The 57671-nt window shown below is 51.4% G+C and carries 51 protein-coding genes and 20 tRNA genes (2 of these 71 running past the window's edge); 18 read left to right on the top strand and 53 right to left on the bottom strand.

The features are described 5' to 3' along the window. The 3 genes from ACSF8W_RS20730 to ACSF8W_RS20720 form a co-directional block, all read left to right on the top strand. Positions 1 to 1647: the 3' portion of a bifunctional 2',3'-cyclic-nucleotide 2'-phosphodiesterase/3'-nucleotidase gene (locus tag ACSF8W_RS20730; RefSeq protein WP_500849004.1), read on the top strand. The gene continues 315 nt to the left of window position 1, outside the view; only the last 1647 of its 1962 coding nucleotides appear in the window; its start codon lies off the left edge, out of view; the stop codon is at positions 1645 to 1647. A gap of 130 nt (positions 1648 to 1777) precedes the next feature. After that, positions 1778 to 2344 (top strand): Crp/Fnr family transcriptional regulator, encoded by a 567-nt coding sequence (locus ACSF8W_RS20725; RefSeq protein ID WP_500849003.1) that lies wholly within the window; start codon positions 1778 to 1780, stop codon positions 2342 to 2344. Positions 2345 to 2463: 119 nt separating this feature from the next. Further along, positions 2464 to 2919: a GNAT family N-acetyltransferase gene (locus tag ACSF8W_RS20720; protein WP_500849002.1), complete on the top strand. Its 456-nt coding sequence runs from the start codon at positions 2464 to 2466 to the stop codon at positions 2917 to 2919. 82 nt (positions 2920 to 3001) lie between these two features. Here ACSF8W_RS20720 and ACSF8W_RS20715 read toward each other — a convergent pair whose 3' ends face one another. Further along, positions 3002 to 3718, bottom strand: a complete 717-nt coding sequence (locus ACSF8W_RS20715; RefSeq protein ID WP_500849001.1) for a LysM-like peptidoglycan-binding domain-containing protein — start codon at positions 3716 to 3718, stop codon at positions 3002 to 3004. A gap of 120 nt (positions 3719 to 3838) precedes the next feature. Here ACSF8W_RS20715 and bamJ point away from each other — a divergent pair, with 120 nt between their 5' ends. Both bamJ and ACSF8W_RS20705 read left to right on the top strand, forming a co-directional pair. Continuing rightward, a complete protein-coding gene (bamJ, locus tag ACSF8W_RS20710) occupies positions 3839 to 4459 on the top strand; it encodes a BamJ family beta-barrel-assembly machinery protein (protein WP_500849000.1) in 621 nt (206 codons plus the stop codon). A gap of 228 nt (positions 4460 to 4687) precedes the next feature. Continuing rightward, positions 4688 to 5209, top strand: a complete 522-nt coding sequence (locus ACSF8W_RS20705) for a DUF2780 domain-containing protein (protein WP_500848999.1) — start codon at positions 4688 to 4690, stop codon at positions 5207 to 5209. Between the two features lie 155 nt (positions 5210 to 5364). On the opposite strand, the gene ACSF8W_RS20700 is transcribed toward ACSF8W_RS20705, so the two are convergent. The 7 genes from ACSF8W_RS20700 to dusA all read right to left on the bottom strand — a co-directional run bounded on the left by ACSF8W_RS20700 (position 5365) and on the right by dusA (position 12517). Next, entirely contained in the window at positions 5365 to 6126 is a 762-nt protein-coding gene (locus ACSF8W_RS20700) for a phosphoadenylyl-sulfate reductase (protein WP_500848998.1), read from the bottom strand. Further along, the gene (cysI, locus tag ACSF8W_RS20695; protein WP_500848997.1) at positions 6119 to 7810 is read right to left on the bottom strand and encodes an assimilatory sulfite reductase (NADPH) hemoprotein subunit; all 1692 of its coding nucleotides are present in this window, start codon (positions 7808 to 7810) and stop codon (positions 6119 to 6121) included. The genes ACSF8W_RS20700 and cysI overlap by 8 nt, the downstream gene beginning before the upstream one ends. Then, positions 7810 to 9627, bottom strand: coding sequence for an assimilatory sulfite reductase (NADPH) flavoprotein subunit (locus ACSF8W_RS20690; RefSeq protein ID WP_500848996.1), 1818 nt, complete (start codon positions 9625 to 9627; stop codon positions 7810 to 7812). The genes cysI and ACSF8W_RS20690 overlap by 1 nt, the downstream gene beginning before the upstream one ends. Before the next feature lie 148 nt (positions 9628 to 9775). Further along, positions 9776 to 10009, bottom strand: coding sequence for a thymidylate kinase (locus tag ACSF8W_RS20685; RefSeq protein ID WP_428479715.1), 234 nt, complete (start codon positions 10007 to 10009; stop codon positions 9776 to 9778). 127 nt (positions 10010 to 10136) lie between these two features. Continuing rightward, positions 10137 to 10778: a TIGR04219 family outer membrane beta-barrel protein gene (locus ACSF8W_RS20680; RefSeq protein ID WP_500848995.1), complete on the bottom strand. Its 642-nt coding sequence runs from the start codon at positions 10776 to 10778 to the stop codon at positions 10137 to 10139. A gap of 147 nt (positions 10779 to 10925) precedes the next feature. Beyond that, positions 10926 to 11147, bottom strand: coding sequence for an envelope stress response protein PspG (gene pspG, locus ACSF8W_RS20675; RefSeq protein ID WP_428479713.1), 222 nt, complete (start codon positions 11145 to 11147; stop codon positions 10926 to 10928). A 329-nt stretch (positions 11148 to 11476) separates the two neighbouring features. Continuing rightward, entirely contained in the window at positions 11477 to 12517 is a 1041-nt protein-coding gene (gene dusA / locus ACSF8W_RS20670) for a tRNA dihydrouridine(20/20a) synthase DusA (RefSeq protein WP_500848994.1), read from the bottom strand. A gap of 936 nt (positions 12518 to 13453) precedes the next feature. Between dusA and zur the strand changes: the two genes are divergently transcribed. The 3 genes from zur (at position 13454) to ACSF8W_RS20655 (ending at position 14880) form a co-directional block, all read left to right on the top strand. Beyond that, positions 13454 to 13897: a zinc uptake transcriptional repressor Zur gene (zur, locus tag ACSF8W_RS20665; RefSeq protein WP_500848993.1), complete on the top strand. Its 444-nt coding sequence runs from the start codon at positions 13454 to 13456 to the stop codon at positions 13895 to 13897. Between the two features lie 37 nt (positions 13898 to 13934). After that, entirely contained in the window at positions 13935 to 14399 is a 465-nt protein-coding gene (locus ACSF8W_RS20660; protein ID WP_428479453.1) for a chemotaxis protein CheX, read from the top strand. A 271-nt stretch (positions 14400 to 14670) separates the two neighbouring features. Beyond that, entirely contained in the window at positions 14671 to 14880 is a 210-nt protein-coding gene (locus tag ACSF8W_RS20655) for a cold-shock protein (protein ID WP_428479454.1), read from the top strand. Positions 14881 to 14961: 81 nt separating this feature from the next. Here ACSF8W_RS20655 and pgi read toward each other — a convergent pair whose 3' ends face one another. Beyond that, on the bottom strand, positions 14962 to 16614 hold the full coding sequence (gene pgi, locus ACSF8W_RS20650; RefSeq protein WP_500848992.1) for a glucose-6-phosphate isomerase: 1653 nt from the start codon (positions 16612 to 16614) through the stop codon (positions 14962 to 14964). A 294-nt stretch (positions 16615 to 16908) separates the two neighbouring features. Between pgi and ACSF8W_RS20645 the strand changes: the two genes are divergently transcribed. After that, positions 16909 to 17328 (top strand): secondary thiamine-phosphate synthase enzyme YjbQ, encoded by a 420-nt coding sequence (locus ACSF8W_RS20645; RefSeq protein ID WP_500849017.1) that lies wholly within the window; start codon positions 16909 to 16911, stop codon positions 17326 to 17328. Positions 17329 to 17393: 65 nt separating this feature from the next. Here the strand turns inward: ACSF8W_RS20645 and ACSF8W_RS20640 are convergent, their stop codons facing one another. The 3 genes from ACSF8W_RS20640 to ACSF8W_RS20630 all read right to left on the bottom strand — a co-directional run bounded on the left by ACSF8W_RS20640 (position 17394) and on the right by ACSF8W_RS20630 (position 21186). After that, positions 17394 to 18593, bottom strand: coding sequence for a BamA/TamA family outer membrane protein (locus ACSF8W_RS20640; protein ID WP_500849016.1), 1200 nt, complete (start codon positions 18591 to 18593; stop codon positions 17394 to 17396). A gap of 76 nt (positions 18594 to 18669) precedes the next feature. Further along, on the bottom strand, positions 18670 to 19749 hold the full coding sequence (gene alr / locus ACSF8W_RS20635; RefSeq protein WP_500848991.1) for an alanine racemase: 1080 nt from the start codon (positions 19747 to 19749) through the stop codon (positions 18670 to 18672). A gap of 39 nt (positions 19750 to 19788) precedes the next feature. After that, positions 19789 to 21186: a replicative DNA helicase gene (locus ACSF8W_RS20630; protein WP_500848990.1), complete on the bottom strand. Its 1398-nt coding sequence runs from the start codon at positions 21184 to 21186 to the stop codon at positions 19789 to 19791. A 221-nt stretch (positions 21187 to 21407) separates the two neighbouring features. Here ACSF8W_RS20630 and ACSF8W_RS20625 point away from each other — a divergent pair, with 221 nt between their 5' ends. Further along, on the top strand, positions 21408 to 22160 hold the full coding sequence (locus tag ACSF8W_RS20625; protein ID WP_500848989.1) for a DUF481 domain-containing protein: 753 nt from the start codon (positions 21408 to 21410) through the stop codon (positions 22158 to 22160). A gap of 96 nt (positions 22161 to 22256) precedes the next feature. On the opposite strand, the gene rplI is transcribed toward ACSF8W_RS20625, so the two are convergent. From rplI to nsrR, 7 genes are all read right to left on the bottom strand, one after another. Continuing rightward, complete coding sequence (gene rplI, locus ACSF8W_RS20620; protein ID WP_500848988.1) at positions 22257 to 22709, bottom strand: 50S ribosomal protein L9; 453 nt, start codon at positions 22707 to 22709, stop codon at positions 22257 to 22259. A gap of 37 nt (positions 22710 to 22746) precedes the next feature. Beyond that, positions 22747 to 22974, bottom strand: a complete 228-nt coding sequence (gene rpsR / locus ACSF8W_RS20615; RefSeq protein ID WP_428479462.1) for a 30S ribosomal protein S18 — start codon at positions 22972 to 22974, stop codon at positions 22747 to 22749. Between the two features lie 16 nt (positions 22975 to 22990). Beyond that, complete coding sequence (gene priB / locus ACSF8W_RS20610; RefSeq protein WP_047875432.1) at positions 22991 to 23293, bottom strand: primosomal replication protein N; 303 nt, start codon at positions 23291 to 23293, stop codon at positions 22991 to 22993. Positions 23294 to 23300: 7 nt separating this feature from the next. Beyond that, entirely contained in the window at positions 23301 to 23690 is a 390-nt protein-coding gene (gene rpsF, locus ACSF8W_RS20605; RefSeq protein WP_500848987.1) for a 30S ribosomal protein S6, read from the bottom strand. Positions 23691 to 24011: 321 nt separating this feature from the next. After that, entirely contained in the window at positions 24012 to 24746 is a 735-nt protein-coding gene (gene rlmB, locus ACSF8W_RS20600) for a 23S rRNA (guanosine(2251)-2'-O)-methyltransferase RlmB (protein ID WP_500848986.1), read from the bottom strand. Positions 24747 to 24749: 3 nt separating this feature from the next. Beyond that, a complete protein-coding gene (rnr, locus tag ACSF8W_RS20595) occupies positions 24750 to 27332 on the bottom strand; it encodes a ribonuclease R (RefSeq protein WP_500848985.1) in 2583 nt (860 codons plus the stop codon). Between the two features lie 121 nt (positions 27333 to 27453). Then, complete coding sequence (gene nsrR / locus ACSF8W_RS20590; RefSeq protein ID WP_500848984.1) at positions 27454 to 27885, bottom strand: nitric oxide-sensing transcriptional repressor NsrR; 432 nt, start codon at positions 27883 to 27885, stop codon at positions 27454 to 27456. A 105-nt stretch (positions 27886 to 27990) separates the two neighbouring features. Here nsrR and hmpA point away from each other — a divergent pair, with 105 nt between their 5' ends. Beyond that, positions 27991 to 29175, top strand: a complete 1185-nt coding sequence (gene hmpA, locus ACSF8W_RS20585) for an NO-inducible flavohemoprotein (RefSeq protein ID WP_500848983.1) — start codon at positions 27991 to 27993, stop codon at positions 29173 to 29175. Between the two features lie 99 nt (positions 29176 to 29274). Here the strand turns inward: hmpA and motX are convergent, their stop codons facing one another. From motX to ACSF8W_RS20525, 12 genes are all read right to left on the bottom strand, one after another. Continuing rightward, complete coding sequence (motX, locus tag ACSF8W_RS20580) at positions 29275 to 29904, bottom strand: flagellar protein MotX (RefSeq protein ID WP_500848982.1); 630 nt, start codon at positions 29902 to 29904, stop codon at positions 29275 to 29277. Positions 29905 to 30077: 173 nt separating this feature from the next. Next, positions 30078 to 31394, bottom strand: a complete 1317-nt coding sequence (locus tag ACSF8W_RS20575) for an adenylosuccinate synthase (protein WP_500848981.1) — start codon at positions 31392 to 31394, stop codon at positions 30078 to 30080. Positions 31395 to 31517: 123 nt separating this feature from the next. Beyond that, positions 31518 to 31712 carry a DUF2065 domain-containing protein gene (locus ACSF8W_RS20570; protein ID WP_500848980.1) on the bottom strand — a complete coding sequence of 65 codons (195 nt, stop codon included), beginning with the start codon at positions 31710 to 31712 and terminating at the stop codon, positions 31518 to 31520. Between the two features lie 186 nt (positions 31713 to 31898). Further along, entirely contained in the window at positions 31899 to 32927 is a 1029-nt protein-coding gene (gene hflC / locus ACSF8W_RS20565; protein ID WP_500848979.1) for a protease modulator HflC, read from the bottom strand. Positions 32928 to 32929: 2 nt separating this feature from the next. Further along, complete coding sequence (hflK, locus tag ACSF8W_RS20560) at positions 32930 to 34084, bottom strand: FtsH protease activity modulator HflK (RefSeq protein ID WP_500848978.1); 1155 nt, start codon at positions 34082 to 34084, stop codon at positions 32930 to 32932. Between the two features lie 56 nt (positions 34085 to 34140). Further along, positions 34141 to 35430: a ribosome rescue GTPase HflX gene (hflX, locus tag ACSF8W_RS20555; protein ID WP_500848977.1), complete on the bottom strand. Its 1290-nt coding sequence runs from the start codon at positions 35428 to 35430 to the stop codon at positions 34141 to 34143. A gap of 26 nt (positions 35431 to 35456) precedes the next feature. Next, on the bottom strand, positions 35457 to 35726 hold the full coding sequence (gene hfq, locus ACSF8W_RS20550) for an RNA chaperone Hfq (protein ID WP_047875420.1): 270 nt from the start codon (positions 35724 to 35726) through the stop codon (positions 35457 to 35459). Between the two features lie 86 nt (positions 35727 to 35812). Next, entirely contained in the window at positions 35813 to 36748 is a 936-nt protein-coding gene (gene miaA / locus ACSF8W_RS20545; RefSeq protein ID WP_500848976.1) for a tRNA (adenosine(37)-N6)-dimethylallyltransferase MiaA, read from the bottom strand. Continuing rightward, complete coding sequence (gene mutL, locus ACSF8W_RS20540) at positions 36741 to 38927, bottom strand: DNA mismatch repair endonuclease MutL (RefSeq protein WP_500848975.1); 2187 nt, start codon at positions 38925 to 38927, stop codon at positions 36741 to 36743. Before mutL ends, miaA begins: the two co-directional genes overlap by 8 nt. A gap of 3 nt (positions 38928 to 38930) precedes the next feature. Continuing rightward, positions 38931 to 40673, bottom strand: coding sequence for an N-acetylmuramoyl-L-alanine amidase (locus tag ACSF8W_RS20535; RefSeq protein ID WP_500848974.1), 1743 nt, complete (start codon positions 40671 to 40673; stop codon positions 38931 to 38933). Between the two features lie 4 nt (positions 40674 to 40677). Continuing rightward, on the bottom strand, positions 40678 to 41142 hold the full coding sequence (tsaE, locus tag ACSF8W_RS20530; RefSeq protein WP_500848973.1) for a tRNA (adenosine(37)-N6)-threonylcarbamoyltransferase complex ATPase subunit type 1 TsaE: 465 nt from the start codon (positions 41140 to 41142) through the stop codon (positions 40678 to 40680). A gap of 8 nt (positions 41143 to 41150) precedes the next feature. After that, entirely contained in the window at positions 41151 to 42689 is a 1539-nt protein-coding gene (locus ACSF8W_RS20525) for an NAD(P)H-hydrate dehydratase (RefSeq protein WP_500848972.1), read from the bottom strand. Positions 42690 to 42912: 223 nt separating this feature from the next. Here ACSF8W_RS20525 and queG point away from each other — a divergent pair, with 223 nt between their 5' ends. Further along, the gene (queG, locus tag ACSF8W_RS20520) at positions 42913 to 44046 is read left to right on the top strand and encodes a tRNA epoxyqueuosine(34) reductase QueG (RefSeq protein WP_500848971.1); all 1134 of its coding nucleotides are present in this window, start codon (positions 42913 to 42915) and stop codon (positions 44044 to 44046) included. Positions 44047 to 44844: 798 nt separating this feature from the next. Here queG and ACSF8W_RS20515 read toward each other — a convergent pair. The 21 genes from ACSF8W_RS20515 to orn all read right to left on the bottom strand — a co-directional run bounded on the left by ACSF8W_RS20515 (position 44845) and on the right by orn (position 47902). Then, positions 44845 to 44920: transfer RNA gene (locus ACSF8W_RS20515), tRNA-Gly, on the bottom strand. A gap of 18 nt (positions 44921 to 44938) precedes the next feature. Then, a tRNA-Met gene (locus ACSF8W_RS20510) sits at positions 44939 to 45015 on the bottom strand. Between the two features lie 69 nt (positions 45016 to 45084). Further along, positions 45085 to 45160, bottom strand: a tRNA-Gly gene (locus ACSF8W_RS20505). 19 nt (positions 45161 to 45179) lie between these two features. Next, positions 45180 to 45256: transfer RNA gene (locus ACSF8W_RS20500), tRNA-Met, on the bottom strand. Between the two features lie 69 nt (positions 45257 to 45325). Then, positions 45326 to 45401: transfer RNA gene (locus tag ACSF8W_RS20495), tRNA-Gly, on the bottom strand. A gap of 18 nt (positions 45402 to 45419) precedes the next feature. After that, positions 45420 to 45496, bottom strand: a tRNA-Met gene (locus ACSF8W_RS20490). Between the two features lie 69 nt (positions 45497 to 45565). After that, positions 45566 to 45641, bottom strand: a tRNA-Gly gene (locus ACSF8W_RS20485). A 19-nt stretch (positions 45642 to 45660) separates the two neighbouring features. Then, positions 45661 to 45737, bottom strand: a tRNA-Met gene (locus tag ACSF8W_RS20480). A gap of 69 nt (positions 45738 to 45806) precedes the next feature. Further along, positions 45807 to 45882: transfer RNA gene (locus ACSF8W_RS20475), tRNA-Gly, on the bottom strand. Between the two features lie 19 nt (positions 45883 to 45901). Continuing rightward, positions 45902 to 45978: transfer RNA gene (locus ACSF8W_RS20470), tRNA-Met, on the bottom strand. Positions 45979 to 46047: 69 nt separating this feature from the next. Beyond that, positions 46048 to 46123 (bottom strand) — tRNA-Gly (locus ACSF8W_RS20465). A gap of 19 nt (positions 46124 to 46142) precedes the next feature. Continuing rightward, positions 46143 to 46219 (bottom strand) — tRNA-Met (locus ACSF8W_RS20460). Between the two features lie 69 nt (positions 46220 to 46288). Beyond that, a tRNA-Gly gene (locus tag ACSF8W_RS20455) sits at positions 46289 to 46364 on the bottom strand. 51 nt (positions 46365 to 46415) lie between these two features. Further along, a tRNA-Gly gene (locus ACSF8W_RS20450) sits at positions 46416 to 46491 on the bottom strand. A 52-nt stretch (positions 46492 to 46543) separates the two neighbouring features. Beyond that, positions 46544 to 46619 (bottom strand) — tRNA-Gly (locus tag ACSF8W_RS20445). Between the two features lie 52 nt (positions 46620 to 46671). Further along, positions 46672 to 46747: transfer RNA gene (locus ACSF8W_RS20440), tRNA-Gly, on the bottom strand. A 52-nt stretch (positions 46748 to 46799) separates the two neighbouring features. Beyond that, positions 46800 to 46875: transfer RNA gene (locus tag ACSF8W_RS20435), tRNA-Gly, on the bottom strand. Positions 46876 to 46927: 52 nt separating this feature from the next. Continuing rightward, positions 46928 to 47003 (bottom strand) — tRNA-Gly (locus tag ACSF8W_RS20430). A gap of 52 nt (positions 47004 to 47055) precedes the next feature. After that, a tRNA-Gly gene (locus ACSF8W_RS20425) sits at positions 47056 to 47131 on the bottom strand. Between the two features lie 18 nt (positions 47132 to 47149). Then, positions 47150 to 47226, bottom strand: a tRNA-Met gene (locus tag ACSF8W_RS20420). 130 nt (positions 47227 to 47356) lie between these two features. Then, entirely contained in the window at positions 47357 to 47902 is a 546-nt protein-coding gene (orn, locus tag ACSF8W_RS20415) for an oligoribonuclease (protein ID WP_500848970.1), read from the bottom strand. Positions 47903 to 48041: 139 nt separating this feature from the next. Between orn and rsgA the strand changes: the two genes are divergently transcribed. The 5 genes from rsgA (at position 48042) to ACSF8W_RS20390 (ending at position 54890) form a co-directional block, all read left to right on the top strand. After that, entirely contained in the window at positions 48042 to 49094 is a 1053-nt protein-coding gene (rsgA, locus tag ACSF8W_RS20410; RefSeq protein WP_500848969.1) for a small ribosomal subunit biogenesis GTPase RsgA, read from the top strand. Between the two features lie 142 nt (positions 49095 to 49236). Then, positions 49237 to 50133: an archaetidylserine decarboxylase gene (gene asd, locus ACSF8W_RS20405; protein WP_500848968.1), complete on the top strand. Its 897-nt coding sequence runs from the start codon at positions 49237 to 49239 to the stop codon at positions 50131 to 50133. A 134-nt stretch (positions 50134 to 50267) separates the two neighbouring features. Next, positions 50268 to 51683: an SLC13 family permease gene (locus ACSF8W_RS20400; protein ID WP_500848967.1), complete on the top strand. Its 1416-nt coding sequence runs from the start codon at positions 50268 to 50270 to the stop codon at positions 51681 to 51683. Positions 51684 to 51973: 290 nt separating this feature from the next. Then, the gene (locus tag ACSF8W_RS20395) at positions 51974 to 53857 is read left to right on the top strand and encodes a methyl-accepting chemotaxis protein (protein WP_500848966.1); all 1884 of its coding nucleotides are present in this window, start codon (positions 51974 to 51976) and stop codon (positions 53855 to 53857) included. A gap of 307 nt (positions 53858 to 54164) precedes the next feature. Continuing rightward, positions 54165 to 54890 carry a carbonic anhydrase gene (locus ACSF8W_RS20390; RefSeq protein ID WP_500848965.1) on the top strand — a complete coding sequence of 242 codons (726 nt, stop codon included), beginning with the start codon at positions 54165 to 54167 and terminating at the stop codon, positions 54888 to 54890. 388 nt (positions 54891 to 55278) lie between these two features. On the opposite strand, the gene epmA is transcribed toward ACSF8W_RS20390, so the two are convergent. After that, positions 55279 to 56250: an elongation factor P--(R)-beta-lysine ligase gene (gene epmA / locus ACSF8W_RS20385; protein WP_500849015.1), complete on the bottom strand. Its 972-nt coding sequence runs from the start codon at positions 56248 to 56250 to the stop codon at positions 55279 to 55281. A gap of 568 nt (positions 56251 to 56818) precedes the next feature. Between epmA and frdA the strand changes: the two genes are divergently transcribed. Beyond that, positions 56819 to 57671, top strand: the 5' end (the start) of a protein-coding gene (gene frdA, locus ACSF8W_RS20380) for a fumarate reductase (quinol) flavoprotein subunit (RefSeq protein WP_500848964.1). The gene runs 959 nt beyond the window's last position; the window shows 853 of its 1812 coding nt (coding positions 1–853); it begins with the start codon at positions 56819 to 56821; the stop codon falls past the right edge of the window.

The following is a 57671-nucleotide window of genomic DNA, read 5'->3' as shown; positions in this document are numbered from 1 at the left end:
GTCTACAAAGCCATGAACCAGTTGAACTACGATGTGGGCAACTTGGGTAACCATGAATTCAACTACGGCCTCGACTTTTTAAATGCCTCTTTGGCCGGCGCGAACTTCCCTTACGTCAATGCCAATGTGTACGATCTGAAAACCGGTAAGAACCTGTTCACGCCGTACATCATCAAATCACACACCTTCAAAGACACCGACGGTGCTGAGCACGAAGTGAAGATCGGCTACATCGGTTTTGTGCCACCGCAAATCATGGTGTGGGATAAGAAAAACCTAGAAGGCAAAGTCGAAGCCAAAGACATTAAGCAAACGGCTGAGAAATTCATTCCACAGATGAAAGCCGAAGGCGCTGACGTGATTGTCGCGATCCCGCACTCTGGCGTATCGTCTGATCCGTATCAGGTTATGGCGGAAAACTCGGTGTACTACCTCACCGAAGTGAAAGGCATCGACGCCATTGCGTTTGGTCACTCACACGCGGTTTTCCCAAGCAAAGCCTTTGCTGATCTGCCAAATACCGATGTTGAGAAAGGCACCATCAATGGTGTTGCTGCCGTGATGCCGGGTCGCTGGGGCGATCATTTAGGTGTGATGGACTTGGTGTTGGATAAAGACGGCGACAGCTGGAAAGTCACCACCGCACAAACCGAAGCTCGCCCTATTTTTGATAAGTACAAAGGCAAGCCTCTGGTTGAAGCCGATGCCAAGATGTTGGCCGCCCTGCAGGACGATCACAAAGGCACCCGTGAATTTGTGAACCAGCCTATCGGTAAAGCCAGCGATGTGATGTACAGCTTCTTGGCATTGGTACAAGACGATCCAACCGTACAAATTGTTAGCTTGGCGCAGAAAGACTATGTTGAGCGCTTCATTCAGGGCGATCCGGATCTGGATGGCATCCCTGTCTTGTCAGCCGCCGCGCCATTCAAAGCGGGCGGCCGTGGTAATGATCCAACGAACTACACCGAAGTGGAAGCGGGTCAGTTAACCTTCCGTAACGCGGCAGATTTATACCTGTACCCGAACACGCTGGTTGCAATGAAAGTCACCGGTAAAGATGTGAAAGAGTGGCTGGAATGTTCTGCGGGGCAATTTAACCAGATCGATCTAAACAGCACCGCGCCACAAGGCCTGATCAACTGGGACGGCTTCCGTACATACAACTTTGATGTGATTGATGGCGTGAACTACAACATTGATGTGTCGCAGCCAGCCCGTTACGACGGTGACTGTAAGCTCATCAATAACAACGCATCACGTATCAAGGATCTGACCTTTAACGGTAAGTCGGTAGATCCGAAACAGCCATTCATCATCGCGACCAACAACTACCGCGCTTATAGCGGCAAGTTTGCCGGTACCGGTGAAGCGTTTGTTGCCTTTGCCTCGCCGGATGAAAACCGCACCGTTGTGGCAGACTACATCTCGCGTATCAGCAAAGAGAAAGGCCAAGTGGTACCAAGTGCCGACAACAACTGGCACTTCACCCCACTGAAAAGCGATAAAACACTGACCGTGACCTTTGAAACGTCACCAAGTGAAAAAGCCGCACAGTTCATTAAAGACAAGGGTGAATACCCTATGGAGAAAATCGGTACCGACAGCGTGGGCTTTGCCCGCTACCGTATCGACCTGCAGCAGTAATCCCTGCCGCGCTCCGAATCCCCTTTATGCCGTCGCCCTTGCGACGGCATTTTTGTTATGATGCGGCGCAGAACCTCGCGTTCACCCTATTCCCCCCTTCATTCACCATTACGTACCTAGAGGGCATGCTATGCAATCGGCCTTTTCTCGCTTTCTTCAACAACACGGTGCCGATCAGGCGACTATCGATCATGCCCTGGCCGAGGCGACGCCACTCGAACTGCCCACCCGCCACATTTTGCTTCATCAGGGCGAAGAGGTGGAACACGCCTTCTTTCTGGTCGACGGCATTTGCCATGCGTGTTACCTCACGGATGACGGGCGCCAATATAGCAAAGAGTTTTACTGGGAGCAGGAGATGTTGATCGGCTTTGAAAGCTTGCTGACTGACGCTCCGTCACCGTATTTGCTGGAAACCCTGTCGGCCAGCCAACTGATCGCGATCCCGATGACGATCATCGCCCAATGGCGCACCGCACAACATCCGCTTTACCAACGTTTGCTGGAACGCCAATTGCAATTCAAAGAACACAAAGAACGTTTCATGCTGCTGCATTCCCCAGAGGAACGTTTCACTCTGTTCGGCGAACACTTTCCTGAGCTATGCCAGCGCATTAACGATCAACAAATGGCGTCTTATCTTGGGATCACCGCCACCAGCTTAAGCCGGATCCGTAAACGTCTGTCATTGCCGTGATTACTACACGGTGAGTGCAACGCCACGCTTTCTGGCCTGAAATTGCCTTTTGTAAAGGCCAGCAAAGTCAAACCTCATTATACTGAGCGCAGTCCCGCTCTTGATATCAAGGAATCCTCATGCAGTGGCAGTGCCTGCACTTTGAACAACTTTCCGTCCATCAGCTTTATGATCTGATGAAACTACGCAGTGATGTGTTTGTCGTCGAACAAACCTGTGTCTATCCGGATCTGGATAACCATGACCGCCGCCCAGGTACGCTTCACCTATTGGGCTATCAGACCGATCAGCTTGTAGCGTATCTGCGCTTACTGCCACCGGGCACCACCTATGATCACGTCAGCATTGGCCGCGTTGCCACCGCACAAACAGCGCGCGCACAAGGGTTGGGCCACCAGCTTCTGACGCAGGGATTAATGGAAGCCGAGCACGCATGGCCGGGGCAGACCATTGAAATTGGCGCGCAGTCGCACCTTCAGCATTATTACGGTCGCTATGGGTTTACTGCATGCTCTGAGGAATACTTGGAAGACGGTATCCCCCATATTGATATGTGCCTGAACAAATCTGTTTAAAGCTCGGACACAAAAAAGCCACCGCTAAGGTGGCTTTTAACATTCGCATGCTCAACATGCCAATCATTGAAACAGCATCCGTTTACTGACGCGAACGCACAAATTTACCGTCTGCATTGCGCGAGAACCCGACCGATTCATCGCCCGCTTTCGCTTCAATCAACAGAGCCTCGAGCTGACCCTCACCGGTTTGGCGATACAACAGCCATTGCCCCGGCTTGATCTGACTCAAGGGTTGACCTTTTCCTTCAATGGCCGCGATCGCGTACAGGTCGGCCAATGGCAACGACTTATCTCGGAAGATATTGGCGAGGGTTTCACCCGGTTTCACCTGATAACGCTGCCATTCATCACGTGAGGAGTCAGTTCGTGATGTCTCCGTACGTACCGGCTTCGGCGCAGGTTTCACCGCGGGCTTTTCAACCACCGGCTCAAGCGGGATCACCCGAGACTCGCGAGGTAAACGGATAGGACGCTCAGGCGATGCGGGCTCTCCACGCTCCCCGATCGCAACCGGCTCAGGGCGCGTATCGATATCTAACGCCAGTTCCCGACGGATAGGCCCGTCATCCTGCAACGCCGGTGGCGTGCTCGGCAGTAACAACAATATCGCCACCACAGGGGTTAATACCATCAAGGCGCGACGATGAAACGTCGGTAACCCCTGCCAACGGGCACGTAATGCCGCTGTCCGGTGCTGGCAAGCCGCTTTAGCGTTTGCCAACATGGCCTTATCAAAGGCGATACGGGGCCATGAAAACTCACTTTGCTTCTTTGAACGGCGTTTGGCCTGTCCCATACTCACTCTCCAGCGCTTCCAAATCACGCTATCAATCGACAGCTTGTTACAATGGTTTACCCTCGGGGGGAGAAACTGTTATCCTGCTTGCTTTATTTACTCTACCAAAGAGATGACACCATGTCTGACGTAAAATTAGATACAGTCGAAACTAAAGCAAGCTACGGTATCGGCCTTCAAATGGGCCAGCAGCTAGCACAAAGCGGCCTAGAAGGTCTAAATGTTGCTGCTATCGCTAAAGGTATCGCTACTTCTCTAGCGGGCGACATGCCAGAAATCGCCGTTGATGACATCAACGACGCACTACGTGAACTACACACTCAAGCAGATGCGGCTCGTCAAGAGCAAGCAAAAGCAGCTGCTGCTGAAGGCGAAGCGTTCCTACAAGATAACGCACAACGTCCTGAAGTGACAGTGACTGAATCTGGCCTACAGTTTGAAGTATTGGTTGAAGGCAACGGTGAAATCCCAACTGCAGACAAGCAAGTACGTGTTCACTACCACGGCGAGCTAACTGACGGTACGGTATTTGACAGCTCTGTGTCTCGCGGCCAGCCAGCTGAGTTCCCAGTAACTGGCGTGATCAAAGGTTGGGTTGAAGCCCTACAAATGATGCCTGTGGGTTCTAAGTGGAAACTGTACATCCCTCAAGATCTTGCATACGGTGAGCGCGGCGCAGGTGCTGCTATCCCTCCGTACGCAGCGCTTGTGTTTGAAGTAGAACTTCTAGACATCCTGTAAGTCATACGACTTACCGACAAAAACGGTGCCTCGGCGCCGTTTTTTTATGCCCTCGCTTTCTGCACGCTCCGCGTATCCTACCCAATTTTCCTGCTAACGTTGCCCTTATTTATCTCTTCATCATTTTTTACACATTAATTTGGTATCTCAGCCACATTCCTGACTAGGCTTACTTACAGCACACGCATTGTGTTGCGTGCCGTTCATTCCATCACAAGGAGGACTGTGATGACATACACTCGTTCACACACCCCGTTCTGGTCAACACTGCTGGTTATGCTTAGCCTGCTTATTCCTGCCACCGCATCCGCATTCAGTTTGTCGGATCTGTTTGGTGGCGGCGACGATGAAAAAACCGAAGCCGTTCAAAATAATCCGCTGACCAATGTCCTGACGGAGCAACTGGGGATCTCCCCCGAACAAGCCGCGGGCGGTGCGGGGGCACTCTTGTCTATCGCGTCCAGTCAACTCGGTGGCGATCAAGCCTCAGAGTTAGCGAAGATGATCCCAGGGGCCGATGCGCTCACCGGGAACCTGCCTGCTGGCATCAGCAGCCTGCTCGGTAACATGGATACCATCAATCAAGTCTTTTCTGCCTTGGGGATGGACGCCAGCATGGTGAGCAAATTCGTTCCCGTAGTGATGCAGTTCCTTGGCGATCAAGGCGCCAGTGCCGGGTTACTTGATAGTCTGGGTAAAGCGTGGATGCAACCACAAGGTGAAGGCGTGCCTGCACCTGACGCAGAATAATCACGCGCAGCACATTACCGCCACAACCGGATTGCTCTGTCAGACACAGGTTAAAATCCGTCACTGACGAAAGAAAACACATAAGAAAAAAGCCTTACTGACCATACAGTAAGGCTTTTATCATGATGGCCGTCCGTCTATCAGAAAGCGATCATTCAGATACCGGAACCGTCCGCTTCCACATCGTCTTCGTGCAAACCACATTCACGCTTCAGACCGAAGAAACGGGTGTCTTCCTCTTTCATGCCCGGCTCCCATTTTTTCGTGGTATGGGTATCTCCCACCGAACGGTAACCTTGATCTTTTAGAGGATGATAAGGCAGGTTATGGGCCGTCAAATAGCGTTCGATATCTTGGTTGCTCCAATCAATCAACGGCAAAAACTTAAACAGCCCATTTTGAATCGCCAGCACCGGCAAAGACGCGCGCGTACCTGATTGCTCACGACGCAAACCCGAGAACCACGTTTTCACGTTCAGCTCATCCAAGGCCCGTCGCATTGGCTCCACCTTGTTAATGCGGTTGTATTGCTTGATCCCGTCTAAACCCTGCGTCCACAACTCGCCATAGCGCGCTTCCTGCCATGCGGCACTCTGTTCTGCGCGGTACACGTGCAGATTCAGATTCAACTGGCGGGTTAAGCTATCAATAAACTGATAGGTTTCAGCAAACAGATACCCGGTATCGGTCACTATCACCGGGATCGAGGGCTCGACTTCCGTCACCAGATGCAGCATCACCGCTGACTGCACCCCAAAACTGGAGGCCAAGGCAAATTGCCCCGGCAGGTGTTCCAGCGCCCATGCCACCCGTTGTTGTGCGGTCATGGCCTCCAATTCAGCATTAATCGCAGCTAACTGAAGGATTTGATCCACTTTACTTTGCTGTAATAACTGTGAAAAGTTCACATCAGGCATAGAAATCCCTCTTTGAGACGTCGACTGGCGCAATAATGCCAGCACGGATGGTGAAATCACCAAACCCTTCGCCGGTTTCACGCTCATTGGCCCAGCGTTCAACCAAGTGATCAATCTCTTGCAGGATTTGATCGACGGTAATGTTCTCACGGTGCATCTTCGGCACACGGGTGCCGTTACGGTTGCCACCAAGGTGGAAGTTGTAACGCCCCGGCGCCTTACCCACTAAGCCGATTTCCGCCAACATGGCGCGGCCACACCCGTTTGGACAGCCCGTGATACGTAAAATGATGTTGTCGTCTTCCGGCAAGCCGTGTTTTTCCAAAATTTGCTCAACATCGGTGACAAATTCTGGCAAAAAGCGCTCAGCTTCTGCCATCGCCAACGGACAGGTCGGCAGTGACACACACGCCATGGAGTTTTTACGCTGCTCGCTGACGCCATCATCGATCAGACCATGATCGCGCGCGATCTTTTCGATCCTCGCTTTCTCAGCACTCGGCACGCCAGCGACAATCAAATTTTGGTTCGCCGTCATACGGAAATCACCTTGGTGGATTTTAGCAATTTCTGCCACACCGGTTTTCAGTGGTTTACCGGGATAATCCAGCAAACGGCCATTTTCGATGAACAACGCCAAATGGTGTTTACCATCAATACCGTCTACCCAGCCAATGCGGTCACCGCGATCCGTGAATTCATACGGGCGGCTTGGCGCAAAGGCGATACCGGCGCGTTTTTCGACTTCCGCTTTAAACACATCACTACCAACGCGATCTAAGGTGTACTTGGTTTTGGCATTTTTACGGTTAGAACGGTTGCCCCAATCGCGCTGTGTGGTAACCACGGCGGCAGCCACATCGAGTGTTTTCTCCAGCGGTACAAAACCAAAGTCATCGGCACGACGCGGGTACGTTGACTTGTCCCCGTGCGTCATGGCCAAACCGCCCCCGACCAATACGTTAAAGCCCACCAGCTTGCCGTCTTCCGCAATCGCGATAAAGTTCAAGTCGTTAGCGTGTACATCCACATCATTTTGCGGCGGGATCACGACCGTTGTTTTGAACTTACGGGGTAAGTAGTTACTCCCTAAAATCGGCTCTTCATCGGTGGTTTCCAGCTTTTCTCCGTCCAGCCAGATCTCGGCATAGGCACGGGTTTTTGGTAGCAGGTGCTCACTGATCTTGGTGGCCCATTCGTAGGCTTCCTGATGCAGTTCAGATTCAACCGGATTGGTGGTACACAGTACGTTACGGTTCACATCCCCTGCCGTGGCGATAGAATCGATCCCGATTTGATTCAGGGTTTGGTGCATCAGCTTAATGTTTGGTTTAAGCACGCCGTGAAACTGGAAGGTTTGGCGCGTCGTTAAACGGATACTGCCGTACATGGTGTGTTCGTCAGCAAACTTATCGATGGCCAGCCATTGGGTTGGGGTGATCACCCCGCCCGGCATACGGGCACGCAGCATCACATTGTGCAGCGGCTCCAATTTCTGCTTGGCACGCTCTGCGCGGATATCACGATCATCTTGCTGATACATGCCGTGAAAACGGATCAACTGGAAGTTATCAGCGGTAAAGCCACCGGTGATCCGATCGCCCAAATCCGCTTCAATGGTGCCACGTAAGAAGTTACTTTCGCGCTTCAGGCGCTCGTTATCTGATAATTTTTGTTCGCTCATTAGTACACATCCTTTTGATAACGCTTGCTCTTACGCAATGCATTCAAGTATTGCTCCGCCTGCTCACGCGAGTGCTGACCCTGTTGCTCAGCAATGGTGATCAGCGCCTCATGGACATCCTTGGCCATACGGTTTGCATCACCACACACATACACGTGTGCCCCCTCTTGCAGCCACTGCCACACCTCAGCAGCATGCTCAAGCAAGCGGTGTTGTACGTAGACTTTCTCTACCTGATCACGGCTAAAGGCGACATCTAAACGGTGAACAATGCCGCTCTTGAGGTACTTCTGCCACTCTACCTGGTAGAGGAAGTCATCAGTAAAGGTACGGTCACCAAAGAACAACCAGTTCTTGCCTTCCGCTTCACGGTTATCACGCTCCTGCACAAAGGCGCGGAACGGCGCGATCCCGGTACCCGGGCCAATCATGATCACTGGCGTGCTGTCATCGGCAGGCAATTTGAAGTGGTTATTGGCTTCCACGAACACCTTCACGGTGTCGCCTTCTTCCACACGCTGGGCCAAATAACTCGACGCGCCGCCTTGGCGGGTTTCATCCCCTTTGTCGTATTCCACTAACCCCACGGTCAGGTGCACTTCTTCCCCGACTTCTTCTTGGCTCGAAGCAATCGAATACAAACGAGGCGTTAAACGGCGTAGCAGGCCCACCAATTGCTCGGCCGTCAGGGTGGTTTTCTTCTCACCCAGCACATCAAGCACTTGGGTATTGGCGGCGTACTCGCGCAATTTATCTTTTTCATCCACCAGTTTGGCCAGTTTTTTGCTGCCAGACAGCTCCGCATAGCGGGTGACTAACTGGGGATTGGCGGCGGTAATTTCATAGTCATGGGTCAACGCCTGCAGCAGGGTGACAGGCTGACCATCCACCTCAACGGTGTCATCACCGTTCAAACCGGCTTTGGCGATAATCGCAGCGGCTAATGTGGCATCGTTGGCGTACCACACGCCCAGCGCGTCTCCCGGTTGATAGGTCAGGCCCGAGCCTTCCAAATCAATTTCCACGTGACGGACATCTTTGCCCGAGTCACGGCCGGTGATTTTCTGGCTAACCAGTAATGACGCGGCAAACGGGTTTTGTTTGTTGTAGGCAGACGGTGCCGCCGTCGCTTGGCCGACCGGTAATTGCACCACTTGGGCGTCAGCTTTCACCAACGTCTCTTTCACTTTGTCCAGCGCCTGCTGGCGCCAAGCGGCTGCCGGGGCATCATAGTCGACATCACAATCTAAACGCGCCAGCATCGGCGTCGCGCCCAGTTTGCTCAGGTACGAATCAAAGTCTTTGGCGGTTTGGCAGAAAAACTCGTAGCTCGAATCCCCAAGGCCAATCACGGCATATTCAAGGTTCGGCAGTTTCGGGGCTTTTTTCGATTGTAAGAATTCATGCAATTCGATGGCATCATCCGGGGCTTCCCCTTCTCCGTGGGTCGACGCGATGATGATGACATGGGTTTCTTTGGCGAGATTTTTGCCTTTGTAGTCACCGGCAGCAAACAGCTCCACGGCGATCCCGGCGGCATCGGCTTCTTCTTTGAGGGCTTGGGCAACCCCTTTGGCATTCCCCGTCTGAGAGGCATAAATGATGCTCAGTTTACCGGCAGGCTGACTTGCAACAGCGGCCACGGGCAACCCTGTCGGTTGCGCTTCACCGGCCACTGAGGTTTGGCTGAGTCCCCAAAAATATCCACTGATCCACGCCAACTGTTGTGGCGAAAGCTCGCTGGCGGCTTGCTGAAGTTGATCCAGTTTTTGATCATTCAGTGGGCTGGCCAGAGCTGAAAGTTCCTTTAGTAACATGACACGACGATCCCTATACATTGCGTAGGGTTAGATTAGCCACTCAAGGAAATAACAAGAAAGAATAGATAAGAATGTTTTATAACTTTTTGGAAGGATAGCCGTGACGGCGAAGGGCTGCCCCCTCCGCCTTCACACGGTATTAGGGTCAGAATGTATCGGCAATGCGGACTTGATGAAAGCCCACTTCAAACGCTCTCTCAGTGGCAGTGTCGATGTCGTGATAACACTTTTCACTACCAGAGCCGTCGGTCAGCGGAACAAAGCCCCCGCGACGGTGGCGAAACTCGACGATCCAACCATTGGCTTGAATCGACGGCTCGATAACAGCCTCCACGATGTCGCTGTTACTGTAGAGGTGCTGCAATTCAGTTAATGTCATATGCCCACTTCCTTACTGCATAACCTTCTATAAAAATGGTACACAATCGGGAAAACAGGCAACAAAAAAGCCACGAAGATTCGTGGCTTTTAGCTGGTTCACTGTTGTTTCTTTCGCGAAATAACGCTTAGAAATCCAGCTCAACGCCCGCAAACCAACCGTCAGCGTAGAACTGACCAGCGCTATTGCGAACGAAATCGAAATCATAGTCCATCACACGGTAGCCCGCGCGCATGTTCAGATCCAGTGCCACCAATGGAATGCTCCATTTCACACCGGCTTGACCGTCTACCGTGCTTGAACCGTCGAAGCTGCCGAAGTTCACATCACCGAATACAGACAACGGTGTCATTGGGATACCCAACTCAACGTTACCGTACACGTTTGGTAGCCACTCATCGAATGATTGACCGTTGAAGTCACCCGAGCTGAACTGGCTCAAGGTCACACCGACATCCAATGCAATCGCATCGTTGTCCAGGATTTCGTAGTACGCCGTGAAATCCGTTTGACCGAATGCCACATTGCCGTTGTCCACATCAGTGTAACGGATACGTGCATTCGGGATCAGGGGAATGAAGTGCTCTAACGCCACGTAGTAAGAGCCTGACGTGTTGCTGTCGTCAGATGCACGCACATCGTTAACTTTCGCATCGGTAAACCACGCATCAGCGCCGGCTTTAACCCCTAAAAGAACAGCAGCTTGCGCAGGAAGCGCCGCTGATAACGCGACAGCGGCTGCAACCGCAGATAGCGCTAATTTTTTCATCTCGAGTCTCCGCTCTTTATTGGTATAGGTAAACGGCGCAGACTATACCAGATGCTGCTCAAGAAAACCGCATTTCCATTAGGTATTAGATACTTCTATCAACATACGTTAATCCGCTACATCGAGCACGGAAGCAGGATCACGCCCTTAATAACGGCGTCCCGCACGCTCTTCTTTGCGGCTACGGTACAACCACACCACAACGGCAATCAGGATCAACCATGGCAACAGCTTAAACACCATCCCAATCATCCCTGCCACCGCCATCGCCACAAAGCCGACCGCAACAGCCAAGGCCATGCCCATGATGCTGATCCCGGTAAAAAATAGGACGCCCGCAAATGCCAATAAAAACAGTAATTCGATCATTGTTATTCTCCTTTTCTCATCTTGATAAAAGATAAAGCACAAATCAGACCAACTTAACAAAATATGGCTAAATCATTATTTTTCAATGCATTAAAAAACATACATTTACGAATACCCGCTCACCACGCGAATTCGCATGGTTGCTTTCGCCAACACATTGGTGAAAAACGCTAACATAACCACACATCACGCTATCAACGTATAAGGCACATCAAAGGCACGTGAAACAGCTATCGACCACTCTACAAATACAAAAAAACGATGACCATGGCCATCGTTTTTCGATACAGAAAGCGTGCTTTCACTCGCGTTAAACGCCGTAGGACGTATTACACGTCAAGGTGCGCAGGGATCTTCGCCAGTGCTTGTTCTAGCACTTCAATACCTGAGCCCGGCTTGTGGGCGTTTTCACTGATATGACGACGCCACTGACGTGCACCCGGCATATTTTGGAATAGGCCCAGCATATGACGTGTCACGTGGTTCAAGTACGACCCTTGTGATAGCTGGCGCTCAATGTACGGGTACATGGCTTCTACGATTTCACGGCGTTTTTTCACCGGATCGCTGCTGCCAAATAAACGCTGGTCAATCTCAGCCAACAAATACGGGTTCTGGTACGCTTCACGGCCGACCATCACGCCATCCATATGCTGTAGATGCGCTTCGATCTCTTCCATGGTTTTCACCCCACCGTTAAGTGCCATGGTCAGGTGTGGGAAATCACGTTTTAATTGGTAAACGCGCGGGTAATCCAATGGTGGGATCTCGCGGTTTTCTTTCGGGCTAAGGCCACTCAACCACGCTTTACGGGCATGAATGGTGAAATCTTTACAGCCACCTTTTTCGCTGACAATGCCAATGAAGTCAGTCAAAAATTCATACGAATCTTGGTCATCAATGCCGATGCGGGTTTTTACCGATACCGGAATATCCACCACGTCACGCATCGCCGCCACACCCTGTGCCACCAACTCCGCTTCGCCCATTAAGCAGGCACCAAAACGGCCGTTCTGCACACGGTCAGACGGGCAACCCACGTTAATGTTGACCTCATCGTAGCCACGATCTTGCGCCAGCTTCGCACAACGGGCCAAATCCGCCGGGTTAGAGCCACCCAATTGCAGCACTAACGGATGTTCTTCTTCGTTATAGGCCAAGTAGTCGCCTTTACCGTGAATGATGGCACCCGTGGTCACCATTTCGGTGTACAACTGCGTATGCCCCGTCATTAAACGGTGGAAATAACGGCAATGACGATCGGTCCAATCGAGCATCGGCGCGATGGAGAAACGACACGCAGGGTATTCTCCTGCCTGAGTTTGCTCATTCGTTGTGTGTTCATGCAATACAACAGCGCTATCTGTCATCGGAAAACCTCGTTATTGGCCTACTTAGCCGATTTACTTACTTGTTCGTTGGGTTCATTTGTTTATCTTGCGCCACATTACACCTCAAAAAGATGCAGGTAAGGCCAATATGCCATCGCGCCGAACAACAAAGAGAGCGGATTCTACCTTATTCACTCGCCAAGCCCAACTAGCACGTATTCTGGCATCGGAAACGAGAGCGCGCGGATCACGGGCGCTTCCCTCACCAAACAGGGCGCAACAGACTCGATAAAACACCCCGATATACCGACACAACAAAGAACATAGCAAGCCAAAAGAAAAAACATATTAAACAAAATAAAATCAATAACTTAATCGAGATAAAAACAAACACGTACAGCAAAAATAGCTTTAGGATACCAATAACTCAAAAAGCTGTACATTGCCATTCCAAAAAATAAAATCAATAACTTACAAGACACGAAAGAACAAAAACAAACAAGCAGACAGCTTTTACATGTAAATAAACAAAAAGCTGCACAAGCATAGGAAATAGTAAAAGTAATACGGCAAACCTTATGACTTTTTGTCGAAAAAAAACCAAGTCATTGAAAAATAAGACTTTAATTAAAGTCACAGTAAGTTGTACAGGCTTTTGAGCTTTTAGAACATAATACCTAAAAAGCTGCACACGCTTCATCACCATTTAAAATCAATAAGTTACGGCCATTTCGACATCTCCCAGTACGCCATGAAAAAGTCGTACAGAAAAAACATGAACTATTGATAATAAGGTGTACGTTTGATTTCATTGTCACGGGTAAGAAATGCCCCAGTACGATATTCATTTCTAGACATGCCGTGATCTCATGCACGCTTTCTTTTCCTTGATACAAACGAATATCTATTACGGAGGTACGTTTACAGATGAATATGTTAGAATATGGCACTCATTTGCTTATATTTTGAGGTCATATGGCAAACAAGAGGCCGTTGTTGGAAACCGCCCAGCAGCTCTGTGAGCAACGGGGAGTAAGGCTTACACCTCAAAGACTTAAGACATTATCACTGATCATTGAACACCGTAGTTCAATCAGTGCTTATGAACTTTTAGATCTTTTACGAGAGAGCGAGCCCCAAGCCAAACCGCCCACCGTTTACCGTGCACTCGATTTTCTTCTCGCTCAAGGCTTTGTACATAAGGTTGAATCAACCAATACCTATATTGCCTGTTGTTTACTCGAGCATGCCGATCACTGCTCACAGCTGTTGATCTGTGATAAATGCGGGGCAGTTGAAGAATGCCATGATGACGAGCTGGCCAAATTACTCCGCCATCGCGCAGAGCAAAACGGATTTGCTGTTACCCATCATGTTGTAGAAAGCCATGGCATATGCCAGCTGTGTAAAGATAACTAAATGTTTTATTGAAAACAGAGACCATCGTGATCAAATTATGCGCGCAGAATTCGTAAACCCTTTCTTAGCGTCATTGTTGAATGTGCTAAAAACCATGGCATCCATGGAGCTGGCTCCACAAAAACCTCGTCTTAAACGCGATCAAGTGGCGCGCGGGGATGTCTCAGGCTTGATCGGTATGATTGGCCCGACGACGAAAGGCTCAATGTCGATCACTTTTGATGAATCCTTGGCGCTGGAAATCATGCAGCGCATGCTGGGTGAACGCCCGCTCGGGATCAATGAAGAAGTCACCGACATGGTGGGTGAAATCACCAACATGGTCACCGGAGGAGCCAAGCGTATGCTGGCCGACCAAGGCCATGACTTTAATATGGCGACCCCTGCCGTGGTGTCCGGCCGCGGCCATACCATTACCCACAAGTGTGATGGCACCATCATCATCATGCCGTTTACCTCTGAATACGGCCAAGCGTTTATCGAGATTTGCTTCGATAGCTAAGCCGCATACCCCGTGTCGTATACCGTCAGCCTCGGCGGCATACGACACGCTGCTTTATCTTCAAGTTTATCACTTTGATTTTTCTGTGAACTTGCCACAATTCTTGGACAAAAAACTACCAACTGTCACATATTCGATCTAGACTCAGTATGCTAGATAAGCATCTGAGCGCGTATTGCGCCATGCTTTCTGCCGCATCACTTGCTTGATACGTCATACCGTACGTAGCAGCAAGCAAGGAAATATCCACATTCAAAGGAAAGATCGAAACATGAGCAAACTGACTGGAACCGTAAAGTGGTTCAACGATGAAAAAGGCTTTGGCTTCATTTCTGGCGCTGACGGCAAGGATGTCTTCGTCCACTTTAGTGCAATTCAGGCACAAGGCCGTCGCTCTCTGCAGGAAGGTCAAAACGTCGAGTTTATCGTCACTGATGGTCAGAAAGGTCCGCAAGCAAGTGAAGTGGTAGCACTGTCTTAAGATCCTCTGTCATACCGATAAAAAAAACGCCGCAAATTGCGGCGTTTTTATTGTTCTCAGCAAATCATCTCGCCATTAGGCTTAGCGACGCCACTGTTTGAATGCGTTGATCAACCCGTTGGTTGAGCTGTCATGGCTTGCTACCGCAGTGCTATCTGTCAATTCAGGCAGAATATTGTTTGCCAGTTGCTTACCAAGTTCAACACCCCACTGATCGAAGCTGAAGATATTCCAAATCACACCTTGGGTGAAGATCTTGTGCTCGTACAGCGCAATCAATGAACCCAATACCGCTGGTGTCACTTGCTTCACAAGGATAGAGTTGGTTGGACGGTTACCGTTGAACACTTTGAATGGGACCAATTCTGCCACTTCTTCCGGCGTCTTACCTGCCGCAACAAATTCAGCTTCCACTTGCTCTTTGGTCTTACCGAAGGCCAATGCTTCTGTTTGTGCAAAGAAGTTTGCCATCAGTTTAGGGTGGTGATCGCCCAGTGGGTTGTGGCTGATCGCAGGCGCGATGAAGTCACATGGGATCAACTTGGTGCCTTGGTGGATCAACTGGTAGAACGCGTGCTGACCGTTTGTTCCTGGCTCACCCCAGATGATAGGACCGGTTTGGTAATCAATTGGGTTGCCGCCACGGTCGACACATTTACCGTTTGATTCCATGTTGCCTTGCTGGAAGTACGCGGCAAAACGGTGTAGGTACTGATCGTAAGGCAAGATGGCTTCAGATTCTGCGCCGTGGAAGTTGTTGTACCAAATACCGATCAACGCCAAGATCACAGGCAGGTTCTGCTCAAGCGGTGCTTGGGCAAAGTGCTGATCCATCGCGTGTGCACCGTCAAGCAATGCCACAAAATTATCAAAGCCAACAGACAGGCTGATAGACAAACCGATCGCTGAACACAGTGAGTAACGACCGCCAACCCAATCCCAGAACTCAAACATGTTGTCAGTATCAATACCGAACTCAGATACCGCCTGACCGTTCGTTGATAGCGCGGCAAAGTGTTTTGCAACGTGTGCCGCATCGCCCGCTTCCGCCAGGAACCAATCACGCGCTGAGTGCGCATTGGTCATGGTTTCTTGCGTGGTGAAGGTTTTTGAGGCAATCAAGAACAGGGTGGTTTCAGGGTTTAGCGGCTTTAAGGTTTCCGCAACGTGCGTGCCGTCAACGTTAGACACGAAGTGCATGTTCAGACGGGTTTTGTATGGGACCAATGCTTCTGTCACCATGTAAGGACCCAAGTCCGAACCACCGATACCGATGTTCACAATGTCAGTGATCGCTTTGCCGGTGTAGCCTTTCCACTCACCGTCGACAATGCGAGAGGTGAACGCATTCATCTTCTCAAGCACCGCGTTCACCGCAGGCATCACATCTTCACCGTCCACCATGATTGGCGTGTTGCTACGGTTACGCAGCGCAGTGTGCAGCACGGCACGATCTTCTGTCTGGTTGATTTTCTCACCGCTAAACAACTCAGCAATCGCCGCTTTCACTTCTGTTTGCTCAGCCAGTGCCTGCAATTTCGCCATGGTTTCTGCAGTAATAAGGTTCTTAGAGTAATCCAGAAGGATATCATCACCAAAATTGGCTGAGAACGTGTTGAAACGCTCGCTGTCCTTGGCAAACAGATCACTGAGCTGCTGGTCTTTCGTTGCTTCGAAATGGGCAGTCAGCGCTTTCCACGCCTCAGTATGAGTTGGATTGATATTTTTCAACATGTGAAGTTCCTGATTTTTAATTGTTAATCCATTAGCCTAGTCAGAATCATCCAAGCTACGGATCCCCGATCTAAGTGCATAGTGTTAGGCCACGTTGCCCCAAGTGTAGTGCAACCCGCACCGTCCTCACTATGTTTGTAATTTTACAACTTATGAATAATTATGACGCGAAGCCTTGCCTACCTGCATTGCGTCAGGTCACGAAATGACAGAGTAAATGATAGGCAGGATGATGCGCAACATGTTCGACCAATATCACACTTATTGATAGATAACGAAAGAGGAATGAGTAAGATGTGGCTCCAGACGACCTTGCAACTTCGCCCCCGCACGCGCGGCTTTCACCTGATCACCGATGAAATTGAACAACATCTGCCCCAACTGCGTCAGATCCAATGTGGCATCGCCCATGTGTTTATCCAGCACACCTCGGCCAGCCTGACGTTGAATGAAAATGCCGATCCCACGGTGCGCCGTGATATGGAAGCCCATTTTAACCACACCGTACCAGAACGAGCGCCCTTCTACCGCCATACCGATGAAGGGAATGATGACATGCCCGCGCACATCAAAGCCTCATTGCTGGGCAGCAGTGTAAGTGTGCCGATCACGCAGGGGCGTTTTGCGCTCGGGACGTGGCAAGGGATTTATTTGGGCGAGCATCGCGATCACGGCGGAAGTCGTCGGCTGGTGGTGACCCTGCACGGGGAATGACAGACAGAAAAAAGGCGGGGCATGCCCGCCTTCTCGATGAGAAAGATTAAAAAACAATCAACGGATTAAAACGGCTGATTGATCATGACACGGAAAATACTGTCTTCACTGCCCCAGGCCATTTCGCTGCGTACCACGATCCCTTCTACCTGAAAGCGGATCGCCCCACCGGCACTCCATTTCATGTCACGGTGAAGTTCAGCCAAATCATACTCACTGGCCACGCGCCCCACATCGGCAAACACCACCCATTGCCACCACGGCACGTCATACCATTCGAACATTGGCCAGTCTTTCAATGGCTGCCAGTCGGGCAAAATCCGATACTCCAGACTGTAACTGAGTGCTGAGCGATCCACGTAGCGTCCACTGGCGAAGCTACGCAGGCGGTATAATCCCCCTAATTGCATGCCCGCATACGCCGGCGGACGACGGAACTCGGTGTCACCGTTCACGGTTTCCGTTTGATCCCAGCTGGGTGTATCACCGGTATAGACATTAAAAGCCAGCACCTGCTGATCCAAGATCTCGCCCAGTGGACCAAGGCTCCAGAACCAACTTTGGTTCAATTCCCACTTCCACCAACTTGGGCGATCATGGCTACCGGGATCGACCGATACCGAGAACTGGCTGCGGCTGCCCTCTGTCGGGTTGCGGGTGGCATTGCGGTTATCCCAATCAAAACGGGTTTCCAGCCCCCATACCGCCTCCACTTCCGTGAAACCAACCGGTGAGATATCGCCCGTTGGCAGGTTACTGAATACACGGCTTTGGTAAAAGGGACGTAACTCAACGGTACTGATCCCACTCTCCCATGGCGTATGCCCGGTGAGCTGGCGATTCGGCGTTAATGCCGCACGTACCCCTTGCGCTTTACCGGCACCCAACGGCAGCACATACCGCATCGACACGCGATACCGCGATTCACTCGCATCTGCTACAACCTTGTCTTCAACCGACGAAGCATTGCTTGTGGCGTCACCCAAGTAATAATCGAATTGCTTGAACTCAGCGGCATACAGTTCCGCCCCGAACAACCAGCGGCTGTCGAGCCCTAGGCTATAGTTATTGGCCCCTAAGTAGCCCAACCATGTGCCCTTTTCGGTCACCAAGCCCGCGCCGATCAGGGCGGCTTGCGGCTGCCCCGCCCCTTTCACGATCCCAGCCATCCCAACGGACAATCCCATGGCATCGGTTGAAAAGACAAAAGGCACCACCGCGGTATCCGGCTCCCACGAGGGCCAGCCATCCGCTTGCGCGGGCATTAAATATGAAAAAGCCGCAATAGCGATTGCGGCTTTACAAAGAGGAGTTATACGACTCAAATCCGTCTCTTTTTAATTATAAATAGGTCATGGCGACACGCGATGTCAGCTTCGTCACCAATTCATAAGCGATGGTACCAATGTGCTCAGCCACCACTTCAGCGGGTAGCCCTTCGCCCCACAAAATGGCTTCATCACCCACTTTATCGGTAGAATCTGGCCCTAAATCGACCGTCAGCATGTCCATCGACACACGCCCCGCCATTGGCACAATACGGCCGTTTACCAGTACAGGAGTACCATTAGGCGCCGTACGCGGGTAACCGTCCCCGTAACCAATCGCAATCACGCCCACTTTTGTGTCACGCTCACTGGTCCAGATCCCGCCGTAGCCCACCGCTTCGCCTTTTTTCACTTCACGCACGGCAATCAAGCTCGATGCCAAGGTCATCACCGGCTTCAGTGCAAATGCATCGGCCGAGCGATCCACTTCCACAAACGGTGACACACCGTACATGATGATCCCCGGACGGATCCATTCAAGGTGACTATCCGGCCATGCTAATACCCCGCCAGACGCCGCCAGTGAGCGCTCACCACGGCAGCCTTCGGTGAGATGCAGGAAGGTATCAATTTGATCGGTGGTAACATTGCTGCCCAGCTCATCGGCGCAGCCAAAGTGGCTCATGTAACGCAGCGGTTTAGCTACGTTCGGGCAAGCATGCAGACGGGCAACAAATTCCTCGAACTGCTCCGGACGGACGCCCAAACGGTGCATACCGGTATCGATTTTTACCCACACCACCACCGGGCCATCCAATTGCGCTTGCTCTAACGCTTCAAGCTGCTCAATGGAATGCACTACAGTATGAATATTGTTTGTGACCAGCACAGGCAGATCTTTGGCCGCATAGAAGCCTTCCAGCAATAAGATCGGTTTTACGATCCCGTCAGCACGCAAGGTGAGTGCCTCTTCGATGCGGGCAACCCCAAAACCGTCCACGTCCGGCAGGCTTCGGGCAACGAGTGCTAGGCCGTGACCATAGCCATTGGCTTTCACCACCGCCAATACTTTGCTCTGCGGCGCCTGAGCGCGGATCTGGCGAATATTGTGAGTGAGTGCCTGTGTGTTGATATACGCTGTTGCCGCCTTCATCAAAAATCCTACTGTTACTGTGCCGCGAATGTCTGTGTGTTATTCGTCATCAAAAGCCGGGCCGGCATAATTGTCGAACCGTGAAAACTGACCTTGGAACGTTAATCGTACGGTACCGATCGGACCGTTACGCTGTTTACCCAAGATAATTTCGGCAATGCCTTTCAGGGCACTGTCTTCGTGATACACCTCATCACGGTAAATGAACATGATCAAATCGGCATCCTGCTCGATCGCGCCCGATTCACGTAAGTCGGAGTTCACCGGACGTTTATCAGCACGCTGCTCCAACGATCGGTTAAGCTGCGACAGCGCCACCACCGGCACATTCAGCTCTTTGGCCAATGCTTTAAGTGAGCGCGAGATCTCGGCAATTTCCAGCGTACGGTTATCTTGATAACCCGGCACGCGCATTAATTGCAAGTAGTCGATCATGATCATGCTTAACCCGCCGTTATCGCGAGCGATACGACGCGCACGAGAACGGACTTCCGTTGGCGTTAGGCCTGAGCTGTCATCGATGTACATATTCTTCTTTTCCATCAGAATACCCATCGTCGATGAGATACGCGCCCAGTCTTCATCGTCCAACTGACCGGTACGGATCTTGGTTTGGTCAACCCGTGACAATGACGCCAACATACGCATCATGATTTGTTCGGCGGGCATTTCCAATGAGAAAATCAGTACCGGCTTTTCTTGTTCCATGGCTGCGTTTTCACACAGGTTCATGGCAAACGTGGTTTTACCCATCGACGGACGGGCGGCGACGATGATCAAGTCAGAGCCTTGCAAGCCCGCCGTTTTCTTATTCAGATCGGTAAAGCCCGTCGATACCCCAGTCACACCGTCTTGCGGTGACTGATACAAAATCTCGATACGCTCCAGCGTTTTCTCTAAGATCGTATCAACACTTTGCGGGCCTTCATTTTCGGAGGTGCGCTGCTCTGCGATAGCAAAGACTTTGCTTTCCGCCATATCCAGCAATTCTTCACTGTCACGGCCTTGCGGATCATAACCGGCATCGGCGATTTCGTTTGCGACGCTGATCATTTCTCGGATCAAAGCGCGCTCGCGGACAATCTCAGCATACGCCAGAATGTTCGCCGCCGACGGGGTGTTCTTCGCCAGTTCCGCCAGATAGGCGAAACCACCGACATCTTCCAGCTTATCTGAACGCTCAAGGTGCTCAGACAGGGTGATCAAGTCCAGCGGCTGACCGCCTTCCAGCACAGCCGCCGTGCCTTCAAAAATAATACGGTGAGGACGACTGTAGAAATCCTTGGCAACGACCTTTTCCGCGACGACATCCCACTTTTCATTATCGAGGATCAAGCCCCCGAGCACTGATTGCTCAGCCTCTAAGGAATGCGGAGCCATCTTGATCGCATCCATCTTGGTGTCTTTCGGGTAATTGGGTTTGTTTTTCTCTGCCATAGGATTTGAAGTGTCTGCCGGAAACTAAGCCGGGCATTATATACTAAGAGTCACCCTATCAATATAGGCCATCTCGCCAATCCGAATTTTCCATCTTATATTACGCCCACTTCGTCCGAGTTCCGCAACCTCGTCTCAATTGTTAACCAAAAGCTGACATAAATGGGGTAAACTGCAGCGTCCTGTTTACTCACCCCGCTGTTCAACCATGAGGAGGCTATTTGGCAAGATCCTTGCTGGCATTGTTGCTGTTTGCAAATGCATACGCCTATGCGGCTGATGACGATCAACCGACCCCGATCCCGCCACCGTGGAGTAGCGAGATTGAATTGGGCTACCAGTCATTAGGGGGGAACTCTGACTCGCAAACCCTGAACACCCGCCTCGGGCTCACTTACGTCAAAAATCAGTATCGTCAGACGGCAGAAGCCAAATACTTACTGGCGGAAAAAGACGGGGAAGAGGATAAGCGCAAGGGCCAAGTGGAGCTGCAAAGCGACATGAAGATCAATGATCGGACCTACGTCTTGGGGAACGCCAGCTATGTGGATGATCGCTACGGCCCCTACTTCATCGATTTTACCCTCGCGACCGGTTTGGGTTACCAGTTGATCCGCCGAGAAACCTTTCAGATGGAAGTGGAAGCCGGCCCCGGCTACCGTCATCAAGAACCCAACATTGATGAGATTGACGACGATGACATCATCGTTCGTGACATGGTGGACGAGCTGATCTTGCGTGGCAGTGCCAAAATGACATGGAAACCGTCCAAAGACGTCGAGTTCAATGTACGTATGACGGGCATTGCCGGTAACAGTAACAGCACGATGGAAACCGAGGTGAACCTGACGACGGCCATCAACGATCACGTGGCCATCAAACTCAGCAATACCCAAAAGCTCAATAGCTGGGTACCCGATGGACTGAAAAAGCGCGACTCCGCGATGACAATCAATTTGCTGTTCAAAATCTAATGCGCCTGCAAGGGCGCATACTATGCCTGCTCTCCGCTAAATCACAGGCAAAAAAAAACCAGCCCGAAGGCTGGTTTTTCATTTCACAATAAACGATTAAGCTTCAGCTACAACGTTTAGAGTGATTGTTGCGAATACGTCAGAGTGCAGCTGAATGCTGATCTCGAATTCGCCAGTCGTACGTAGTGCGCCTTCAGGAAGACGAACTTCGCTCTTCGCTACTTCAACGCCAGCTGCAGTGATTGCATCAGCGATGTCACGAGTACCGATAGAACCGAATAGTTTACCTTCGTCACCAGCTTTAGAAGCGATAACTACAGCTTCAAGCGCGTTTAGTTTTTCAGCGCGAGCTTCACAAGTAGCTAGTTGCTCAGCAACTTTAGCTTCTAGTTCTGCACGACGAACTTCAAACATTTCAACGTTAGCTTTAGTTGCCATAACTGCTTTACCCTGTGGGATAAGGAAGTTACGAGCGTAGCCCGCTTTAACGTTAACCTGGTCGCCTAGACCACCTAGGTTACCGATTTTATCAAGTAGAATAACTTGCATTATCTTGTCCTCTTAAACTTAATTAAACCGCTACCGATTACAGATGCTTATCTGTGTACGGTAGAAGTGCTAGGTAACGAGAACGCTTGATAGCGCGAGCTAGCTGACGCTGGTATTTAGCGCGAGTACCAGTGATACGGCTAGGTACGATTTTACCAGCTTCAGTGATGTAGTTTTTTAGAGTTGCTACGTCTTTGTAGTCAATCTCTTGAACGTCTTCTGCAGTGAAACGGCAGAATTTACGACGACGGAAGAAACGTGCCATGGGCTTATCTCCTGAACTAAATTTTTTCAATGTGGTCAGCATGCAACACTAATTTTCCCAACCCATTACGGCCGGTCTGGTAAGAAACAAAGCCCCCTACCTTAATGTGGCTGCCGACAGCTAAATCTTGAGTGAGTACTTGTTGACCTTGCCCGCTCACTACCACGTTAATGTAGCAATACACTTGCCGTGGCAGATTCGCTTCTTGCTGGTAAGAACGGTGCTCAAGCACAAAGTGACAATGAGGTATTCCTGCCAGCGACCGGCTTCGTTTGGGGTCTTTGGCGATAACGCCAGACAACTCCAGACGATTGGTCATTTAGTAATTACTCAGCTGCTGCTTCGTCTTCAGACTGTGCAGTTTCTGTACGCTCTTCACGCTTAGAAATACGCTCTTCTTTAGCCTTCATCATTGGAGATGGCTCAGTGATAGCGCCTTTAGTGCGCATGATCATGTTACGGATCACAGCATCGTTGAAGCGGAAGTTAGACTCTAGCTCGTCAATTACAGACTGCTCAGCTTCTACGTTCATAAGAACGTAATGTGCTTTGTGCAGTTTGTTGATTGGGTAAGCCATTTGACGGCGGCCCCAATCTTCTAGACGGTGAATCTGACCACCAGAATCTTTGATAGCACCAGTGTAACGCTCGATCATGCCAACAACTTGTTCGCTCTGATCTGGGTGCACCATGAATACGATTTCGTAATGACGCATGGGTTGCTCCTTACGGATTATTCAGCTTCTCGATTTGGCTCGGTCATCCAGGAGAAGCAAGGAACTAAAGAAAAATAACCGAGAATTTGGAGGCAGAATAGTATAGAGAATGGGCAATTTAAGCAAGCGAATTTTATCGCTCTGGCGAAGATATCTTGAGAAAGAAAATGGGGTGGCTATTCAGACAGATAGACGTCTGCCCCCTTATGCCTTAAGGCTTGTCGCCGTATACCACCAGCATAAAAAAACCGGTCACACACCGTTGTGTGTGACCGGTTTTATGCTTAAACCGCAAAGGTGCGGCCGTGTATTATCAGGCCATTACTGGCGCTGACGTACCGCTTCAAACAGGCAAATCCCGGTTGCAACAGACACGTTCAAGCTGGAAACAGAACCGGCCATTGGGATCTTGATCAGGTCGTCACAGGTTTCACGCGTCAAACGGCGCATGCCTTCCCCTTCAGCGCCCATCACGATAGCTAACGGCCCGGTCAGTTTGCTCTGGTAGATATCATGCGTGGCTTCACCCGCTGTACCCACCACCCACACGCCTTTGTCTTGCAACGCACGCAGCGTACGCGCCAAATTGGTCACGCGTACCAATGGCATGATTTCTGCTGCACCACAGGCCACTTTACTGGCTGTCGCATTCAGTTGGGCTGAACGATCTTTGGGTACGATCACCGCCACCGCGCCAGCGGCATCCGCATTACGCAGACATGCACCTAAGTTGTGCGGATCAGTCACGCCGTCCAACACCAACAACAATGGGTTTTCTTGGCCTGCCAGCAAATCATCGAGATTGTTCTCGTTGTACTGCTTACCAGGACGCACACGGGCAATGATGCCTTGGTGTGATGCGCCATTGACTTTGTCATCCAGCGCTTTACGACCCGCTTGCTGAATCGTGATCCCCAACATCTGTAGTTCGTTGATCACAGGCAGTAAACGGTCATCCTGACGATCTTTCAGTACAAACACTTCAATGAAACGTGATGGATCTGAAGCCAGTACGGCGTTCACGGCATGAATGCCGAAAATCATGTCATTACTCATGGATTAATTCTTCTTTGCTGCTCGTTCTTTTTTACCCGCACGCTGTTTCTTGCGGGCTTTAGTCGACTTTTTCTTGCGCTTCGGCTTCTCGCCGTCCACCACATCTTGCTTACGGCTTGCTGGCGCTTTGTCACCATCCACTTTCGGGATCGCACCGGCTTTCAGCTTCTGACGCACCGATGAACGGTTTTTCTTCGGTTTTTCATCCGACTCAGATTTCGCCGTACCACCTTCCACACGGTAGGCTTTCAGGCTTTGACGTTGCAAGCCTTCTGCCTTACGCATGCGCGGCTTTTTCTCACGGCTTTGGCCGTCACGGGCTTTGTTCTCACGCACGCGTGCGGTTTTACCGGCACCCCGTGCTTTACGGGTACTGCCCACGATATCAAAGTCAATTTGGCGATCGTTCAGGTTAATCGAGGCCACCTTCACTTTCACGGTGTCACCCAGACGGTATACCTGTCCGGAGTTGTCACCAATCAAGCGTTGACCAATCGGATCATACTGATAGTAATCATTCGCCAGGTTCGAGATGTGCACCAAGCCATCAATATTCAGCTCGTTGAGGCGCACAAAGAAACCGAAACCGGTCACATTGGCAATCACACCGTCGAACTCATCGCCAAGGTGATCTTGCATGTACTCACACTTGAGCCAGTCGGCAACATCGCGTGTTGCATCATCGGCACGGCGCTCAGTCATCGAGCATTGCTCACCCAGTGCATCCATCTCATCAAACGAATAATGGTAGCCACCGGTTGGGGTGCCGCGATCGGTATTCTCACCGGCTTGCTTTGCCACCAAGTACTTCAGCGCACGGTGCAAGGTCAAATCCGGGTAACGGCGGATCGGTGAGGTAAAGTGCGCATACTGACTCAGCGCCAAACCAAAGTGACCGATATTGTCCGCTTGGTATACCGCTTGCTTCATGGAGCGCAGCAGCATGGTTTGGATCAATTCTTTGTCCGTACGATCTTGGATCAAATGCGCCAGCGCCGCATAGTCTTTCGGTGATGGCTCTAAGCCACCCGACAGTTGCAGGCTCAACTCACCCAAGAAATCACGGAAACCCGTTAGACGCTCTTCACTCGGTGAATCATGCACGCGGTACAATGCCGGTTCTTTGGATTTTTCCACGAAACGGGCAGAGGCGATGTTGGCCAAGATCATACATTCTTCGATGATCTTGTGCGCGTCATTACGCACCGCCGGCACAATACGATCGATCTTACGATCAGCATTGAAGATGAACTGGGTTTCCACCGTTTCAAATTCAATCGCACCGCGCTCTTCACGGGCACCTTTCAGTACGCTGTACATGCTGTACAACTCTTCAAGGTGCGGCACAAGTGGGGCATAACGCTCACGCAGTGCTTCGTCACCGTCCAGCATTTTGCTGACTTTGGTGTACGTCAAACGGGCATGGGAATTCATCACCGCTTCATAGTGCTTGTAACCTGACAGGCTACCGGCTGCTGAAATGGTCATTTCACACACCATGCACAAGCGATCAACCTGTGGGTTCAGTGAACATAAGCCGTTTGACAACACTTCCGGTAGCATCGGGATCACTTGCGATGGGAAGTACACGGAGTTACCGCGCTTCACCGCTTCATTGTCCAATGCCGTACCCGGGCGTACGTAGTAACTCACGTCAGCAATGGCCACCCACAGGCGCCAGCCGCCGGATTTTTTACGCTCACAGAACACCGCATCATCAAAGTCACGGGCGTCTTCGCCATCAATCGTGACCAACGGTAAGTGACGCAAATCGACGCGGCCTTTTTTGGCCTCTTCCGGTACTTCTTCGCCAAGGCCCTGAATTTGCTTATCGACTTCAGACGGCCATTCGTGCGGAATATCATGGGTACGCAGGGCGATTTCAATTTCCATCCCCGGTGCCATGTTCTCACCCAGCACTTCCACCACTTTACCCATGGCATTGTGCTGACGCGTCGCACGCTGACCGATCTCGACCACCACCACGTTGCCCATACGGGCACCCATGCGTTGATCGTTCGGGATCACGATATCTTGTGCGATGCGGGAATCATCCGGCACCACGTAGCCCATGCCGTCTTCAACAAAGAAGCGACCGACAATCTGGCCTTCATAATGCTTCAGTACACGCACCACACGGCCTTCACGACGGCCGCGCTTATCCACACCGGCCACTTGCGCCAGAATGTAATCCCCGTGGATCACACCACGCATTTGGTGGTGAGGTAGCATCAAGTCTTCGTCTTTGGCATTCGTGCCTTCTGGGCGCAAAAAGCCAAAGCCATCACGGTGGCCAATGACATGGCCTTTAATAAGATCAAGGCGTTCAGGTAGGGCGTAGCATTGACGGCGAGTAAAAATCAGTTGACCATCGCGTTCCATCGCACGTAGGCGACGGCGTAGTCCTTCGTACTGGTCATCACCTTCGAGCTTAAGCTCGGCAAAAAGCTGATCGCGGCTGATCGGAGTGGAAAACCCACGGATCACCTCTAGCAGCATTTCTCGGCTAGGGATCGGGTTTTCATAGTTTGAAGCTTCGCGATCGCGAAAAGGGTCGACCGGTAAATCGGTAGTACCTTTTGACATAATTTGATCCAAGTTGGCGAAGTTATAACTGTAGTATATCTAGGCCATGGGTGAACAGACGGGAGCCAAATCGTACTTATCGGCCCCCCTTAGATGAAGAAGTTATTGATAGGTGCCGCTATTAATCAATCGGCTGATCCAGTAACACACGCAATGGCGGGTTATCAGCGATCAAACTGGCAAGAGAGTGTTGATCCAATTCGGCCAAAAACGCTTGGCGCGCGGAAAACAACATGCCTTTCAGGCGGCAGGCCGGGGTAATGTGGCAGAACGCTTCGCTGCAATTCACGATTTGCAAGGGCTCTATCGCCCGGACAACGTCTCCGATCACTATCTGATCAGCGGGTCTACCCAAACGGATCCCACCGTTTTTGCCGCGTACTGTCTCGACATACCCAAGTTGGCCAAGCTTATTAATGATCTTCACCATGTGGTTACGGGACACCCCGTAGACTTCTGTGACTTTGGTGATGCTCGCCAGCTCCCCTTGTGGCAGGGTCGCGAGGTAAATCAGGGCACGCAGGCCGTAATCGGTAAAACTTGTCAGCTGCACAATAACTCCTCCTGGTGGCATTTTAATCTGGATATTGACTAAAAGATACAGATAAGATACAAGTTATAACATGCATTATAAATACAACAATAGTCAGGAAACACCATGCTCAGCCCAGAAACGATCACCATTATAAAAGCCACGACGCCGGCCGTTGCACAAACCGGCCCCGCCCTTACCGCGCATTTCTACGAGCGTATGTTTCACCATAACCCTGAGCTCAAAGATATTTTCAACATGAGCAACCAGCGCAATGGGGATCAACGTGAAGCGTTATTCAACGCCATTTGCGCATATGCGACTCACATTGACAACCTTGCTGCACTGTTACCGGCCGTTGAAAAAATTGCTCACAAACACACCAGCTTTCTGATCACCGCCGAGCAATACGCCATTGTCGGTCAGCACCTGCTCGCCACCATAGATGAGCTGCTTTCTCCTGGCCAGGAGGTATTGGATGCGTGGGGAGAAGCCTATGGCATATTGGCTGACATTTTCATTCGACGCGAAGCCGACATTTATGCCGATAACGCCGCGCAATCGGGCGGCTGGCAAGGCTTACGCTCCTTTGTCGTGAGTGAGAAAACCAAGGAAAGTGCGGTGATCACCCGCTTTACCCTGACTCCGAGTGATGGCGGTCACGTCGCCCCCTTCAAACCGGGTCAATATCTCGGGGTATACCTCAAGCCAGAGGCGTTTGAGCATCAGGAGATCCGCCAGTACAGTTGCGCATCGGCGCCCCAAGGTGATCATTACCGCATTGCCGTCAAACAGGAAGATGGCGGCCGCGTATCCACCCACCTCCACCAGCACGTACAAGAGGGTGATGTGCTGCATCTCGTGCCACCTGCGGGTGACTTTTTCTTGGATGTTACACCCACCACGCCTGTTGCGCTGATCTCCGCCGGCGTCGGCCTGACACCCACCCTGTCGATGTTAGAAAGTTTGACCGCCCATCAAGCACCAGTACATTGGTTACATGCGGCGGAAGACGGCGCTCACCATGCGTTTCGCGAGCACGTTTCAGGCCTGGCAGACACGCATGATCACCTGAGTGCCCATACTTGGTATCGCACGCCATTGGCCAGCGATACCCTTGGCACCGATTATCAATTCGACGGCATGATGGATTTGAGCGCTGTCGCCTCTCTACTTAATACGCCTGACATGCAGTATTACTTCTGTGGTCCCGTCGGCTTCATGCAGTCTGTTGCCCAGCAATTGCTGACGATGGGGGTACAAGAAAGCCAACTGCACTATGAGTGCTTTGGCCCGCACAAGGTGCTGTAATCCCCCATTCATCCGATGATAACGCCCACCATAAACGCAAAAGAGAAGCCCATTGGCTTCTCTTTTCAGTGTGAGTGGTAGCGGACATCGCAAGGGTGATTACCAGAAGAGATCACGTCGCTTAGCACGTGCGATCACATTGGCTGGCATGCGGTTTTCGAGCCCTTGTCGTAAACGCGCAATCTTCACATGGGTGCGCTGATTGCCCGTCACCGTGTGATAAAGCCAGCGGTAAGCATCCTCGAAATCCAACGGACTGCCGTGATCACGCAACAGCAGCTCAGCCAATTGAATACGGGCATTCACGTTACCCATGGCAGCGGCTTCACGCAAATACGGGATAGCACGCTCTTGATCTTGCTGGACCAGTGTGCCCCGTGCGTAATAACGCCCAAGTTGTTCCAATGCCGCCGGTGAGCCTTGTTGTGCCGCTAACTGCATGTAGTAAACGCCCAACTCCACATCACGGGTAACACACACGCCCCAAGCCAGCATATCCCCATACAAAAACTGATACGACGGCGATTCCACCCGTATGGCACGGGCTTCAATGTCTTGCACTAACTGGCAATCATCCGCCTTCACCTGCTGCAGGTGGGTATTATTCTCAAACATGCGGGTCAGTGCATTATCGGTATACACAGGCACCGCCTCACCCACCGTTTCCAAGGCGAAAACAGGGGAAGCCGCGAACAAGGTCAACGCGAGTAATACAGGACGCAACAACATGAGCATTCTCTCTGGGGATGTGTGCTTTATATCGGCGCTGGCCCCTACAACTTTAGCGAAAATCCCCTCCTGTGTTTTCACGGCGACACGCACAGGAAAACATTTATACCGATATAAAAAAAGCCAACCCGAAGGCTGGCTTTTCATTTCATCAGCATGACAAGCGTCAGGCATTATTCACCGTATGGGTGAACCTTGATGATAGTTTCGTTACGGTCAGGACCTGTCGAAATGATATCGATTGGCACACCGGTTAGCGCTTCAATACGTGCGATGTAATCCAACGCCGCTTGTGGTAGTTGATCCAGAGATGTGACACCTACGGTGTTCTCAGACCAGCCCGGCATTGTTTCGTAAATCAGCTCTAGGTTCTCGTAAGCATCTGCCGCCATTGGTGATACTTCTAGAAGCTCACCTGATTGCGTTTTGTAGCCTGTGCAGATTTTCAGCTCTTTAAGACCGTCAAGTACGTCTAGTTTAGTTAGACAGAAACCTGAGATAGAGTTGATCTGTACCGCACGGCGCATTGCCACTGCATCGAACCAACCGGTACGACGTAGACGACCTGTTGTTGCACCAAACTCGTGGCCAACAGTACCCAGGTGCTTACCAACAGGATCTTGTTTATCTAGACCGTCGTATAGCTCAGTCGGGAACGGACCTGCACCTACACGTGTGCAGTATGCTTTCGCGATACCCAGGATGTAACCTAGGTGACGAGGACCGAAACCAGAACCTGCTGCAACGCCACCCGCGGTGGTGTTAGAAGAGGTTACGTACGGGTAAGTACCGTGGTCGATATCAAGTAGGGTACCTTGTGCACCTTCGAACATGATCTTGTCGCCACGTAGACGCGCATCATCAAGTTCTTTGGTCACATCGATAACCATTGCAGTCAGTACGTCAGCTTGTGCCATGACGTTTTCTAGCACTTCTTCGTAGCTAACAGGCTCAGCATTGTAGTAATGCTCTAGCTGGAAGTTGTGGTAAGCCATCACTTCTTTTAGCTTTTCAGCAAAAGCGGCTTTGTCGAATAGATCGCCAACACGTAGGCCACGGCGTGCTACTTTATCTTCGTAAGCAGGACCGATGCCACGACCCGTCGTACCGATCGCTTTCTTACCGCGAGCGATTTCACGCGCTTGGTCAAGCGCAACGTGGTAAGGCAGAATAAGTGGACAAGCTTCTGACAGGAACAGACGTTCACGAACTGGGATACCACGTGCTTCCAGTGGGCCCATTTCTTTCATCAGCGCGTCTGGAGAAAGTACAACACCGTTACCGATGATACATTTAACGTTGTCACGTAGGATACCTGATGGGATCAAGTGAAGGACAGTTTTCTCACCGTCAATGACAAGAGTGTGACCCGCATTGTGGCCACCTTGGTAGCGCACTACATACTTTGCATCTTCAGTCAAAAGATCAACGATCTTACCTTTACCTTCGTCACCCCATTGGGTGCCAAGAACGACTACATTATTTGCCATCTTTCTTCGTCTATCAGTAGTTAAAAAAGGATTCTAGCACCTTTACCCGTTACCTTGCAGTCATTTTTTGACCATGACGGCGTTTTCGCAAGGAACACGGTCACGCTTAGGTGCCAGCGCGATTTACATACTAGTGTACATCATATAAGCGATAACACTGCCGGCCACGACCAGACATCCGCCAATGCGACGCAGGTTATTGTCATCTTGCTGGCTCAGTTGACTGACCATCTCACGCCATCCTTTCGGCGCTAACAGTGGGCCAAGCCCTTCAAACACCAAGACCAACCCCAGTGCCATCCATATTGCCTTATCCATCGTGCGGTTCCCCTTTACATCCCCGTCAGATCATCACCGCGCAGTATACCGCAATGTACAGAAGCCACAGGTGTACTTCTATGTTGAACCAGGAATGGGCGCAAACAGCCACACAACAGGCAAAAAAAAAGCAAGACCGAAGTCTTGCTTTTTATCTGTCACAACGTCTCTGTCACAACACAATGATCAGTTGCCGTTGGCATCTTTCATGTATTTGAAGAATTCCGTATTCGGGTCAATAACCAGAATGTCATTCTTCGACTTGAAGCTGTTTTCGTACGCTTGCAATGAACGCATGAAGTTGTAGAAATCCGGATTCTTACCGTATGTTGCTGAGTAGATTTCAGCCGCATCTGCTTCCGCACCACCGCGGATCACCAAGGATTCACGGTTTGCTGTCGATAGAATCTCAGTCACCGCAAAGTCAGCTTCTGCACGCAATACTTCGGCTTTTTCACGGCCTTGTGAGCGGTGCTTACGCGCAACCGATTCACGTTCAGCACGCATACGCTGGTAAATCGACTCACTGATCTCTTCAGGTAGGTTGATTTTCTTAATACGGAAATCAACCACTTCCACACCCAAATCGTCCATTACGCCGATTTTGATATCAGCAAGCACGTTTGCCATGATTTGGTCACGCTGACCTTCTACAACCTTGCTCACCGGCTTCTCTGCATCAGCAAGGATAGACGCAACGTCATCACTCAATGCTGGTGAGATTTCGGCTGGTGCAGTCGTCGTAGACGCCGCATCATCAGCACTTTCGTCTGCTTTCTTACGTTCAGGACCTGAAACAATCTGCTTGATTTCACGCAAACCGATTTCAGCACGTAGGCTATCGACCACTTTACGCTTCATCAACCCTTCTGCGGTTGACGCGTCATTACTCGTACTTTGGTAATACTTGTCAAAATCTTTAATACGCCACTTTACGTAGGTATCAATGATCACGTCTTTTTTCTCAGACGTCACAAAACGGTCAGCTTGATCATCCATGGTCTGAATACGCGCATCGAACAAACGCGCCGTATCAAACACTGGCAGTTTAAAATGCAAACCCGGCTCGTACACACGTACAACATTGGAGTCCGCATCTTTTAAGGCACTGCTGAAACGTAGCACGATCGCGCGCTCACCTTCTCGTACCACAAACATGGACATCAACAATGTCGCCACACACACCACAAGCACAGGGACCATTAACTTACGCATAATTAATATCTCCCTTGACGGCCAGTGTCAGGACGCGGTGACGTCGTACTCACTGGAGCGGGTTTCACTTTTTCCAATTCAATACCGTAGTTACCGGTCTTGCTCTGTGGCTGACTGCCTTTCTGCTCAGGATTGATCAGCTTATCCAATGGCAGGTACAGCAGGTTACCGCTTGATGATGAGTCCACCATCACTTTGCTGGTGTTGCTGTAAACGCGTTCCATCGTCTCAAGGTACAGACGATCGCGCGTGACTTCTTCTGCTGCCAAGTATTCCGGTAACAGCTTTTCAAACTGTGCCACCTGACCTTGTGCATCGTTAACCACACGCTTGGCGTAACCTTTCGCATCGTTGATCACACGTTCTGCACGACCCGTTGCTTTCGGCAAGACATCATTTCGGTAAGCTTCCGCTTCACGTAAATAACGCACTTCATCTTCGCGAGAAGCAATAACGTCATCAAAGGCATCTTTCACTTGCTCAGGCGGACGTGCCGACTGGAAGTTCACATCGACAACCAACAGACCCATGTCGTAGTTGGCGATGATTGCGTCAATCGCTTCCTGCGTATAGGTACGGATTTCCTGACGACCCGTGGTCAGCGCCTGATCCATGGTGGAGTCACCAATCACGGCACGCAACGCGGAATCGGTCGCCTGACGCAGACTGTTATCTGCATTGGTCACGCTGTACAAGTATTTTTCTGGTTCCGCCACACGGTACTGGACGTCCATTTCAACTTGAACCACGTTTTCGTCTTTGGTCAGCATCAAACCCGAACTGCTTAGCGAGCGAATCGCTTGCACATTCACAGGCGTGACTTGATCAATAAACGTTGCTTTCCAGTTCAAACCCGGCATCACGGTATCGTGGTATTGACCGAAACGCAGCACGACACCACGCTCAGCTTCCCCGATGGTGTAGAAACCGGAGACACCCCATACCGCAGCAGCTAAGACTGCAACTACCCCTAAACCTGCAGCACTGCCGCCGGTTGAAGGCCCTTTTTTGTTACCAAATACGCCACCGAATTTACGACTCAGTTTTGAGAACACTTCATCGAGGTCAGGTGGACCTTGTTCACGACCACCGCGATTATCATTACCCCAAGGGTCTTTATCACGGCCACCGTTGTTTCCAGGCTCATTCCACGCCATTATAGAACTCCATCAACATGATATGACGACAGTTTTTCTTTTACTTTAGCAGCCCATTAAGCAACGATAAAGTCATCTAACGAAGTGCTTTCTCTTTTTTGTAACCGAGACCACTCTGCCAATGGCAAACGAATATCGATTTTGAGATTACCGTCCGGGTCATATTCTTCCTGAACAATACAGCCCAACTGGTAAAATTTACTGCGATAGCGGCCAATATACTGTGGCGGCAAGCACAATGTGTGTTTTACCATGGTGCCCGATAGGCACTCAGTTAATGCGTCAAACAGCAGGTCAATGCCCTGCCCTTCCATCGCAGAAACCCATACCCGACGAGGCACACCCTCATCATCTCTTTCAATACGCGGTGTCGCACCGTCTAGATTATCGATCTTATTCATGACCAATAATGTCGGTACGTCGTTGGCTTCGATCTCTTCCAGTACGCCCTCTACCGCGTCGATGTTTTCACGAAAACGATCGTCGCTGGCATCCACCACGTGCAACAGCAAGGTGGCTTCTTGGGTTTCTTTTAACGTCGCCTTAAACGCCGCCACCAAATCATGGGGCAAGTGACGAATAAAGCCCACGGTGTCCGCCAAAATAGCCGTACCGACATCCGCGACATCAATTTTACGTAAGGTTGGATCCAAGGTCGCAAACAGCTGATCGGCGGCATACACCCCGGCATCGGTCACACGGTTAAACAGGGTTGATTTACCGGCATTGGTGTAACCCACCAGCGAAATCGTTGGGATTTCAGCACGGTTACGGGCACGGCGGCCCTGATCGCGCTGTTTCGCTACTTTCTCAAGGCGACGCAAAATCGTCTTGATCCGATCACGTAACAAACGGCGGTCCGTTTCTAACTGGGTTTCACCTGGGCCACGCAAACCGATCCCGCCTTTTTGACGCTCAAGGTGCGTCCAACCGCGGATCAATCGAGTGGAAATATGACGCAACTGGGCCAACTCAACCTGCAGCTTACCCTCGTGGGTACGTGCTCGCTGGGCAAAGATGTCCAAGATCAGGCCGGTGCGATCAAGCACACGGCATTTGCAAATTTGCTCCAGATTTCGCTCTTGCGCTGGAGAAAGAGAATGGTTAAATATGACAATATCGGCGTCTAACGCCCGCACTGTTTCGGCAATTTCCTGTGCCTTACCTTCGCCCACGTAATACTTAGGGTGGGGAGTTTTACGACTACCGGTCACAACCTGTAGCGCATTCACTCCCGCCGAGGAGACCAGCATTTCAAACTCGCTGAGATCTTCCCACTCCCCTTCTTGCGTGAAGTTGATATGAACAAGAATTGCCTGCTCACCGGATTCATAACGGTCAAACAAGCAATCAACTCCTTAACGAAGAATTATTATTCTTCGGTTTTTTCCTGAGAACGTTCACCCGTCGCTGGACGATCACCGGCATGGTGATGGTTGACCGGGCGAGCGGGTACCACTGTAGAGATCGCGTGCTTGTACACCATCTGGTTAACGGTATTTTTCAGGAGGATCACAAACTGATCAAATGATTCGATCTGACCTTGTAGCTTGATGCCGTTTACAAGGTAGATAGATACTGGGATTCTTTCGCGACGCAAAGCGTTCAAAAATGGGTCTTGCAGAGATTGCCCCTTAGCCATTATTTCTTTTCCTTATTTGTTTGTAGTTGTAGTTAGCAACGAACAACATTAAAAATATGCAAAACAGTAGTGAGTATACACACGATTCAAAGGTCACATCTAACCGAATTGATGACCGTTTGTAACGCTAAGTCCCCATCACTGCTATCTAACCACGTCAGATCTTTCCAGCTTCTCAGCCAGGTAATTTGACGCTTCGCCAATTGACGGGTGGCGCAGACACCACGGAAAACCGCTTCATCCAACGAACACGCCCCGTCCAAATACTCCCACATCTGGCGATAACCAACACAACGTATCGAAGGGAGATCGGGGTAAAGATCCCCGCGCTCATACAAAGCACGAACTTCCTGTTCAAAACCTGCTTCGATCATTTTTTCAAAACGTTGCTCGATCCGCTGATGCAGTACAACCCTGTCCTTGGGTGTTATTGCAAATTGGTGGACCTTGTATGGCAAGGCCTCACCTTGGATTTTCGTTAATTCCGTTAAAGTGTTACCCGAAATACGAAAAACTTCCAATGCACGAGATAATCGCTGAGGGTCATTTGGGTGGATTCGAGCGCCGGCAACCGGATCAATCCTGACCAACTCTTCATGCATAGCCAACCAACCCTTTTCTGCCGCTTCTTGCTCAATCTGAGCGCGAATCGCCGGATCGGCGGCAGGCAATGGTGACAAACCTTCCAATAATGCTTTGTAGTACAACATGGTACCACCAACCAGTAAAGGAATTCGCCCTGCTGCCACTATATCAGCCATTTCTTTCAGTGCATCAGCACGAAAGTCCGCAGCTGAATAACTTTGCGCTGGATCACGAATATCGATCAAGCGATGCGGCGCAAGTGCCAACTCACGAGCATCTGGCTTCGCCGTACCAATGTCCATTCCTTTATAGATAAGGGCGGAGTCGACACTTATCAACTCCACAGGCAGTTGTTGGCGTAAACGAATGGCAAGATCAGTTTTGCCCGATGCGGTCGGCCCCATCAAAAAAATGGCCGGCGGTAGTGACTTAGTCATAGTTAAACGCTTCTATCGCTGCGCGCAGATCAACCGGGCGCAACAAATTAGGATAATAAAGTTCAAGTTCGGTGCCCCAGTGCTGTTCCAGCTCTGTGACCAGCCCAATGGCCTGCGACAAGCTAAAGGCCGCTGGCGCCATGACGAGTTGGTCAATCAACCAGTCCAATAACTTTTCCCAGCCTTGCTCGGCTTCATCGTCGGCCACAGAGGCCAAATACGCCAACAGGGCGGGGATCAATTTTTGCAGGTTTTGTTGTCGCAACGGTTGGCTGACAGACAGGATCACCAAACTGTGTTTGTTTTTCGCTTTGAGTTGAATGCCCAACTGTTTGAGCAATAACGCATGTTGTTCTGCACAGTCTATCATATTCGACTCAACAGGCACGGCATGCGGGATCAACAACGGCTGTGGCTTCAACCCTTCGTATTGCGCCTGACGCAATTGTGCCTTGACCACTAAGCGCTGTGCCAGTGGCAGGGCTAACAATGCAAGCCCTTCATCGCGACTGAGCAGCAAATACTGTTGCTCCACCAACGACAACGCCTTGCCCAGTCCAATACCGTTACTGCCACCCAGTACCTCTTGTCGGCGCGGTACAGAAGCGGGCACCGATGCGGGAGAGAATGATCCTGACGGCACTGGCGACGGCGGCGTCGTTTGCAGTAATCGCTGATACGCTGCGATCTCTTCCGGTGTTGGCCCGTCTTCAGGTCCACGTGCCGCACTCTGGCTCGTCCCCTTGCTCACATTCTGCCCAGAAGGGCGCGGTGTGTTTGTCGGTATCGGCAGCGTGGTTGACGTCGAAGACGACGAAGAGAAAGAGGATGACATAGGTGACGTAGATGACGTAGGTGACGGCGATGCATCACGCCATGAACGTTCTCGTGACGGAGTCTGAGACGAACCGCCACCCGCACCAGAGGAACGTGCGGTGGCCTCACCCAACCATGTCTGACTCGGTGCCTGATTCGGGTAGGCCGGTGTACGCGCAATGGCCTGTAAGGCTGCATGCGGCTCGGCGACGGTTTGCGCCGGCGTGCGGGATTGCGCATACATCGCCGAATCCGCGTGTTCGTGAGCGCCCCCTTCCGACGCAGAAACACCTTGATGCACCGGTGACGGATGCGCCTGCGCACTCGCACGAGGCGCTGGGATATGGTGGGCGAGCTCGTCATGTGAGCCTTCAATCAAGGCGCTTTGCAGGCCCTGACAGATAAAATCATGCACCAGCCGCGCCTGATGGAAACGCACTTCATGTTTGGCAGGGTGCACATTGACATCCACTTGGTGCGGATCAACCTCAATGAACAACACATACGCGGCATATTGTTCGGGCGCCAGACTGGTTTCATACGCTTGACGGATCGCATGGTTAATCAGCTTGTCTTTCATCATGCGCCCGTTCACGTAACAATATTGAATATCGTTCTGTGCGCGTGCGCCCTGAGGAGTACAAAGCCAACCGGTCAGCTTCAAATCGCCATGGGCCAATTCCACCGCCAGCGCATGATCCAAAAACGGGTTACCGCATACCGCGGCTAACCGACGCTCTTTTTGAATCTGGGTACTGGCCGCACGGTACTGGCGCACCATTTTACCGTTATGACGCAAATTGATGGTCACATCCATACGGCTCAAGGCGATCCGTTTGAGTAACTCATCAATATGAGAAAATTCGGTTTTCTCGGTACGCAAGAATTTGCGTCGAGCGGGCGTGTTGAAAAACAGATCCAACACTTCCAACGTACTGCCGACCGGGTGTGCTGCTGGCTTGAGCTGCACCTCCATGTCGCGCCCTTCGGCATACGCCGCCCATGCTTGTTCTTGGTCTGCCGTGCGAGAGGTTAAGGTCAGGCGGGAGACCGAGCTAATACTGGCCAAGGCCTCGCCACGAAAGCCGAGGCTCACAATGGCTTCCAGATCATCCAGCGTGGCGATCTTGGACGTCGCATGGCGACTCAACGCCAAGCCGAGCTCGTCTTTCGGGATCCCTTTACCGTTATCCCGAATACGGATGGTTCGGCTGCCGCCTTTATCGATATCAATATCGATACGGGTGGCACCGGCATCCAAACTGTTTTCGACCAGCTCTTTCACTACCGAAGCGGGACGCTCCACCACTTCGCCGGCCGCAATTTGGTTTGCCAGCCGAGCCGGTAAGATCTGAATAGGCATATATTAACTACTTGGTATGGTCAGTTTCTGGCCAACGGCCAATTCATCGGAACGCAGCTTATTGGCACGACGTAAACTGTCGATCGTCACACCATAATGGGCAGCAATTTTGCCAAGGAATTCCCCCCGCTTCACCGTATGTTTCACCGTGCGGCGCTGGCTCACATCAATCTTCAATTTCTGCCCAACGGCCAGTTCGTCCGATCGTAAACGGTTTGCATTGCGAATACTGGACAGTGATACGCCGTATTGATTGGCGATCTTACCCAAAAATTCCCCACGCTTGACGGTGTGCGTCACCGTCTTCTTCACGGGCGCTTTGTGCGCCGTTGAACGCGATGAAGACGTACTGCTCTTTTGCGCCGTACTTGAAGTATGGCTGACCGCCGGTGCTTTACCCGGGATCATCAATACTTGTCCCACACGCACCGTATTGGATGTCAGATTATTTGTGGTTTTGATCGCCGCCACCGTGGTGCCGTATTTGTTGGCAATCACGCTTAATGACTGCCCACGAGCGACCGTGTGCTTCTTGCTTTGATGGCGCGAAGCAAACAAGGTGCCTTCAGGCGGTTTCGCATTAAAATACGCAAGAATGCCACGGTACACCGCATCCGCCAGTTTATTCTGATGGCTGGTCGCATTCAGCAAACGCTCTTCCGTCGGGTTGGTGATAAAGCCGGTTTCCACCAGGAGAGATGGAATATCCGGTGACTTCAACACCGCCAGACTGGCGTGCGCCGGTTTGCTCTTGTGCAGCGTGGTCACACCTTTCAGCTCTTTCAACACGCGAGACGCAACGTCATAGCCTTCTTTTTGTGAATGGCTAAACTGCAAGTCCAACACGGCCATGCTCAGATACTGATCTTCATTGTCGCCGGACAGCACATCGCCACCGCCTAACAATTCCGATTGCTTCTCATGTTGCTCCAGCCAGCGACCAATCTCGGTATTGGCACGGCGGGTATTCAATACCCAGACCGATGCCCCGCGGGGTTTCGGCGAGGTGAAACCATCCGCATGGATCGAAACCAACAAATGCGCCTTGTTCTTACGGGCAATGTCCGAACGCTTATTGAGGTTCACAAAGTAATCCCCTTGACGCGTCAGCACCGCTTTCATTCCTGGTGTCGCATTGATCCGGGCCATCACTTTCTTGGAGATGGTCAGGGTCACGTTTTTCTCGTACTTACGGCTTGGCCCTATCGAGCCGGGATCTTCCCCGCCATGCCCGGGATCAATGGCAACAATGATGTCTTCATTGCCATACGGCAGGATCGCTTTCGCGTTCGCGACCGATTGACTTACCGTGGGCGTTGTCGCTTTTTTCACGGGCGCCGCTTTTTTATGCGGCAAATCCAGCACCAAGCGGTGGCTGTAATGGCCATCCGGCGTCGGTGAAAGGGTAAAAAGTTTCGGTGTCGTCCCGGTCTTAATTTCAAATACCAAACGGTAGGTGCCTTTTTCCGGCGCCCCACTGCTACGGATTGTCTTCAATACTGCGCTGTCCTTCACTGCGACCGGCAGTTTGGTTTTCAACGACGTATCTTTCAAATCAAGGACCAGCCGATCAGGCTTGGTCAGCGTAAAATAGCTGAACTCCGCCTTCTCTTGCATATCGAGCACCACGCGGGTTTCATCTGGCGCTGGCCACGCACGGATACCACGTAGTTCATTGGCCATGGCCAATGAACTAAAAAGTCCCGCACTGATGATTACTGCATGAAAAAAAGTCCGTAAAGACATCCTATCAACACAACTCCAAACGTTTAATCAATTCACAGCCATACGCATTGTTCGCGGTAATGGTCGCCTTTCGCTGCTCGCCATCGTAGCGCAGATCCAGCTCAAGATCGGGCTGAGGCAATAAGCCGGCCCCTTTTTCAGGCCACTCCACCAAACAAATCGCATCATCAGAAAAGTAGTCTCGGATCCCCATGAACTCCAGCTCTTCGGGATCGGCCAAGCGGTAAAGATCAAAATGATACACGTGCCACGTGGTGAGCGCATACGGCTCAACCAAGGTGTACGTCGGGCTTTTCACATTCCCGTTATGACCCAGCGAACGAATAAAGCCACGACTGAATGTGGTTTTACCCGCGCCCAAGTCACCATGAAGATAAATCGTGGTCTGCTGTGTACAAGCATGGGCCAATGTGGCGCCCAGCGCGACCGTCGCCTGCTCATCGGCAAGCTGCATTTCAAATGTTTGCATTCTCGTTATTATCGTCGATTAACTAATTGTCGAATGGAAGGGAATAGATCACTGGCAAGCATACCACGCTCGCCGTCTCTGGCGCAGTGGTCTGCTGCAGTACTGTGGATCCACACCCCGCATTTTGCGGCCTCTGATAAGCCTAATCCCTGCCCCAGCAAGGCGCCTATGATACCAGAGAGCACATCCCCCATCCCGCCTGTTGCCATGCCGGGATTGCCCGCGGTACACACCCAGCATTGCTGGCCGTCATCAACCAGCGTGCCCGCGCCTTTTAGCACAACCACCCCGCCGTATTGCTTTTGCAATGTTCGTGCCGCCACAAAGCGATCACGTTCAACGTCTGCCACGCTGCACTGCAGCAACCGGGCCGCTTCACCAGGATGGGGGGTTATTATACGGTTATTCTTATAGTCTGGCGTACCGGCCAATAAGTTCAATCCATCGGCATCAAGCACCATGGGTTTTTCTGTCACCGCTAACGCGTGATACAGCGTCTGACTCCATGCGGTCTGACCTAACCCCGGCCCCAGTACCAAGACATCCGCCCACGCCATACGCTGCGCGCACTGTGCACGGTCACCTTGCCAACCTAATGCCATTATTTCAGGGATCGCAGCGATCATTGCCAGTGCATTGTCAGAGTGTGTGAACACCGCCGTTAATCCGGCGCCAGTTCGGGCCGCGGCCTGCGCCGCCAAACGGATCGCACCGGCATAGCCATGATCCCCGCCAGCCAGCAGGATCCTGCCATGATCCCCTTTATGGGCGGTGCGGCGGCGAACCGGCAAATCACGATCAATGTCCGCCGGCGTGATCACTTGCGCTGAACTCGCACAATGCTGTTCAAACGCCTCCGCCACCGCCAGCCCCGCAAAAACTAACTGGCCAACATAATCCGCGGCTTGTCCGGTCAACAAGCCTTGTTTTCGGCCAATAAACGTCACGGTCTGCGCCGCTATTATCGCCAGATCTGTTCTCTCAGGTTCATCCAGCGCAACCGATGCAAGTCCACGCCCAGTGTCGGCACACAAGCCAGAAGGCACATCCACCGCAATCACGGGGCGTGCCGCGTCATTGATCTGCGCAATGAGCGCCGCGGCTTCCGGCCGTACCGCACCGACTAAACCGGTGCCGAGCAACGCATCCACCACCACATCCACAGCGACGGGAAACGCTTCACTCGGTGACGACACCACGCCGCCCACAGCTAACCACGCCTGATAAGCACGCGCGGCATCGCCCACCAACCGCTCAGGATCGCCACAATGCCACACTGAAACGGTATAACCCGCTTGTTGAGCAAGACGGGCAACGACATACCCATCCCCGCCATTATTGCCACCGCCACAACAGACAAATACATGCTGCGCTGACGGGTAATGGCGCGCTAAACAATCAAACACTGCCGCGCCCGCCCGCTCCATGAGTGTGTACATCTCCAGCCCAAGCCGCTGGGCGATCTGACGCTCCCCCGTCCGCACTTGTGCGGCAGAATACAGGCGTACCGGTTTGTCTTCCTTGGCGATATTCTTATCGTCGTGCATGGCCCCTCCTTGTCTTTTCATCAGCACTCACGGATTGCCGTCACACCGGCGATCGTGACCCGTGACATTTTCATCCCCATACCTATACCCTCGCCCTTGGCACAAGGCAATCATCCCGCGCGATCCCACCACGATCACCCCAGCAGGATCCGCGTAATTCGGCCTCAACATCTCACTTGAGTGTGGTACACTTCCGCCCCCAATTCATCAGGTGCTTTTCCGTATGACCCTCGACTACCGCGCGCTAAGCCAACAAATCAAGCTATGGGGCCAAGAACTGGGCTTCCAACAGGTTGGGATCAGCGATATCGATCTCCATCAGCATGAAGCGCAACTGCAACGGTGGCTCGATGCCGGGTACCACGGCGAGATGGATTGGATGGCACGCCACGGCATGATGCGTGCGCGCCCTGCGGAATTACACCCCGGCACCGTGCGCGTGATCAGTGTTCGCATGGATTACCTGCCGCCAGAGGCGGGATTTGCCCAGAGCCTGCGCCAACCCGATACGGCCTATATCAGCCGCTATTCATTGGGGCGTGACTACCACAAGCTGATCCGCAACCGCTTAAAGCAGCTTGGGCAACGTATTGAACAAGCAGTGGGGCCCTTCGGCTACCGTCCTTTTGTCGATTCCGCTCCAATCTTAGAGCGCCCCTTGGCAGAAAAGGCCGGTTTAGGCTGGACAGGTAAGCACTCACTGATCCTCAGCCCGCAAGCCGGGTCATGGTTTTTCCTGGGGGAGCTACTGATTGACCTGCCTTTGCCCGTGGATGAACCCATCGACAATCAGTGCGGAAAATGTGTGGCCTGCATGACAAGTTGCCCGACCGGCGCGATTGTCGAAGAGGGCGTGATCGATGCACGCCGCTGCATTTCCTACTTAACCATTGAGTTTGATGGGGTGATCCCCGAAGCATTTCGCAAGCCTATCGGCAACCGAATTTATGGTTGTGATGATTGTCAGCTTGTCTGCCCATACAACCGCTTTGCCGAACTGACGCAAGAGTCCGATTACCATTGCCGTGACACATTGGCTCAGCAATCGCTGATCACCTTGTTTCAATGGGATGAAGCGCAGTTTTTGAAACACACGGAAGGCTCCGCCATTCGCCGTATTGGCCACGTACAATGGCTGCGCAACCTCAGTATTGCGATGGGTAATGCGCCGTACGACGAACACATTGTCAGCGCCCTTGAGCAACGCTTGGGTGAGCATGAATTACTCGATATCCATCTACACTGGGCACTGGCGCAACAAGTCGCTCACCGCGACGCCAATGCCATCACGGTCTTACCTTCCAATACACAGCGACTGATCCGCATTGTCGAGAAAGGTCTCCCGCGTGATGCCTGATCAGGCAGCGTTATCCCGTTGACTATGCTGTAACGTTATTACTAAAGAATGAGAGCTAAATCAGGCTTAGACGCAAATGTGGAAAACATTTTCACATTTGCCGTTTTATACGCAGATGAAAATATTAAACACAGGTCAAAATAGTGGTAGGAAAAAAAGTTATTCAAAGCAGGATGATGTGGATTTTGTTGTAGATATCTATTGAACAGATACCATTAAAAACAACAAAAACATAGACTTAAAGTGTTGATAAAATATCAACAGCTTTTAATTTTCATGAGGATAAAAAGATAAGTACAGACTTGTTCACACGGTCTCGGCACACGTAATTAACGGACTTACCCACAACTTAATTTTGTGGATAACTCTGTGTACGATCTTATTGTTTTTTCACCCAAAGCAGCGTCAACCCAAGTGGAATAAGGGCTTTCAGCTCAGAGAGATAGGAATAAGTTACGCAGATACGATTTACCGCTCCCTGTTGGCAATGTTTCCATTACCTGTATCAACAAAACAAAAGAGCGTATACCGTCATAAAGACACCACAAGTGACTGTGGATTACAGAGCATCATGATTTATAGAGATAACGACAAACAGCCAATGAAGGCCGTTGGTATAAATCATAGATGATGTTAAGGAAGCTGATGCTTCTAAGATTTCCACAATTTCAATCATGGAATATCGGGGCAATACACAAAGTTACCGTTTGTCGAATAACCTAGAAATATTGCAATTGAACTAATACTTCACAGTAGTAGCTTTGCCGACCGTCTGCAGACTGCAGCGGTAGCAGAAATTGGAGCGACACACGAGGTTCGAACTCGTGACCTCAACCTTGGCAAGGTTGCGCTCTACCAACTGAGCTAGTGTCGCATTTCTCTTAACGAGAATTGGTTGCGGGGGCCGGATTTGAACCAACGACCTTCGGGTTATGAGCCCGACGAGCTACCAAACTGCTCCACCCCGCGTCCGTATTGTGTCACCGTTAAAGCACCGTGAGAACTATTTGCTTATCGCTTAACGCAATAGGCAGAATTTGGAGCGACACACGAGGTTCGAACTCGTGACCTCAACCTTGGCAAGGTTGCGCTCTACCAACTGAGCTAGTGTCGCATATTCTCTTAACGAGAATTGGTTGCGGGGGCCGGATTTGAACCAACGACCTTCGGGTTATGAGCCCGACGAGCTACCAAACTGCTCCACCCCGCGTCCGTATTGTGTCACCGTTAAAGCACCGTGAGAACTATTTGCTTATCGCTTAACGCAATAGGCAGAATTTGGAGCGACACACGAGGTTCGAACTCGTGACCTCAACCTTGGCAAGGTTGCGCTCTACCAACTGAGCTAGTGTCGCATTTCTCTTAACGAGAATTGGTTGCGGGGGCCGGATTTGAACCAACGACCTTCGGGTTATGAGCCCGACGAGCTACCAAACTGCTCCACCCCGCGTCCGTATTGTGTCACCGTTAAAGCACCGTGAGAACTATTTGCTTATCGCTTAACGCAATAGGCAGAATTTGGAGCGACACACGAGGTTCGAACTCGTGACCTCAACCTTGGCAAGGTTGCGCTCTACCAACTGAGCTAGTGTCGCATATTCTCTTAACGAGAATTGGTTGCGGGGGCCGGATTTGAACCAACGACCTTCGGGTTATGAGCCCGACGAGCTACCAAACTGCTCCACCCCGCGTCCGTATTGTGTCACCGTTAAAGCACCGTGAGAACTATTTGCTTATCGCTTAACGCAATAGGCAGAATTTGGAGCGACACACGAGGTTCGAACTCGTGACCTCAACCTTGGCAAGGTTGCGCTCTACCAACTGAGCTAGTGTCGCATATTCTCTTAACGAGAATTGGTTGCGGGGGCCGGATTTGAACCAACGACCTTCGGGTTATGAGCCCGACGAGCTACCAAACTGCTCCACCCCGCGTCCGTATTGTGTCACCGTTAAAGCACCGTGAGAACTATTTGCTTATCGCTTAACGCAATAGGCAGAATTTGGAGCGACACACGAGGTTCGAACTCGTGACCTCAACCTTGGCAAGGTTGCGCTCTACCAACTGAGCTAGTGTCGCATATTCTCTTAACGAGAATTGGTTGCGGGGGCCGGATTTGAACCAACGACCTTCGGGTTATGAGCCCGACGAGCTACCAAACTGCTCCACCCCGCGTCCGTATTGTGTCACCGTTAAAGCACCGTGAGAACGATTTGCTTATCGCTTAACGCGATAGGCAGAATTTGGAGCGACACACGAGGTTCGAACTCGTGACCTCAACCTTGGCAAGGTTGCGCTCTACCAACTGAGCTAGTGTCGCATTTTTCATCGATAAGTTCGATAACAACTTCTGGCCCACTTCGAGAAGAAGTGGAGCGACACACGAGGTTCGAACTCGTGACCTCAACCTTGGCAAGGTTGCGCTCTACCAACTGAGCTAGTGTCGCATTTTTTCATCGATAAGTTCGATAACAACTTCTGGTCCACTTCGAGAAGAAGTGGAGCGACACACGAGGTTCGAACTCGTGACCTCAACCTTGGCAAGGTTGCGCTCTACCAACTGAGCTAGTGTCGCATTTTTTCATCGATAAGTTCGATAACAACTTCTGGCCCACTTCGAAAAGAAGTGGAGCGACACACGAGGTTCGAACTCGTGACCTCAACCTTGGCAAGGTTGCGCTCTACCAACTGAGCTAGTGTCGCATTTTTTCATCGATAAGTTCGATAACAACTTCTGGTCCACTTCGAGAAGAAGTGGAGCGACACACGAGGTTCGAACTCGTGACCTCAACCTTGGCAAGGTTGCGCTCTACCAACTGAGCTAGTGTCGCATTTTTTCATCGATAAGTTCGATAACAACTTCTGGCCCACTTCGAAAAGAAGTGGAGCGACACACGAGGTTCGAACTCGTGACCTCAACCTTGGCAAGGTTGCGCTCTACCAACTGAGCTAGTGTCGCATTTTTTCATCGATAAGTTCGATAACAACTTCGGTCCGACTTCGAGAAGAAGTGGAGCGACACACGAGGTTCGAACTCGTGACCTCAACCTTGGCAAGGTTGCGCTCTACCAACTGAGCTAGTGTCGCATATCTCTTAACGAGAGTTGGTTGCGGGGGCCGGATTTGAACCAACGACCTTCGGGTTATGAGCCCGACGAGCTACCAAACTGCTCCACCCCGCGTCCGAATTTCGAAAAGCAAAACAATGTAATAATTGCCTTTCGAGGCTGCGCATTATACGAGGAAAATCGACGGATGCAACACTCTCTAAAGAAAAATCTGCACAGCGCATCGCAACCGTCTATTTAATCGTCAAATCTTAAAGATTTGCTCACGATAGTAGCGTAATTCACTGATTGAATCACGAATATCATCCAGCGCGAGATGACTGCCTTTCTTGTGTAGCCCCTCAAGCACCTCTGGTTTCCAACGGCGCGTCAATTCTTTTAGCGTACTGACATCTAAATAGCGGTAATGGAAGTATTGTTCCAACTCTGGCATATGCTTATACAAGAAGCGGCGATCCTGACCAATGCTGTTACCACAAATTGGCGATGCCCCTTTCGGTACCCACTGCGCCAAGAACGCAATGGTCTGACGGACCGCCTCGGCTTCATCGACCTGACTGTGGCGAACACGCTCCACCAAACCGCTATTGGTATGGGTGTTGGTGCACCAATCATCCATTTTCGCCAATTCCGCCTCAGGCTGATGAACGGCCAATACCGGGCCTTCCGCTAAAATGTTCAGCTCCGGATCCGTTACGATCGTGGCTATTTCAATAATTTGGTGGGTTTCTGGATCCAACCCGGTCATTTCTAAATCAATCCAGATAAGGTTCTTATCGCTGATCGTCATCGGATATTGCCTATTCTATGAGTAAACCATGTATGATAATACCAAACGCCGCTAATGTCTGATGCTGATCACCTGTCATGTCAAAGACCGGTTAGCGCAGGTATTTTACCGTAAGCCAACTTAACGAAACGATATCCTTGTGGCCAAAAAGAAAAAGCTTACCCAAGGTCAGAGCCGTCGCGTACGCTCTAACCAAGATAAACGTCTTCAGCGTGATAAAAATGAAGTGCAGTGGGATGAAGCCCTGCTGGAATCTGCCCGCGAAGGCCTTGTGATCACCCGCTTCGGTCAACACGCTGATGTGGAAGACCCTGAAACAGGGGTCATCCATCGCTGTAACCTACGTCGTAGCATCAAAAGCTTGGTGTCTGGCGACCGTGTTGTCTGGCGCCCAGGAGTAGAAACCCTGCAAGGGATCTCCGGCGTGGTGGAAGCCGTCCACGAACGTGAGTCCATGCTGACACGCCCAGATTACTATGATGGCGTGAAAGCGGTGGCAGCCAACGTAAACCAGATCATCATTGTCTCTGCGGTATTGCCAGAGCTTTCCCTGAACATCATTGACCGCTACTTGATTGCCGCGGAAACCGTCGGTATCAAACCGTTGATCGTGCTGAACAAGATCGACCTGCTTGATGCCGAGACCCGAGCGCAGGTAGAGAAAACGCTAACCTTGTATAACGACATCGGTTATCAGGTGCGCTACGTCAGCTCAGATACCGGTGAAGGCATGGATGTGCTGAAAAACGATCTAAAAGATCACATCAGCATTTTTGCCGGCCAATCTGGCGTGGGCAAATCCAGCATGGTCAATACCTTGATGCCAGAAGTGGACGCTGAAATTGGCGACGTTTCTGAAAACTCGGGGCTGGGTCAGCACACCACGACAGCCGCACGTCTATACCACTTCCCGGAAGGGGGCGATTTGATCGACTCACCGGGGGTGCGCGAATTTGGTTTATGGCACCTAGAGACAGAACAAGTCACTAATGCATTTGTGGAATTCCGTGATTATCTTGGCGGATGTAAATTCCGAGACTGTAAGCACGGTAACGATCCCGGCTGTATCATCCGTGAAGCGGTTGAAGAAGGCCGCATCGCCAAAGAGCGTTACGCGAGTTACCATCGCATCATTGAAAGCATGTCGGAAAATATTGCTAACCGTCAGTTTTCACGCAATAAACCGGATTAATCACTGCCGTCCTGCCGCCTTCGCGGTGGCAGGGGCGAGCGTGTGATGATGCGCTGACTTTCCCCATCAACTTCGGTATGATGAGGCGTTAACGCAATGAATGAATCTTGTTGATAGACTGATAGTTTCTGGAAACGATACTGTGCACAATAATTTCAAAATCGGCATGCAATACTGCGCGCCAAAACAAACACTGACCCAAGTGGCCGGTAAATTGGCTTCATGGAAAGCCGGTAAGCTAACGACAGCCGTGATCCGTTGGTTCATCCGCCAGTACGGCATCGATATGAATGAAGCACGTAACCCGGATCCAGCGGCGTACGCCACCTTCAACGACTTTTTTGTTCGTGAGCTTAAAGACGGCGCGCGTCCGATCAATGAAGATGCTGACACCCTGTGTCACCCCGCTGATGCCTGTGTGAGCCAGCTCGGCCCTATCACCCACGGTGAATTGATTCAAGCCAAAGGCCACACCTACGAAGCGGTTGAGCTACTGGGTGGCGATGCCGATCTGGCCGCGGAATTTAACGATGGGCATTTCGCGACGCTGTACCTGTCGCCGAAAGACTACCACCGCGTACACATGCCCTGTGACGGCACACTACGTCAGATGATCTACGTACCGGGCGAGTTATTCTCGGTCAATCCGCTCACCGCACAAAATGTCCCTAACCTGTTTGCCCGTAACGAGCGTGTCGTGTGTATTTTTGACACCGCTTACGGCCCTATGGCACAGGTACTGGTGGGTGCGACCATTGTTGGCAGCATTGAAACGGTATGGGCTGGCACCATCACCCCGCCTCGCAGTCCTCGTGTACATAACTGGGACTACCCTGCCGACGGCGAACAAGCCATTGTGCTGAAAAAGGGTGAGGAAATGGGCCGCTTTAAACTGGGCTCTACCGTGATCAACCTGTTTGCTAAAGACGCGATCCACTTTGTCGATGGTTTGGTACCGGGCCAACCGACGTTAATGGGTTCCGCCTACGCACACAAAGCGGGCAGCGCCCCGTCAACACCGGCGCCATCAGAAGCGTAAGTAGTTAACACTTTAAACAAAAAGGGCGCTTCGGCGCCCTTTTTTCGTTGGAAATATTGACCATATCGAAGAAATATTGACCACCCTCAGAGTATGCTGACTTCAGTCCAATCATTGAAGTAACCCTACATACTATGAAAAAAATATCACTCTCTCAGCTCCTCAAACTGCTGATCGCGTTTGGGATCCCGCTCGGCATCTTAGCCCTGCCGATTGATGCGATTCCCATTGACGATTTAACCTTAACCCAACACCGACTGCTGGCTATCTTTGCCCTTGCCGCCCTGCTCTGGGTCCTCGAACCGGTCCCCGTCTTTGCCACCTCGATCTTGATCATCGCCCTGGAGCTGATCATGATCTCCGACAAAGGCCTCCACCTGTTTCGTACCCCGCCGCCAGGGCATGAGATGGGCGAAGTGCTCAAGTACACGGATATCTTTGGCGCCTTCTCCTCGCCCATTATTATCCTGTTCATGGGCGGGTTTGCCCTCGCCATCGCCGCCTCGAAATACGAACTGGATAACAACCTCGCCCGCGTCTTACTCAAACCCTTCGGTACCCAACCCAAATTCATCATGCTCGGCCTGATGCTGATCACCGCTGTGTTCTCGATGTTTATGTCCAATACCGCCACCACCGTGATGATGCTGGCACTGTTAGCGCCAATTGTGGCCTCGGTGCCCAAAGGCGATATTGGGATCAAAGCCTTGGTGCTGTGTGTGCCTATCGCGGCCAACACCGGGGGGATAGCAACGCCTATCGGGACACCGCCGAACGCCATTGCACTGCAATACTTGACGGGCGACAACACCATTAGCTTCCTTGGCTGGATGATGATGGGCTTACCCTTTGTCATCTTCCAACTCGCGTTCGCATGGTGGCTATTGCAGAAACTGTTCCCCTCCAGCCAAAGTCACATGCAGTTAAAACTGGAAGGACAATTTCAAAAAAGCTGGCAAGCCATTGTGGTTTACGTCACCTTTGCCACCACCATTTTGATGTGGATGACCACCTCACTGCACGGCATGAACACCTATGTGGTCTCCATTATTCCACTGGCGGTGTTTACCTTAACGGGGATCATGGGCAAAGAAGAGCTCAAGTTGATCAACTGGGATGTGCTTTGGTTGGTTGCCGGGGGGATCGCCATCGGGTTGGCCCTCGATAAAACCGGCTTAGCCGCAGCCTTGGCACACTCCGTCGACTACGACAGCCTGTCACCGGTCGCCGTGGTGCTCACCCTGTCGATGATTTGTTGGGTCATGGCAAACTTCATGTCCAACACCGCCACCGCAAACTTGTTAATGCCGATTGCCGCCGCCGTGGCCGCCTCCATGGAAAGCTTGGCCTCCATGGGTGGCCTGCAAGGGGTATTGGTTGTGGTCGCCTTCTCGGCCTCACTGGGTATGATTTTGCCAGTATCCACCCCGCCAAACTCACTGGCCTACTCCACCGGCTTGATTGAAAGTAAAGACATGGCCAAAACCGGGGTGATCATCGGGGTGGTCGGCCTCAGCGTGGTTTACCTGGCTGCCATGTTACTGACATAAGCATCACGGCACCCGACCATCACGTTTCCCCCTTTTGTGGGCAAAGAACGGGCTGACAGTACGCAGCCCGTTTTTTTTTCGCTCACGGCCTGTCTTTTTGTTGCTCTGCTGGTTCTGCGCGGGGCGTTTCTCATCAGATAAAAATGCCATGCATCACGTTAACTATTACTAAGGAATTTTTTGCAACGGCCGATAGAAAAATATACTGGTTCAGCATATTTATCGCACCAGCCATTCCATCCTGCCGGATGACGCCTTCCCCTAAAGTGCCGTGATCCAAGAGAGACAACATGACGTTAACCATAAAACTTAAAATTCAGATCGCCATTGGCGTGATCATTGCAACCGTCAGTGCCGTGCAAGCCTGGGTCTCCATCACGCGATTGACGGAGGAAACCACCCATGAAGTCAGCAGCCAAATGCACAACATGGGCCAAGCCACCAGCCGTAATATCAGTGACTGGCTCAGCATTCGCAGTGATATGTTGCTGGCAAACCAAACTGTGATCGCCCAACAAGACAATGTAGATCGCGAACTGCTGCTGACCAAAAACGCCGGTCAGTTCCTGTCTGTGTACGCGGGCTACAACAACGGTACGATTGCCTTCGGTGATAAAAATGAAGATTGGCCTGCCGATTACGACCCACGTACCCGCCCGTGGTATCAAGATGCAATGCGTCAGGGTGCGCTGATCTTGACCGAACCGTATCAAGATTTTGATGGCAGCATGGTAGTGAGTGTGGCGAAAGCCTTCCAAGGGCAGTATCAAGGGGTACTGGCGGCGGATTTAACCATCACTGACATCATTGAGCAGGTATTGAACCTGAAGTTAGACAATGCCGGGTTTGCCTTTCTGGTGGACGGAAATAATAACATCGTGGCTTACCGTGATGAGTCACTGACCCAGAAGCCACTGACGGCCCTCGACAGTGAGTTGACGGCCAGCCTGCTAAAGCAGATGGAAAACAATCAAGCTATCAACACCTTTGTCCTCGACAGCGACGGACAGGAAAAACTGATCTACGCCACCCCGATCGCCGGTACCGATTGGACGCTGGGTTTGGTGGAAGATAAGGGGTTGGCCTATGCCTCCATTGGCGAACAAATTCGTTTTGTCCTGTTGGCCTCGATCGCGCTATATCTTGTGATCTCTGTGATGGCGAGCTTCATCATCAATAGCTTACTGCGCCCTCTGACCCGTTTGAGCGAATCGGTAGCCCAACTGGCACAAGGCAGTGGCGATTTGACCCAGCGTATCGACGTGGAGCGCATGGATGAGATCGGTGAATTAGCGGATCACATGAACCGCTTCTTGGCCCAGCTACAAAGCATGATCAAAGGCATTGTGGCGCAATCCCATACCTTGGGTGAGCAAGCCGAAATGTCCGCCCAGCAGACCGAGCTGTCGACACAAAAAGTGAGTGAGCAGCAAAACGACATCAATCAAATCGCTGCCGCGATCCATGAAATGTCGGCAACCTCTGCCGAAGTGGCCAGCCACGCTGAAATGACCGCGTCTGCGGCCTATGCCTCGACCACGGCATGTGCTGAAGGACAGGAAGTGATTGGCCAAAACCGTGAAGCCATCACGCAACTGGCGCACCAAGTACAAGATGCCGCTTCCGTGATCCACGAGTTGGAAAGCAACGCCCAGAACATCAACCACATTTTGTCGACCATTCAGGGCATCGCCGAGCAAACCAACCTGCTGGCGCTGAATGCCGCGATTGAAGCGGCCCGCGCTGGTGAGCAAGGCCGTGGCTTTGCCGTCGTCGCCGATGAAGTGCGCGTACTGAGCCAACGCACGCATGACTCCACCGAAGAGATCCGTGGCATGATCGATACCCTGCAGCAAAATACCCGTCAGGCCGTAGACAGCATGCAGGCCAGCACCGGTTTGGCTGATCAAAGCGTGGGCTTTGCCGAAGCAGCCAGTGAGCGCCTGATCCACATCACCACGGCGATCACGGAGATCTCAGACATGGCGACCCAAATCGCCAGCGCCGCCGAAGAGCAGCGTGCAGTGAGTGAAGACATCAGCCGCAATACGCAGGCAATCAAAGACGTGTCGGATCATCTGGCGCAGCAAACAGACGAAGCGACCCAAAGCGCCCGTGATATGTACCACGCCGCCAACAGTATGCGTGAAGATGTCTCCCGCTTTACCATCTAACGCCATACAGACTGTTCACAGCCACTTCGGTGGCTGTTTTTTTATCTGCCTGCCACTCATCCCGCTCACCGTTATTACCTGCCTCGCAAAATCCCCTGCACCATACGGACTCCCCGCCCGCATCCTGCGAGTGAGACAGAATTCTGACCGCCTTTTGTCAGATCTTACTTGGTAAACGCGATACCATAAACGCATATACCCAAGCGTGTGGCACGCACCGCGACAATGCCGCCGGTCTCCGTGCGCTTGGGTATAGGCCTTTAACAGCATCCATCAGATCCACCATAACACCGTAAGGAGAAGAAAGATGGCAACACACACACTACGTGCGGTCGCACTGGCCCTGTTGGCTTGCGGCGCAAGTGCAGCACACGCTGCCGAGTGGAGCTATAAAGGCGAACACGGGGTAGAACACTGGGGCGCGATGTACGCCACCTGTGGCGAAGGAGTGAACCAAACACCGATTGATATCAAAAACCCAACCGAAGCCGAATTGACCCCCTTGCAACTCGATTACGAAGGCAAAGTCACGGAAGTCGTGAACAACGGCCACACCATTCAGGCTAACGTCAGCGGTAAAAACACCCTCACCGTCGATGGCGACACCTTCACCCTGAAGCAATTCCACTTCCATACCCCTTCGGAAAACTACATTGACGGTAAGCAGTACCCATTAGAAGTACATTTCGTGCATGCCAACAGCAAGGGGCAGCTCGCCGTGATTGGGGCCATGTTTGAAGTCGGCCCGCGTGGTAACGAGGCCTTTAATGCGCTTCTGGCGACCATTCCGCAAAAAGATCACACTACCGCACTGGCGAGCACCTTTAACCCGGCCGATTTGCTGCCGCGTGACCGCGAGTACTACCGCTTTAATGGATCACTGACCACACCACCGTGTAGCGAAGGAGTACGTTGGTTCGTGATGCAAGAGCCGCAAGCGGCCACACAAGCTCAAACCGACGCCCTGCATAAAGTGATGGGGAACAATGCCCGTCCGCTGCAACCGCTCAACGCGCGCCTGGTCTTAGAATAAGCACCGTCGCCCCCACGCCACGTTGTCATGCGCCTGAAAGAGACGGATCATTTCACAAGAAGATGATCCGACACGCTCCACGTATTCGGCGCATGACATTTCCACGCACCAATGTAACAAATGCGAATGAATTACATTTGATAATCATTTGCATTAAGAGGTTGCTTTGATTATCCTTTGACCTGTTGCGATAAACGACCTTGGAATCCTAACCTGTTGATTGTCTGCAATGGATGAAAACTCGCTGTTCCCCCAGCATGGCCGCTGTTCAGTCCCTGTATTGGACCAACCGGTGATAAACGCATGATTGGCAAGCTGCTTACCGGCATAAAAAAGCGCGGCACTCTGGCCGCGCTTTTTTAACATCAAGATCGTTATTGCGATCCCGCTAAGCTATCTCGATCGGAAAAGCCGTCACTTGATCAATATGATCCCACCCTTGCGCCAGCATGATCAAACGATCAATGCCCAACGCCACACCCGCACAATCCGGGAAACCCGCACGCAGGGCATTCACCAGATGTAAATCAATCGGCTGCGGGGTTAATCCCATGCTCTCACGCTTACGGTTATCCGCTTCAAAACGGCGTAACTGCTCATCACCATCAGACAACTCATTAAAGCCGTTAGCCAGTTCAATACCTTTAAAATAGACTTCAAAACGCTCTGCCACACGGCCGTCTTGCGGGTTAATGCGCGCCAATGCCGCCTGAGAAGCGGGAAAATCATACACAAAGGCCGGCACTTGTTGGCCAATCTTCGCTTCCACACCGATACTGAACAGCAATTGCAACAAGGTATCACGATCCTCTTCCGGATCGGCAATATCAGACAGCCCCAAGGTGCCAGCCACGCGCTTCAGATCCGCCATCGACCCTTCTAATGGGCACACACCCAACACCGTCAGGAATGCCTGTTGATAGGTCATGCGTTCGGCAGCACCACACATCAGCACCATCTGCAACAAGGCATCCATCTCATCCATCAGGGCATGATGATCGAACCCCGGACGGTACCATTCCAGCATGGTAAATTCCGGGTTGTGATAACGGCCTGACTCTTCATTACGGAACGATTTGCAGATCTGGTAAATCGGCCCACTGCCTGCCGCTAACAGGCGCTTCATGTGAAATTCAGGACTGGTCATCAAATACAGCGTCTGGCCATGGGCAAAACCGGGGCCGACAAACTGGGTTTGGAAGGTATGCAGGTGAATATCCGTAACCGTCGCCTGACTCATCGCCGGCGTGTCCACTTCCATCACCTCACGCTCAGCAAAGAAACGTCGAATTGCGCCAAGGGTTGCCGCCCGCTGCTTAAGCTGAGCCATGCTTGCTGTTGGTTGCCACTGAGTTGTCATCACGCGATTTATCTTTCATGTTATGTGCAATATCTACTACCATTCTAACAAACTTACCCCGTGCTCACAGCCTCTCTTCTCGGATCTTCCCCTTCCCCCCACACGCCTTTTGGTTCGCCCTTACCGATATGAATAATTATGAAAATAAATGATCATTTAACCTGCAAAAAATACGTAAACCAACCGCCAAAAACACACCAAAAATTAACACGCCAATTACAGCACACAAACAACCACCACAAAAAATCACATTTGCATGGCCTTCAAGATCAATAATCTTTTTTTTATTAAGCAGTTACAAACAAAACAAGAAACACACCGTTAATGAGCCAGAAACAAATAAAACATTTTATTTCGATCAGTTAACAGACAGAAAACACATCAACTTGTGATAATAATCACACTTCTTGTAATAACCTTACACTTTTGGGCTATTTCATTAAAAAAGCCGCGTCTAAATCATATTTTCTCGCGAGCCAGTTGCATAAAATACCCCTCAGGATTTCAAGGATAAGTACGCTGCGGCGTGCTTTTTTAAATTTTATCGTCTTACCTTCGGAGGATAGCTGTGAAGACTATTACCACAGATATCGCTGTAATCGGCGCTGGCGGTGCCGGCCTGCGTACTGCTATTGCGGCTGCAGAAGCAAACCCAGACTTGGAAATCGCACTGATTTCTAAAGTGTACCCAATGCGTTCACACACTGTGGCAGCAGAGGGTGGTTCCGCCGCTGTCATCAAGGATGAAGATAGCCTAGATAACCACTTCAACGATACCGTTGGCGGTGGTGACTGGCTATGTGAGCAGGACGTTGTCGAGTATTTCGTAGAAAACGCCACGCGTGAAATGACCCAACTAGAACAGTGGGGCTGTCCATGGAGCCGTAAAGAAAACGGTGACGTGAACGTGCGTCGTTTCGGCGGGATGAAAGTGGAGCGTACGTGGTTCGCTGCCGACAAAACCGGCTTCCACATGCTACACACCCTGTTCCAAACCTCGATCAAATACGATCAAATCAAGCGCTTCGACGAATACTTCGTGGTAGACCTGATCGTAGACAACGGCGAAGTACAAGGTCTTGTGGCTATCCACATGTCTGAAGGTGAGCTGGTTTGTATTAAAGCCAAGTCTGTTGTACTCGCAACAGGCGGTGCAGGCCGTGTGTACAACTGCAACACCAACGGCGGTATCGTTACCGGCGACGGTATGGCAATGGCGTTCCGCCACGGTGTACCACTGCGTGACATGGAATTTGTTCAGTACCACCCTACGGGCCTACCAGGCACCGGTATCCTGATGACCGAAGGTTGTCGTGGTGAAGGCGGTATCATGCTGAACAAGAACGGTTACCGTTACCTGCAAGACTACGGCATGGGCCCGGAAACACCAATCGGCCAGCCAAAGAACAAATACATGGAAC

The organism is Photobacterium sp. 270122K, assembly GCF_059941365.1.
The sequence above is the reverse complement of the archived record's forward strand: the minus strand, read 5'-3'. Positions and strand labels throughout refer to the sequence as shown.

Excerpts from the sequence above, each read along its gene's own strand:
- pgi (WP_500848992.1), bottom strand. The coding sequence starts at position 16,614 with ATGTTGAAAAATATCAATCCAACTCATACTGAGGCGTGGAAAGCGCTG.
- ACSF8W_RS20720 (WP_500849002.1), top strand. The coding sequence starts at position 2,464 with ATGCAGTGGCAGTGCCTGCACTTTGAACAACTTTCCGTCCATCAGCTT.
- rplI (WP_500848988.1), bottom strand. The coding sequence starts at position 22,709 with ATGCAAGTTATTCTACTTGATAAAATCGGTAACCTAGGTGGTCTAGGC.
- zur (WP_500848993.1), top strand. The coding sequence starts at position 13,454 with ATGGCAAACAAGAGGCCGTTGTTGGAAACCGCCCAGCAGCTCTGTGAG.
- pspG (WP_428479713.1), bottom strand. The coding sequence starts at position 11,147 with ATGATCGAATTACTGTTTTTATTGGCATTTGCGGGCGTCCTATTTTTT.
- ACSF8W_RS20655 (WP_428479454.1), top strand. The coding sequence starts at position 14,671 with ATGAGCAAACTGACTGGAACCGTAAAGTGGTTCAACGATGAAAAAGGC.
- mutL (WP_500848975.1), bottom strand. The coding sequence starts at position 38,927 with ATGCCTATTCAGATCTTACCGGCTCGGCTGGCAAACCAAATTGCGGCC.
- rpsR (WP_428479462.1), bottom strand. The coding sequence starts at position 22,974 with ATGGCACGTTTCTTCCGTCGTCGTAAATTCTGCCGTTTCACTGCAGAA.
- ACSF8W_RS20685 (WP_428479715.1), bottom strand. The coding sequence starts at position 10,009 with ATGACATTAACTGAATTGCAGCACCTCTACAGTAACAGCGACATCGTG.
- bamJ (WP_500849000.1), top strand. The coding sequence starts at position 3,839 with ATGTCTGACGTAAAATTAGATACAGTCGAAACTAAAGCAAGCTACGGT.
- ACSF8W_RS20680 (WP_500848995.1), bottom strand. The coding sequence starts at position 10,778 with ATGAAAAAATTAGCGCTATCTGCGGTTGCAGCCGCTGTCGCGTTATCA.
- hflK (WP_500848978.1), bottom strand. The coding sequence starts at position 34,084 with ATGGCGTGGAATGAGCCTGGAAACAACGGTGGCCGTGATAAAGACCCT.
- ACSF8W_RS20390 (WP_500848965.1), top strand. The coding sequence starts at position 54,165 with ATGGCAACACACACACTACGTGCGGTCGCACTGGCCCTGTTGGCTTGC.
- rlmB (WP_500848986.1), bottom strand. The coding sequence starts at position 24,746 with ATGAGTAATGACATGATTTTCGGCATTCATGCCGTGAACGCCGTACTG.
- rnr (WP_500848985.1), bottom strand. The coding sequence starts at position 27,332 with ATGTCAAAAGGTACTACCGATTTACCGGTCGACCCTTTTCGCGATCGC.
- dusA (WP_500848994.1), bottom strand. The coding sequence starts at position 12,517 with ATGACAGATAGCGCTGTTGTATTGCATGAACACACAACGAATGAGCAA.
- miaA (WP_500848976.1), bottom strand. The coding sequence starts at position 36,748 with ATGACTAAGTCACTACCGCCGGCCATTTTTTTGATGGGGCCGACCGCA.
- rpsF (WP_500848987.1), bottom strand. The coding sequence starts at position 23,690 with ATGCGTCATTACGAAATCGTATTCATGGTGCACCCAGATCAGAGCGAA.
- hfq (WP_047875420.1), bottom strand. The coding sequence starts at position 35,726 with ATGGCTAAGGGGCAATCTCTGCAAGACCCATTTTTGAACGCTTTGCGT.
- epmA (WP_500849015.1), bottom strand. The coding sequence starts at position 56,250 with ATGACAACTCAGTGGCAACCAACAGCAAGCATGGCTCAGCTTAAGCAG.
- ACSF8W_RS20640 (WP_500849016.1), bottom strand. The coding sequence starts at position 18,593 with ATGCCCGCGCAAGCGGATGGCTGGCCCTCGTGGGAGCCGGATACCGCG.
- ACSF8W_RS20630 (WP_500848990.1), bottom strand. The coding sequence starts at position 21,186 with ATGGCAGAGAAAAACAAACCCAATTACCCGAAAGACACCAAGATGGAT.
- ACSF8W_RS20660 (WP_428479453.1), top strand. The coding sequence starts at position 13,935 with ATGCGCGCAGAATTCGTAAACCCTTTCTTAGCGTCATTGTTGAATGTG.
- ACSF8W_RS20400 (WP_500848967.1), top strand. The coding sequence starts at position 50,268 with ATGAAAAAAATATCACTCTCTCAGCTCCTCAAACTGCTGATCGCGTTT.
- ACSF8W_RS20645 (WP_500849017.1), top strand. The coding sequence starts at position 16,909 with ATGTGGCTCCAGACGACCTTGCAACTTCGCCCCCGCACGCGCGGCTTT.
- ACSF8W_RS20700 (WP_500848998.1), bottom strand. The coding sequence starts at position 6,126 with ATGCCTGATGTGAACTTTTCACAGTTATTACAGCAAAGTAAAGTGGAT.
- hflC (WP_500848979.1), bottom strand. The coding sequence starts at position 32,927 with ATGCGTAAGTTAATGGTCCCTGTGCTTGTGGTGTGTGTGGCGACATTG.
- ACSF8W_RS20705 (WP_500848999.1), top strand. The coding sequence starts at position 4,688 with ATGACATACACTCGTTCACACACCCCGTTCTGGTCAACACTGCTGGTT.
- ACSF8W_RS20575 (WP_500848981.1), bottom strand. The coding sequence starts at position 31,394 with ATGGCAAATAATGTAGTCGTTCTTGGCACCCAATGGGGTGACGAAGGT.
- motX (WP_500848982.1), bottom strand. The coding sequence starts at position 29,904 with ATGTTGTTGCGTCCTGTATTACTCGCGTTGACCTTGTTCGCGGCTTCC.
- priB (WP_047875432.1), bottom strand. The coding sequence starts at position 23,293 with ATGACCAATCGTCTGGAGTTGTCTGGCGTTATCGCCAAAGACCCCAAA.
- ACSF8W_RS20690 (WP_500848996.1), bottom strand. The coding sequence starts at position 9,627 with ATGTTACTAAAGGAACTTTCAGCTCTGGCCAGCCCACTGAATGATCAA.
- tsaE (WP_500848973.1), bottom strand. The coding sequence starts at position 41,142 with ATGCAAACATTTGAAATGCAGCTTGCCGATGAGCAGGCGACGGTCGCG.
- queG (WP_500848971.1), top strand. The coding sequence starts at position 42,913 with ATGACCCTCGACTACCGCGCGCTAAGCCAACAAATCAAGCTATGGGGC.
- cysI (WP_500848997.1), bottom strand. The coding sequence starts at position 7,810 with ATGAGCGAACAAAAATTATCAGATAACGAGCGCCTGAAGCGCGAAAGT.
- orn (WP_500848970.1), bottom strand. The coding sequence starts at position 47,902 with ATGACGATCAGCGATAAGAACCTTATCTGGATTGATTTAGAAATGACC.
- ACSF8W_RS20725 (WP_500849003.1), top strand. The coding sequence starts at position 1,778 with ATGCAATCGGCCTTTTCTCGCTTTCTTCAACAACACGGTGCCGATCAG.
- ACSF8W_RS20570 (WP_500848980.1), bottom strand. The coding sequence starts at position 31,712 with ATGGATAAGGCAATATGGATGGCACTGGGGTTGGTCTTGGTGTTTGAA.
- alr (WP_500848991.1), bottom strand. The coding sequence starts at position 19,749 with ATGAAGGCGGCAACAGCGTATATCAACACACAGGCACTCACTCACAAT.
- ACSF8W_RS20525 (WP_500848972.1), bottom strand. The coding sequence starts at position 42,689 with ATGCACGACGATAAGAATATCGCCAAGGAAGACAAACCGGTACGCCTG.
- hmpA (WP_500848983.1), top strand. The coding sequence starts at position 27,991 with ATGCTCAGCCCAGAAACGATCACCATTATAAAAGCCACGACGCCGGCC.
- ACSF8W_RS20535 (WP_500848974.1), bottom strand. The coding sequence starts at position 40,673 with ATGTCTTTACGGACTTTTTTTCATGCAGTAATCATCAGTGCGGGACTT.
- ACSF8W_RS20395 (WP_500848966.1), top strand. The coding sequence starts at position 51,974 with ATGACGTTAACCATAAAACTTAAAATTCAGATCGCCATTGGCGTGATC.
- ACSF8W_RS20715 (WP_500849001.1), bottom strand. The coding sequence starts at position 3,718 with ATGGGACAGGCCAAACGCCGTTCAAAGAAGCAAAGTGAGTTTTCATGG.